General features: G+C 58.7%; 53 protein-coding genes (2 of these 53 only partly in view). 34 read left to right on the top strand and 19 right to left on the bottom strand.

The features are described from left to right. The 5 genes from AFK67_RS02695 to lptF all read right to left on the bottom strand — a co-directional run. Positions 1-1,027, bottom strand: partial view of a DnaJ-like cysteine-rich domain-containing protein gene (locus AFK67_RS02695; RefSeq protein WP_007718294.1) — the 5' portion only. It extends 653 nt beyond the left edge of the window; the window shows 1,027 of its 1,680 coding nt (coding positions 1-1,027); it begins with the start codon at positions 1,025-1,027; the stop codon falls past the left edge of the window. Between the two features lie 297 nt (positions 1,028-1,324). Next, complete coding sequence (locus tag AFK67_RS02690; protein WP_007718295.1) at positions 1,325-2,965, bottom strand: glycerone kinase; 1,641 nt, start codon at positions 2,963-2,965, stop codon at positions 1,325-1,327. A 60-nt stretch (positions 2,966-3,025) separates the two neighbouring features. After that, positions 3,026-3,493, bottom strand: coding sequence for a hypothetical protein (locus tag AFK67_RS02685; protein ID WP_007718297.1), 468 nt, complete (start codon positions 3,491-3,493; stop codon positions 3,026-3,028). Positions 3,494-3,560: 67 nt separating this feature from the next. After that, entirely contained in the window at positions 3,561-4,643 is a 1,083-nt protein-coding gene (gene lptG / locus AFK67_RS02680; protein ID WP_007718298.1) for an LPS export ABC transporter permease LptG, read from the bottom strand. Continuing rightward, the gene (gene lptF, locus AFK67_RS02675) at positions 4,630-5,742 is read right to left on the bottom strand and encodes an LPS export ABC transporter permease LptF (protein WP_007718300.1); all 1,113 of its coding nucleotides are present in this window, start codon (positions 5,740-5,742) and stop codon (positions 4,630-4,632) included. The genes lptG and lptF overlap by 14 nt, the downstream gene beginning before the upstream one ends. 269 nt (positions 5,743-6,011) lie before the next feature. Here lptF and pepA point away from each other — a divergent pair, with 269 nt between their 5' ends. The 3 genes from pepA (at position 6,012) to AFK67_RS02660 (ending at position 11,116) form a co-directional block, all read left to right on the top strand. After that, positions 6,012-7,523: a leucyl aminopeptidase gene (gene pepA / locus AFK67_RS02670; protein ID WP_007718303.1), complete on the top strand. Its 1,512-nt coding sequence runs from the start codon at positions 6,012-6,014 to the stop codon at positions 7,521-7,523. Positions 7,524-7,796: 273 nt separating this feature from the next. Further along, on the top strand, positions 7,797-8,258 hold the full coding sequence (locus AFK67_RS02665) for a DNA polymerase III subunit chi (RefSeq protein WP_038875020.1): 462 nt from the start codon (positions 7,797-7,799) through the stop codon (positions 8,256-8,258). Positions 8,259-8,260: 2 nt separating this feature from the next. Next, positions 8,261-11,116: a valine--tRNA ligase gene (locus AFK67_RS02660; RefSeq protein WP_038884872.1), complete on the top strand. Its 2,856-nt coding sequence runs from the start codon at positions 8,261-8,263 to the stop codon at positions 11,114-11,116. Positions 11,117-11,317: 201 nt separating this feature from the next. Here AFK67_RS02660 and AFK67_RS02655 read toward each other — a convergent pair whose 3' ends face one another. Further along, complete coding sequence (locus tag AFK67_RS02655) at positions 11,318-12,520, bottom strand: YjgN family protein (protein WP_007718317.1); 1,203 nt, start codon at positions 12,518-12,520, stop codon at positions 11,318-11,320. 194 nt (positions 12,521-12,714) lie between these two features. On the opposite strand from AFK67_RS02655, the gene AFK67_RS02650 reads away from it, so the two are divergent. Continuing rightward, complete coding sequence (locus AFK67_RS02650; RefSeq protein ID WP_038884874.1) at positions 12,715-13,218, top strand: GNAT family N-acetyltransferase; 504 nt, start codon at positions 12,715-12,717, stop codon at positions 13,216-13,218. A 38-nt stretch (positions 13,219-13,256) separates the two neighbouring features. Here the strand turns inward: AFK67_RS02650 and AFK67_RS02645 are convergent, their stop codons facing one another. From AFK67_RS02645 to rraB, 3 genes are read right to left on the bottom strand one after another with little or no spacing between them, the layout of a single operon-like run. Next, positions 13,257-14,069 (bottom strand): hypothetical protein, encoded by an 813-nt coding sequence (locus AFK67_RS02645; RefSeq protein WP_038884876.1) that lies wholly within the window; start codon positions 14,067-14,069, stop codon positions 13,257-13,259. A 26-nt stretch (positions 14,070-14,095) separates the two neighbouring features. Beyond that, positions 14,096-14,875, bottom strand: coding sequence for a tRNA isopentenyl-2-thiomethyl-A-37 hydroxylase MiaE (gene miaE / locus AFK67_RS02640; protein WP_007718326.1), 780 nt, complete (start codon positions 14,873-14,875; stop codon positions 14,096-14,098). A 48-nt stretch (positions 14,876-14,923) separates the two neighbouring features. Next, positions 14,924-15,346 carry a ribonuclease E inhibitor RraB gene (gene rraB / locus AFK67_RS02635; protein ID WP_007718329.1) on the bottom strand — a complete coding sequence of 141 codons (423 nt, stop codon included), beginning with the start codon at positions 15,344-15,346 and terminating at the stop codon, positions 14,924-14,926. Positions 15,347-15,509: 163 nt separating this feature from the next. Between rraB and argF (AFK67_RS02630) the strand changes: the two genes are divergently transcribed. Further along, the gene (gene argF / locus AFK67_RS02630; RefSeq protein WP_032966942.1) at positions 15,510-16,514 is read left to right on the top strand and encodes an ornithine carbamoyltransferase; all 1,005 of its coding nucleotides are present in this window, start codon (positions 15,510-15,512) and stop codon (positions 16,512-16,514) included. An 84-nt stretch (positions 16,515-16,598) separates the two neighbouring features. Here the strand turns inward: argF (AFK67_RS02630) and AFK67_RS02625 are convergent, their stop codons facing one another. After that, the gene (locus AFK67_RS02625) at positions 16,599-17,051 is read right to left on the bottom strand and encodes a NanQ anomerase/TabA/YiaL family protein (RefSeq protein WP_038884878.1); all 453 of its coding nucleotides are present in this window, start codon (positions 17,049-17,051) and stop codon (positions 16,599-16,601) included. A gap of 671 nt (positions 17,052-17,722) precedes the next feature. On the opposite strand from AFK67_RS02625, the gene arcA reads away from it, so the two are divergent. From arcA to ridA, 8 genes are all read left to right on the top strand, one after another. After that, complete coding sequence (gene arcA, locus AFK67_RS02620; RefSeq protein WP_007718336.1) at positions 17,723-18,943, top strand: arginine deiminase; 1,221 nt, start codon at positions 17,723-17,725, stop codon at positions 18,941-18,943. A gap of 10 nt (positions 18,944-18,953) precedes the next feature. Then, positions 18,954-19,865, top strand: a complete 912-nt coding sequence (gene arcC / locus AFK67_RS02615) for a carbamate kinase (protein ID WP_007718338.1) — start codon at positions 18,954-18,956, stop codon at positions 19,863-19,865. Between the two features lie 61 nt (positions 19,866-19,926). Then, entirely contained in the window at positions 19,927-20,931 is a 1,005-nt protein-coding gene (gene argF, locus AFK67_RS02610) for an ornithine carbamoyltransferase (RefSeq protein ID WP_007718340.1), read from the top strand. Positions 20,932-20,978: 47 nt separating this feature from the next. Next, a complete protein-coding gene (locus AFK67_RS02605) occupies positions 20,979-22,382 on the top strand; it encodes a YfcC family protein (protein ID WP_038875051.1) in 1,404 nt (467 codons plus the stop codon). 169 nt (positions 22,383-22,551) lie between these two features. After that, positions 22,552-23,031 carry an arginine repressor gene (locus tag AFK67_RS02600; RefSeq protein ID WP_007754987.1) on the top strand — a complete coding sequence of 160 codons (480 nt, stop codon included), beginning with the start codon at positions 22,552-22,554 and terminating at the stop codon, positions 23,029-23,031. 254 nt (positions 23,032-23,285) lie between these two features. Next, the gene (pyrB, locus tag AFK67_RS02595) at positions 23,286-24,221 is read left to right on the top strand and encodes an aspartate carbamoyltransferase (RefSeq protein WP_007718346.1); all 936 of its coding nucleotides are present in this window, start codon (positions 23,286-23,288) and stop codon (positions 24,219-24,221) included. A 10-nt stretch (positions 24,222-24,231) separates the two neighbouring features. Further along, a complete protein-coding gene (gene pyrI, locus AFK67_RS02590; RefSeq protein ID WP_007718347.1) occupies positions 24,232-24,693 on the top strand; it encodes an aspartate carbamoyltransferase regulatory subunit in 462 nt (153 codons plus the stop codon). 73 nt (positions 24,694-24,766) lie between these two features. Continuing rightward, positions 24,767-25,153: a 2-iminobutanoate/2-iminopropanoate deaminase gene (ridA, locus tag AFK67_RS02585; protein ID WP_004388683.1), complete on the top strand. Its 387-nt coding sequence runs from the start codon at positions 24,767-24,769 to the stop codon at positions 25,151-25,153. 53 nt (positions 25,154-25,206) lie between these two features. Here the strand turns inward: ridA and AFK67_RS02580 are convergent, their stop codons facing one another. Together AFK67_RS02580 and AFK67_RS02575 are read right to left on the bottom strand one after the other, a co-directional pair. Beyond that, on the bottom strand, positions 25,207-27,360 hold the full coding sequence (locus AFK67_RS02580) for a YgiQ family radical SAM protein (protein WP_007718350.1): 2,154 nt from the start codon (positions 27,358-27,360) through the stop codon (positions 25,207-25,209). Positions 27,361-27,483: 123 nt separating this feature from the next. Beyond that, on the bottom strand, positions 27,484-28,245 hold the full coding sequence (locus AFK67_RS02575) for a siderophore-interacting protein (protein ID WP_038884881.1): 762 nt from the start codon (positions 28,243-28,245) through the stop codon (positions 27,484-27,486). A 243-nt stretch (positions 28,246-28,488) separates the two neighbouring features. Between AFK67_RS02575 and AFK67_RS02570 the strand changes: the two genes are divergently transcribed. Beyond that, positions 28,489-29,022, top strand: a complete 534-nt coding sequence (locus AFK67_RS02570) for a PadR family transcriptional regulator (protein WP_007718352.1) — start codon at positions 28,489-28,491, stop codon at positions 29,020-29,022. A 36-nt stretch (positions 29,023-29,058) separates the two neighbouring features. Here the strand turns inward: AFK67_RS02570 and AFK67_RS02565 are convergent, their stop codons facing one another. From AFK67_RS02565 to AFK67_RS02555, 3 genes are all read right to left on the bottom strand, one after another. Beyond that, on the bottom strand, positions 29,059-30,606 hold the full coding sequence (locus AFK67_RS02565; RefSeq protein WP_007718353.1) for a methyl-accepting chemotaxis protein: 1,548 nt from the start codon (positions 30,604-30,606) through the stop codon (positions 29,059-29,061). Between the two features lie 447 nt (positions 30,607-31,053). Then, complete coding sequence (locus AFK67_RS02560) at positions 31,054-32,577, bottom strand: methyl-accepting chemotaxis protein (RefSeq protein ID WP_007718354.1); 1,524 nt, start codon at positions 32,575-32,577, stop codon at positions 31,054-31,056. 193 nt (positions 32,578-32,770) lie between these two features. Beyond that, positions 32,771-33,658 (bottom strand): diguanylate cyclase, encoded by an 888-nt coding sequence (locus AFK67_RS02555; protein WP_007718356.1) that lies wholly within the window; start codon positions 33,656-33,658, stop codon positions 32,771-32,773. A gap of 410 nt (positions 33,659-34,068) precedes the next feature. On the opposite strand from AFK67_RS02555, the gene ygjG reads away from it, so the two are divergent. Together ygjG and AFK67_RS02540 are read left to right on the top strand one after the other, a co-directional pair. Beyond that, positions 34,069-35,466, top strand: a complete 1,398-nt coding sequence (ygjG, locus tag AFK67_RS02550) for a putrescine aminotransferase (protein ID WP_071602795.1) — start codon at positions 34,069-34,071, stop codon at positions 35,464-35,466. A gap of 177 nt (positions 35,467-35,643) precedes the next feature. Next, positions 35,644-37,662, top strand: coding sequence for an NADPH-dependent 2,4-dienoyl-CoA reductase (locus AFK67_RS02540; RefSeq protein ID WP_038884885.1), 2,019 nt, complete (start codon positions 35,644-35,646; stop codon positions 37,660-37,662). Positions 37,663-37,794: 132 nt separating this feature from the next. Here the strand turns inward: AFK67_RS02540 and rlmG are convergent, their stop codons facing one another. Then, positions 37,795-38,925, bottom strand: a complete 1,131-nt coding sequence (gene rlmG / locus AFK67_RS02535; RefSeq protein ID WP_007718367.1) for a 23S rRNA (guanine(1835)-N(2))-methyltransferase RlmG — start codon at positions 38,923-38,925, stop codon at positions 37,795-37,797. Between the two features lie 85 nt (positions 38,926-39,010). On the opposite strand from rlmG, the gene AFK67_RS02530 reads away from it, so the two are divergent. The 5 genes from AFK67_RS02530 to sstT all read left to right on the top strand — a co-directional run bounded on the left by AFK67_RS02530 (position 39,011) and on the right by sstT (position 44,125). Next, on the top strand, positions 39,011-39,523 hold the full coding sequence (locus AFK67_RS02530; RefSeq protein ID WP_007718370.1) for a M48 metallopeptidase family protein: 513 nt from the start codon (positions 39,011-39,013) through the stop codon (positions 39,521-39,523). 24 nt (positions 39,524-39,547) lie between these two features. Then, entirely contained in the window at positions 39,548-40,240 is a 693-nt protein-coding gene (locus tag AFK67_RS02525) for a SanA/YdcF family protein (RefSeq protein WP_038884888.1), read from the top strand. 83 nt (positions 40,241-40,323) lie between these two features. Continuing rightward, the gene (locus tag AFK67_RS02520; RefSeq protein WP_007718376.1) at positions 40,324-41,322 is read left to right on the top strand and encodes a Gfo/Idh/MocA family protein; all 999 of its coding nucleotides are present in this window, start codon (positions 40,324-40,326) and stop codon (positions 41,320-41,322) included. A 291-nt stretch (positions 41,323-41,613) separates the two neighbouring features. Continuing rightward, positions 41,614-42,582, top strand: a complete 969-nt coding sequence (locus AFK67_RS02515; RefSeq protein ID WP_007718378.1) for a TerC family protein — start codon at positions 41,614-41,616, stop codon at positions 42,580-42,582. Positions 42,583-42,877: 295 nt separating this feature from the next. Continuing rightward, positions 42,878-44,125: a serine/threonine transporter SstT gene (sstT, locus tag AFK67_RS02510; RefSeq protein WP_007718383.1), complete on the top strand. Its 1,248-nt coding sequence runs from the start codon at positions 42,878-42,880 to the stop codon at positions 44,123-44,125. 33 nt (positions 44,126-44,158) lie between these two features. Here sstT and AFK67_RS02505 read toward each other — a convergent pair whose 3' ends face one another. From AFK67_RS02505 to uxaC, 3 genes are all read right to left on the bottom strand, one after another. Then, the gene (locus AFK67_RS02505) at positions 44,159-44,701 is read right to left on the bottom strand and encodes a YgjV family protein (RefSeq protein WP_007718385.1); all 543 of its coding nucleotides are present in this window, start codon (positions 44,699-44,701) and stop codon (positions 44,159-44,161) included. 70 nt (positions 44,702-44,771) lie between these two features. After that, the gene (locus tag AFK67_RS02500; protein ID WP_038884890.1) at positions 44,772-46,259 is read right to left on the bottom strand and encodes a UxaA family hydrolase; all 1,488 of its coding nucleotides are present in this window, start codon (positions 46,257-46,259) and stop codon (positions 44,772-44,774) included. Between the two features lie 17 nt (positions 46,260-46,276). Beyond that, complete coding sequence (uxaC, locus tag AFK67_RS02495) at positions 46,277-47,689, bottom strand: glucuronate isomerase (RefSeq protein ID WP_007718389.1); 1,413 nt, start codon at positions 47,687-47,689, stop codon at positions 46,277-46,279. A 471-nt stretch (positions 47,690-48,160) separates the two neighbouring features. Between uxaC and AFK67_RS02490 the strand changes: the two genes are divergently transcribed. The 13 genes from AFK67_RS02490 to AFK67_RS02430 all read left to right on the top strand — a co-directional run. Further along, positions 48,161-49,462, top strand: a complete 1,302-nt coding sequence (locus AFK67_RS02490) for an MFS transporter (protein WP_007718390.1) — start codon at positions 48,161-48,163, stop codon at positions 49,460-49,462. 113 nt (positions 49,463-49,575) lie between these two features. Beyond that, a complete protein-coding gene (gene exuR / locus AFK67_RS02485) occupies positions 49,576-50,355 on the top strand; it encodes a transcriptional regulator ExuR (protein WP_007718391.1) in 780 nt (259 codons plus the stop codon). A 313-nt stretch (positions 50,356-50,668) separates the two neighbouring features. Then, positions 50,669-51,331, top strand: a complete 663-nt coding sequence (yqjA, locus tag AFK67_RS02480; RefSeq protein WP_038884892.1) for a DedA family general envelope maintenance protein YqjA — start codon at positions 50,669-50,671, stop codon at positions 51,329-51,331. A gap of 3 nt (positions 51,332-51,334) precedes the next feature. Continuing rightward, positions 51,335-51,718, top strand: coding sequence for an EnvZ/OmpR regulon moderator MzrA (mzrA, locus tag AFK67_RS02475; protein ID WP_007718396.1), 384 nt, complete (start codon positions 51,335-51,337; stop codon positions 51,716-51,718). A gap of 152 nt (positions 51,719-51,870) precedes the next feature. After that, complete coding sequence (locus AFK67_RS02470; protein WP_007753563.1) at positions 51,871-52,239, top strand: DUF1090 domain-containing protein; 369 nt, start codon at positions 51,871-51,873, stop codon at positions 52,237-52,239. 35 nt (positions 52,240-52,274) lie between these two features. Continuing rightward, positions 52,275-52,577, top strand: coding sequence for an ElaB/YgaM/YqjD family protein (locus AFK67_RS02465; RefSeq protein ID WP_007718400.1), 303 nt, complete (start codon positions 52,275-52,277; stop codon positions 52,575-52,577). A gap of 2 nt (positions 52,578-52,579) precedes the next feature. Further along, complete coding sequence (locus tag AFK67_RS02460; protein ID WP_007718403.1) at positions 52,580-52,978, top strand: phage holin family protein; 399 nt, start codon at positions 52,580-52,582, stop codon at positions 52,976-52,978. Next, positions 52,975-53,271: a YqjK-like family protein gene (locus tag AFK67_RS02455; protein ID WP_007718406.1), complete on the top strand. Its 297-nt coding sequence runs from the start codon at positions 52,975-52,977 to the stop codon at positions 53,269-53,271. The genes AFK67_RS02460 and AFK67_RS02455 overlap by 4 nt, the downstream gene beginning before the upstream one ends. 213 nt (positions 53,272-53,484) lie before the next feature. Then, positions 53,485-53,877, top strand: coding sequence for a DoxX family protein (locus tag AFK67_RS02450; protein WP_032966947.1), 393 nt, complete (start codon positions 53,485-53,487; stop codon positions 53,875-53,877). Positions 53,878-53,951: 74 nt separating this feature from the next. Further along, the gene (locus AFK67_RS02445; protein ID WP_032966949.1) at positions 53,952-54,938 is read left to right on the top strand and encodes a glutathione S-transferase family protein; all 987 of its coding nucleotides are present in this window, start codon (positions 53,952-53,954) and stop codon (positions 54,936-54,938) included. Positions 54,939-55,093: 155 nt separating this feature from the next. Further along, the gene (locus AFK67_RS02440; RefSeq protein WP_007718412.1) at positions 55,094-55,459 is read left to right on the top strand and encodes a DUF805 domain-containing protein; all 366 of its coding nucleotides are present in this window, start codon (positions 55,094-55,096) and stop codon (positions 55,457-55,459) included. A gap of 132 nt (positions 55,460-55,591) precedes the next feature. Next, positions 55,592-56,515, top strand: a complete 924-nt coding sequence (locus AFK67_RS02435; protein ID WP_038884896.1) for a fructokinase — start codon at positions 55,592-55,594, stop codon at positions 56,513-56,515. Positions 56,516-56,681: 166 nt separating this feature from the next. Beyond that, positions 56,682-57,365, top strand: partial view of a carbohydrate porin gene (locus AFK67_RS02430; RefSeq protein WP_007718420.1) — the 5' portion only. 843 nt of this gene lie beyond the right edge of the window; 684 of the gene's 1,527 nt are visible here — the first part of the coding sequence; the start codon lies at positions 56,682-56,684; its stop codon lies off the right edge, out of view.

Raw genomic sequence — 57,365 nt, 5'->3', positions numbered from 1 at the left:
CGCGACCCACCCACGGGTTGCGCCGTTTCGCGGGCGTCGCCTCGCGCACCAGCATATCGAGATCGTTTTTCAGCAGCGCCTGCAACACGTGACCGGCGTCGAGGATATGCGGCTTCACGCCGTAGAGGATCCAGCGGATGGGCTCGTCGCCCGCCTCCGGGAGCGGGCTCTCCAGGCGACCAAACGGCACGTTCGCGTTATACACGGCATGGACGTCGCGGCGGGTGTAGTCGATATCGTTATAGGTGATCTGAACCGGACCGTACTGTCCAAGCGACGGCAGGCCCGCTTTGTAGAGCCCTTCGCGGATGTATTCCGGCACGTCCGCCTGCGGATAGACCAGCTGGTAGTCGGGCGTCGCGGCGGCCGTGAGCGACGTAAGATGCGACATCACCCCGGTGCCGTTACACGGCGAACACTGCTTATCGCCTGAGCCGCCGCAGCTGCTGCATCGCACCTTGCCGCTGCCGAAACAGTTAGAGCAGCTCTCGTAGTAGTTCTCGATGCGGTTCTGCTTGCTGTAGTGATCGTAATAGCTGCGCTGGCGCATCACCTGGCCGCTGCCGCTGCAGTGGTAGCAGGAGGTTTTGCCGGAGCCGTGGCAGCTGCCGCAGTTGACCGAGCCCTTGCCGTGGCAGTTGTTGCAGTTCTCCGTCAAACAGACGCGGATCGGGTGATAGTACACCGTCTCTTCGTTTTGCCAGTCGCCGTAGGGCCGCGAGAGCAATGACGCGCGGGCGTCATCCAGTGTGGTGTCGCGGGCGAGTACCGCGCTGGTCTGCGCCTGCATGGCGCGCTCGTAGTCCGGCCGCGTGCGGCAGACGTGAATATCCTGCCGCGCGGAAATCCGCCCCGCCTGGGTTGCGGTCTCGGTTCTCACCTTAAAGACGAGCCGCACGCTTATCTGGTAGTGGAAGTCGATATAGTCGACAGGTACGACGCTGAGCTCGCCGGGTTCAAGGCGCGTGGAGTCTCTGACAAAGGTTTGAATGGTGGTGTCGCAGGCGGCAAGCCAGGCGTCTTTCATGGTGTATCCTCGGGCGAAGTGAATCCGTCAACATGCAGGCCGCCTTCAGACAGGGCCGCTCATCGCTTTTATCGGGGAAAACGCAGGATGTTAGCATAGCGCGCGGGAAGGCTATGCTCCTGATTCTGGTGGGGATGCGAGCCGTAGTCGTGGTGTGAGGTGGTGCGGTGGGTGCGCTGCACTTACCCACCCTACGTAAAAGATGAGGGGCCTGGATGGGGCGGGGTTTTGTAGGGCGAAGCGCACCCGCCAGCGGGCGTTAACAACGCTAACGGTGGCGCTACCCGCCCTACAACATCACATGCTCATCGCCTTAAACACTTCGGCGACGGCCACCGCGCCGGGGTCTTCGACGCCTTCGAGGTTATCGCGACCCACGTAGGATGAACGCCCGGCCCGGGCTTTGCCCATCTGCGCGGTGGCCTGCGCGCCCTGCTCCGCGGCCTGCGCGGCGGCGGCGAGATCGTGCTGCTGCAACGCATCGAGCGCCGGTTGCAGGGCATCGATAAGCGTGCGGTCGCCAGGCGCCGCGCCGCCGTAATGTTTCATCTGCGCAAGGCCCACCTGCAAGGCGTCAGTCAACGACGCGCCCTCGGCCACCTTCTGCCCGGCGGCGGTGAAAAATATCGACATCAGCACGCCGCTGGAGCCGCCCATCACGGTGGCGAGCCGCTCGCCGATAAGCTGCAACAGCGCGGCGGCGTCGTTCAGCGGCAGCTGGTGTTGCGCGAGTTTCTGCGCGATATCCCGCGCGCCTTCGGCAAAGGTCGAGCCGGTATCGCCGTCGCCCACCCTGGCATCAAGCGCGTTCAGCCGCGCCTCCAGCCCGATAAGCGTCGAGGTGGCTTTTTCCACCAGCGTACTGACGTGCGGCTCCTCCGAAGGCGCGGCCTCCACGCTGTCGCGCACCAGCGGATGCGGCTGGGTATGCACTTCGCCAGACGGTACCGGCGGCAGCCAGCCCGCGGTCTCCACTGGCGCGGTCAGCGCCTGTTCGAAGGTATGATTCAGCGGCAGCAGCGAGAGCGAAAAGCCTTTCATATCGAGCGCACTCACCAGCGGCGCGGGGCCGATAAGCCAGTCGATGCGGTCTTTCAGCGCCGAGCGCGACAGCTCGCGGGTCAGCAGCGACATCTCAAGCGTCGAGGCGCCGCCAAGATTATTGATAAGCACCGCGAGGCGCGCGTCAGCGGGCACGTGCGGCGCAAGGCGCTCCACCAGCATATTGACGATGTCCCGGCTGTTCTGGGTATGAATGGTGCTCGCCCCCGGTTCGCCATGAATGCCAAGCCCCAGCTCCGCCTCACCGGGTTTGATACGCCCGTCGTCGTCGCTGCTGCCTGGCAGGTTGCAGGTTTGCAGCGCCACGCCGAGGCTTTTCACCGCGTCGCTCGCCTGCTGCGCCAGCGCGCGTACTTCACTGAGCGACTGGCCCTGCTCGGCCGCGAAACCGGCGATTTTATGCACCAGTGCTGTCCCGGCGATGCCGCGCGGCTGCTTGTTATCTTCGAGCGCCACGTCATCGGAGACGATCACTATCTCCACTTTCAGCCCGTGGCGTTTGGCTTTTTCCGCCGCCAGCCCGAAGTTCAGCCGGTCGCCGGTGTAGTTTTTAACAATCAGCAGGCAGCCGCGATCGCCAGTGACCGCCACAATGGCGTTCAGCACCGCCTCCACGCTCGGCGAGGCAAAAAGGTCGCCGCATACCGCCGCCGTGAGCATTCCCTTACCGACAAACCCGGCATGTGCGGGCTCATGGCCGGAGCCGCCGCCCGAAATCACCGCCACTTTGCTTTTATCCCAGTCACGGCGGGCAACCACGCGGATGGCGGGGTCGATATCGAGGCGAGTGAGGTTCTGATGACGGGCGGCGAGGATCAGGCCGTCAACGGCGTCGTTAATGAGGTGTTTACGGTCGTCAAAGAAGAATCTGGACATGATTTCCTGCGAGTCAGTGAACGGTATGCAAAGCATAGTCGTTTCACACGCAGGCGGTGCTCAGAGCCCGTATTCGCCGTAGCCGCGCCGCTTTTGCAGTCGATCCAGCCAGCGGCCAGCAAAGTGAACGCCCACTAACACGACAACCAGAAAGCCGGTGTGCAGCCAGAAGGCGACGCGCCCGTCGAAGATAAAAAAGCTCAGGATGAAATACGGCAGCGCGGCGCTGGTTATCGCAAAAAGCAGGTGTTCGCCCAGTGAGAACAGGCGCAGCACATCGTCAGCGTCCGCCTCCCGCGGCGATCCTGCCGTTACCACGCCCACCGCCAGGCTGCGGCGGTCCACATGGCGCGCGAGCAGCGCGAAAAGCAGCGCCAGTACGGCGAACACGCCGCCCTCAAAGGCCAGCCACGGCAGCGGATCGCGAAAATAAAAGTAAGCGCCCACTATCAGAATCAGCACCAGTACCTCAGGCACAAAGGCGAGATGCGCGAAGAACAGGAGGAACAGCGAGGCGAGTTGTTTCATGGCTTCCCGGCGAACGTGAACAGCGAGGAAAAGCACTCCCCCAACGGTAGAGGGAGTGCGGCAGATGTCAGGCGCGTTTCATCAGCAGCCAGAGGCTTATCAGGAAGAAGCTGGCGCTCGGCAGCAGCGCGCCGATAATCGGCGGGATGCCGTACACCAGGCTCAGCGGACCGAAGATCTGATCCAGTACGTAGAAGATAAACCCGAAACTGATGCCGGTTACCACGCGCACGCCCATCGGCACGCTGCGCAGCGGCCCGAAGATAAACGACAGCGCCATCAGCATCATTACCGCCACCGAGAGCGGCTGGAAGATTTTGCTCCACATATTGAGCTGGTAACGGCTGGCGTCTTGCCCGCTCGCCTTAAGGTAAGTGACGTAGTTGCGCAGGCCGCTTATCGACAGCGCATCCGGGTCGAGCGCCACGACGCCGAGTTTGTCCGGCGTCAGGTTGGTTTTCCAGGTGCCGGTCAGGGTCTGCGAGCCGGTGATTTGCTGCGGATCTTTCAGATTCGATTCATCCACCTGCGACAGACGCCACAGCTTTTGTTTAGCGTCGAATTTGGCGCTGGCGGCGTAGCGCACCGACTGCAAGCGACGCTTATCGTTAAACGAATAGATGCTGATACCGCCGAGCTCGTTCTCGCCTTTCACGCGTTCGATATAGACGAAATTGCTGCCGTCTTTCGCCCACATGCCTTGCTGGGTCGAAAGCAGCGAGCCGCCATACATCTGCTGCGCGCGCAGGTTACGGGCCATCTGCTCGCCCTGCGGCGCCACCCATTCGCCGATAGCCATCGTGAAGATAACCAGCGGAATGGCGGTTTTCATCACCGAGGCGGCCACCTGCATACGGGTGAAGCCGGACGCCTGCATGACGACCAGCTCGCTGCGCTGCGCCAGCATGCCGAGCCCCAGCAGCGCGCCGAGCAGCGCAGCCATCGGGAAGAAGATCTGGATATCTTTCGGCACGCTCAGCAGCGTGTACGTGCCGGCACCGAGCGCGGTATAGCTGCCTTCGCCGGTCTTTTTCAGCTGATCGACGAACTTGATGATGCCTGACAGCGACACCAGCATGAACAGCGTCATCATTATGGTGTTAAAAATTGTTCTGCCGATGTACCGGTCAAGAACGCTAAATCCCAGCATCGATCACTCCCCGACGCGCAAAACGGGCGCGAATGCGGCGCACCGGCACGGTGTCCCACAGGTTCAGCGCCACAGCCAGCGCCAGATAAAGCAGGTTAACGGCCCACATCCAGACCAGCGGATCAAGCTTGCCTTTCGCGCCGTTAGAGCGCAGCGAGGTCTGGAGCAGGAAGAAGATAAGGTAGAGCAGCATCGCGGGCAGCATCGAGAGCACGCGGCCCTGACGCGGGTTGACCACCGAGAGCGGCACAACCATCAGCGCCATGACAATCACCGCGAACACCAGCGTCAGGCGCCAGTGGAACTCGGCGCGGGCGGATTTGGCATCAGACTGCCAGAGCGTTTTCATGTCCATCTGCTCGGCATCGTCCGGGTCCAGCGCCACGGCCTGATGGCCGATGATCGCCTGGTAATCTTTAAAGTCGGTGATGCGGAAATCGCGCAGCAGCGCGGTGCCCTCAAAGCGGGTGCCCTGATTGAGCGTCACCACCTGCGAGCCGTCCTTACGCTGGGAGAGTTCGCCGGAGTCGGCAACCACCACGGACGGGCGCGCGTTGCCTTTCGGGCGCAGCTGCGCCAGGAACACGTCTTTGAATTTGCTGCCGTCCACGCTTTCGATGAACAGCACCGCGTTGCCGTCGGTCGCCTGCTGGAACTGGCCCTGCGCGAGCGCCGCCATGCCGGGGTTGGCTTTCGCCTCCGCCAGCACTTCGTCCTGATGGCGCGATGACCAGGGGCCCGCCCACATGACATTCACCGCAGCGACAATGCCGGTCAGCAGCGCCAGTACCATGGCGGCCTTCACCAGCACCGCTTTGCTCAGCCCGCAGGCGTGCATGACGGTGATTTCGCTTTCGGTATAGAGCCTGCCGAGCGTCATCAATAGCGCCAGGAACAGACTTAACGGCAGGATGAGCTGCGCCATTTCGGGCACGCCCAGACCGAGCAGAGAGAGCACGAGGTTAGTCGGGATATCGCCGTCCACCGCCGCGCCAAGAATTCTCACCAACTTCTGGCAGAAGAAGATCAGCAACAGGATGAACAAAATCGCCAGTTGGCTTTTGAGCGTCTCCCGAACCAGATATCTTATGATTATCACATTAAATACGCCTGTGAATACGAGTCTTTTTGCAGGAAAATCGCTTGTTTCATGGCTTAAACGTCATTTATTCTCTTGAGTCGTCGAAAAGATCGCTAAGATTACATATCTTAACGGCTTCGCGCTTCAAGCGTTGCTGACGAGCCGAAACCAAAACAACATTCGTTAAGATTAACACGAAGTCATCGCAACAGCGGAGCAAGAGTTACGAAGTGGTTAATTCTATCTGTAGCCGCCGCCGTTGTCTTTAAGATTCAGGAGCGTAGTGCATGGAGTTCAGTGTAAAAAGCGGGAGCCCGGAAAAACAGCGCAGTGCCTGCATTGTGGTAGGCGTTTTCGAACCGCGCCGTCTCTCTCCCATCGCCGAACAACTCGATAAAATCAGCGACGGCTATATCAGCGCCCTGCTGCGTCGCGGCGAGCTGGAGGGCAAACCGGGCCAGACCTTGTTGCTTCACCACGTTCCGAATGTGTTGTCAGAACGTATCCTTCTTATCGGCTGCGGCAAAGAACGCGAGCTCGATGAGCGCCAGTACAAACAGGTGATTCAGAAAACCATTAACACCCTGAATGATACCGGTTCGATGGAAGCGGTCTGCTTCCTGACCGAGCTGCACGTCAAGGGCCGCAACACCTACTGGAAAGTGCGCCAGGCGGTAGAAACCGCGAAAGAGACGCTCTACAGCTTCGACCAGCTCAAGACCAACAAGAGCGAGCCGCGCCGCCCGCTGCGCAAAATGGTATTCAACGTGCCGACGCGACGTGAGCTCACCAGCGGCGAGCGCGCTATCCAGCATGGTCTGGCGATCGCCTCCGGTATTAAAGCGGCGAAAGACCTGGGCAACATGCCACCGAATATCTGCAATCCGGCTTATCTCGCCTCGCAGGCGCGTCAGCTGGCGGATGCGTTCAGTAAAAACGTCGTCACTCGCGTTATCGGCGAGCAGCAGATGAAAGAGCTCGGCATGCACTCGTATCTCGCGGTCGGCGCGGGCTCGCAGAATGAATCGCTGATGTCGGTGATTGAATACAAAGGCAGCAGCGAGCCGGACGCCCGTCCAATTGTGCTGGTGGGGAAAGGGCTGACCTTTGACTCCGGCGGCATCTCGATCAAACCATCCGAAGGGATGGACGAGATGAAATATGACATGTGCGGCGCGGCGGCGGTTTACGGCGTGATGCGCATGGTGGCGGAGCTGAACCTGCCGGTGAACGTCATCGGCGTGCTGGCGGGCTGCGAGAACATGCCTGGCGGGCGCGCGTATCGTCCAGGCGACGTACTGACCACGATGTCCGGCCAGACGGTTGAAGTGCTGAACACCGACGCCGAAGGCCGTCTGGTGCTGTGCGACGTGCTGACGTACGTCGAGCGTTTCGAGCCGGAAGTGGTGATTGACGTCGCGACGCTGACCGGCGCGTGCGTGATAGCCCTTGGCCATCACATTACCGGGCTGATGTCGAACCACAATCCGCTGGCGCATGAGCTTATCGGCGCGTCGGAGCAGGCGGGCGACCGCGCCTGGCGTCTGCCGCTGGCGGATGAATTCCAGGAGCAGCTGGAGTCCAATTTCGCGGATATGGCGAATATCGGCGGCCGTCCTGGTGGGGCGATCACGGCAGGGTGTTTCCTGTCGCGCTTTACCCGCAAATATAACTGGGCGCACCTGGACATCGCCGGCACCGCGTGGCGCTCCGGCAAAGCCAAAGGCGCGACCGGCCGCCCGGTGGCAATGCTGTCGCAGTTTCTGCTGAACCGCGCCGGGTTTAACGGCGAAGAGTAAAGCCTGGCCCTCTCTCCGTTGGGGAGAGGGTATCGCCCTGTGTTAAGGTAAAAGGCGGGTGCGCTTTGCTTACCCGCCCTACGCAAACTATGCGGCGTGTGTAATAACGGCGGGTGCGCGTCGCTTACCCGCCTTACCAAACACCTCCCTGCACGACGGCGGCGAGGCAAAACCCCGTAGGGCGGGTTAGCGTAGCGCCACCCGCCATCCTCAGGCCAGAATCAAGACAAGCAGCCAACAGCGAGGCAAGGTGAAAGACCACGGGTATAGCTCATGAAAAACGCAACGTTCTACCTGCTTGATAACGACACGCACGTCGACGGACTGAGCGCGCAGGAAGCGCTGGTGTGCGACGTCGCCGCAGAGCGCTGGCGCTCAGGCAAACGCATTCTGATTGCCTGCGTCGACGAAGCCCAGGCGACCCGCATCGATGAAGCGCTCTGGAAACGCGACCCGGACAGCTTCGTACCGCACAATCTGGCGGGCGAAGGGCCACGCGGCGGCGCGCCGGTAGAGATAGCCTGGCCGCAAAAACGCGGCAGCAGCCCGCGCGAACTACTGATAAGCCTGCTGCCCGAGTTTGCAGCTTTTGCCACTGCTTTCTATGAAGTGGTAGACTTCGTACCTTACGACGAATCCCAGAAACAACTGGCGCGCGAACGCTACAAAGCCTATCGCGCCGCCGGTTTCCACTTGACCACGGCCACCTTCACGGCGCCCGGAACGACACAGTAGAAATGGAAAAGACATATAACCCCCAAGATATCGAACAGCCGCTTTACGAGCACTGGGAGCAGCAGGGCTATTTCAAACCCAACGGCGACGAGAGCCAGGAAAGCTTCTGCATCATGATCCCGCCGCCGAACGTCACCGGCAGTTTGCATATGGGTCACGCCTTCCAGCAAACCATCATGGACACCATGATCCGCTACCAGCGCATGCAGGGGAAAAACACCCTGTGGCAGGTCGGCACCGACCACGCCGGTATCGCGACCCAGATGGTGGTTGAGCGTAAAATTGCCGCTGAAGAAGGCAAAACCCGCCACGATTATGGCCGCGACGCGTTCATCAAGAAAATCTGGGAGTGGAAAGCGGAATCCGGCGGCACCATCACGCGCCAGATGCGTCGTCTGGGTAACTCGGTCGACTGGGAGCGCGAACGTTTCACCATGGATGAAGGCCTCTCCAACGCGGTGAAAGAGGTATTCGTCCGTCTTTATAAAGAAGATCTGATCTATCGCGGCAAACGTCTCGTGAACTGGGACCCGAAACTGCGTACCGCCATCTCTGACCTGGAAGTGGAAAACCGCGAGTCGAAAGGCTCCATGTGGCACATCCGCTATCCGCTGGCGGACGGCGCGAAAACCGCTGACGGCAAAGATTACCTGGTGGTGGCCACCACCCGTCCGGAAACCCTGCTGGGCGATACCGGCGTTGCCGTTAACCCGGAAGATCCTCGTTATAAAGATCTGATCGGCAAATTCGTCGTGCTGCCGCTGGTAAACCGCCGGATCCCAATCGTCGGCGACGAACACGCCGACATGGAAAAAGGCACCGGCTGCGTGAAGATTACGCCAGCGCACGATTTCAACGACTACGAAGTGGGTCGTCGTCATCAGCTGCCGATGATCAACATCCTGACCTTTGACGGCGATATCCGCGAAAGCGCGGAAGTCTACGACACCAAAGGCAACGAATCTGACGTTTACTCAAGCGAGATCCCGGCGCAGTTCCAGAAGATGGAGCGTTTTGCCGCGCGTAAAGCGATCGTGGCAGCCGTGGATGAACTCGGCCTGCTCGAAGAGATCAAACCGCACGATCTGACCGTGCCTTACGGCGATCGCGGCGGCGTGGTTATCGAACCGATGCTGACCGACCAGTGGTACGTGCGCGCCGATGTGCTGGCGAAACCGGCGGTAGAAGCGGTTGAGAACGGCGATATCCAGTTCGTGCCGAAGCAGTACGAGAACATGTACTTCTCCTGGATGCGCGATATTCAGGACTGGTGTATCTCTCGTCAGCTCTGGTGGGGTCACCGCATCCCGGCGTGGTACGACGATCAGGGCAACGTCTACGTGGGCCGCACCGAAGACGAAGTTCGCCTGGAAAACAACCTCGGCGCTGACGTCGCGCTGCGCCAGGATGAAGACGTGCTGGATACCTGGTTCTCCTCCGCGCTGTGGACCTTCTCCACCCTCGGCTGGCCGGAAAACACCGACGCGCTGCGCCAGTTCCACCCGACCAGCGTCATGGTCTCCGGCTTCGACATCATCTTCTTCTGGATTGCCCGCATGATCATGATGACCATGCACTTCATCAAAGATGAAAACGGCAAGCCGCAGGTGCCGTTCCACACCGTCTACATGACCGGGCTTATCCGCGATGACGAAGGCCAGAAGATGTCCAAATCCAAGGGGAACGTTATCGACCCGCTGGATATGGTTGACGGTATTTCCCTTGAAGACCTGCTTGCCAAGCGCACCGGCAACATGATGCAGCCGCAGCTGGCGGAGAAAATCCGCAAGCGCACCGAGAAGCAGTTCCCGGACGGCATCGAGCCACACGGCACCGACGCCCTGCGCTTCACGCTGGCGGCGCTGGCCTCGACCGGTCGCGATATCAACTGGGATATGAAGCGTCTCGAAGGCTACCGCAACTTCTGTAACAAACTGTGGAACGCCAGCCGCTTCGTGCTGATGAACACCGAGGATCAGGACTGCGGCTTCAACGGCGGCGAGAAAGTGCTGTCGCTGGCGGACCGCTGGATCCTGGCGGAATTCAACCAGACCGTGAAAGCGTACCGTGAGGCGCTGGATAACTTCCGCTTCGATATCGCGGCGGGTATCCTGTACGAATTCACCTGGAACCAGTTCTGCGACTGGTATCTGGAGCTCACCAAGCCGGTCATGAACGGCGGCAGCGAAGCTGAGCTGCGCGGCACCCGCCATACGCTGGTCACCGTGCTGGAAGGCCTGCTGCGTCTCGCGCACCCGATTATTCCGTTTATCACGGAAACCATCTGGCAGCGCGTGAAAGTCATCGCGGGCATCAACGCCGATACCATCATGCTGCAGCCGTTCCCGGCGTTTGACGCCGCACGCGTGGACGACGCGGCGCAGGCTGATACCGAGTGGCTGAAGCAGGCGATCATCGCCGTGCGCAACATTCGCGCCGAGATGAATATCGCGCCGGGCAAACCGCTGGAACTGCTGCTGCGCGGTTGCAGCGCAGACGCGGCGCGTCGTGTTAACGACAACCGCGGCTTCCTGCAGACGCTGGCGCGCCTCGAAAGCATCACCGTGCTGCCTGCCGATGATAAAGGTCCGGTATCCGTGACCAAAATCATCGACGGCGCCGAGCTGCTGATCCCGATGGCGGGCCTTATCGACAAAGACGCCGAGCTGGCGCGTCTGGCTAAAGAAGTCGCCAAAATCGAAGGCGAAATCGGCCGCATCGAAAGCAAACTCGGCAACGAAGGTTTTGTGGCGCGCGCGCCGGAAGCGGTCATTGCGAAAGAGCGCGAGAAACTCGCGGGCTATCACGAAGCGAAAGCGAAACTGATAGAACAGCAGGGCGTCATTAGCGCGCTTTAATTCCTGCGTTTAATGAAAAAGCCGGGGAAACCCGGCTTTTTTTATTGCTGCGCGCGGCGATTAATTTACCTTAATGCCAACGGGCGACATTATCCCCTGCCCGTTTATTTTCGCTGGCAGGAAAATAAAACGGCATAAAAAAACGGCGCTCCTCAGAGCGCCGTTTTTATTTACCCGAACACGAGGCCCGGAAACGTATTATCAGAGAGCGAAAGGCAGCACGGAGAAACCGCGGCCCAGCACGCTTGCAGGATCGTTACGCGCCTGCTCGTCATGATCGACCAGCGCCAGGTTATCCAGCTCGCCATCCACATGGGTGTTTTCCAGCAGATAGCGCGTCAGGCGTACTTTCGCCCACGGCCACGCCAGGCCCAAAGTAATACCGCAGAGCATGAAATTGCTCAGGATCAGCCACACGAAGGCACCGACGCTCACGGTGGAGCGGAAGGTAATCCCCCCTTCGAGAGACATCTGCTGATAAGCGTAGTTACGCACTTTAACGAACGCGAAGCTAAAGCAGACCAGGATGCCGACAAGATAAACCATATAGGCCATGATCACAGTGGAGAACATCGACAAGCCCGCGCTCAGCATGGCTTCTTCGCTGGCCCCACCGTACAGGCTTTGCTGTAAAATCTGGGTCATCATCGGGACAGTCATCACGATCACGATAACGATGAACGGCACGAACAGCAGCATCGCTTTCAGGTAGATGAAGGTGCAGGTTTTGACGTTCAGGTTAATGGCGAAACGGTGTTTACCGTATTGCAGGTTATTGACCAGCAGCCCGTACCACTGGGCGGCGTAAATCCCCTGCATCAGCGCAGTACCGCCGAGGCCAACAACGATGGAGAGCACAATGCCGACGATAATGCCGGTCAGGCTGGCGCTGGAGCCCGCGAGGGTAAACACAAGAGAGATAACCACAAAGATAAGCACGGCAATCAGCAGCGGGCAACCCAGCATCACCCACCATGCGCGCAGCGGGCTCGCTTTAAAGCTAAAACGCATCCCGTTGAGCTGGGTCATCAGCAGCTGGTAGCGCAGGCCCTGCATAATCAGGAACGGCGCGAAGGCAATAAACAGTACCACCATGCACAGCATTAAAAAGGTGTTCTCATACACCGTGTTAATCACGAACACGACATAGAGAAGCGCGAGGCACAGCCAGCCGACGAAAATCGCGCGGCCCGTGGCGTGATAGGAGAAACGCGCGCCAGCAAGCTCTGTATTTTCATAGAAATAACGACGCGCACGCACCATCGCCCACGGCAAAAACAGTCCGGCGGTGAACACCGTTAACAGTATGTTGACCAGCCAGACGGGGAAATAACCGCCGCCGCTGCCCTGAAACGAGAATGCGTGTGTCTTATTCCCTGCCAGGAATTTATTATCGTCTGACATAACAATCCTTATTCTGTAAAAAAGAAAAAAGCGCCGTTATAACCATTAATATCTTAGGGTTAATCCAGTGCGTACTTTAGTGTAATAAAGGCCGCAGAAGAATAATAGCAGCCAATATTCCTGGGCTTGCGTGTCTCTTCTGGTAATGGTATTAAGCACAAAACTATGTTGGATATATGACATCAGAGCAGAAAATGAATGTTGAGGCGCCGGTTGAAATAATCATGCGCCGGATGACGGCCGCGGATAACGCGACCGTCGCCCGGGTGATCCGCCAGGTTTCCGCGGAATATGGCCTGACCGCCGACAAAGGCTACACGGTCGCGGACCCGAATCTCGACGTGCTTTACACGCAATACAGCAAGCCGGGCCACGCTTACTGGGTAGTGGAACTCGATGGCGAAGTCGTAGGCGGCGGCGGTATCGCGCCGCTGGCGTGTAGCGAAACAGACCTCTGCGAGCTGCAAAAAATGTATTTTCTGCCTGCCGCGCGCGGCAGAGGGCTTGCCAAAAAGCTGGCGCTCCAGGCGCTGGAATTCGCCCGCGCGCAGGGGTATCGCCGGTGCTACCTGGAAACCACCGCGTTTTTAAAAGAAGCCATCGCGCTGTATGAGCGTCTCGGCTTTATGCATATTTCAGAGCCGCTCGGCTGCACGGGGCATGTGGACTGCGAAGTGCGAATGTTAAAAACGCTCTGAGCGCCGAAATAAAAAAGCCGGGATAACCCGGCTTTTTTTTATTCTTGCTGCATGGAGATGCGGATAGCGGGCCCGGCTTTTTCCGGCGGCAGCGCCAGCACGTTATGCCAGAGCTCCTGCACCATATTGCAGACCTCTTTTTCCTTGCCGACGCCTTTTTGCGGGTCGGTAAAAACGTCAATCGTGTCGCCATATTTGGCCGCCAGCGCCTGACCAATCGGGGCCAGCGTCTCTTCAGCCAGCTTCTGCTCTTCGGCGGTAACTTTATGCGTGTTCGGACCGTAGCTTGCCGACAGCAGCTTCAGCTCGACGTCCATCCGCTTCGCAATGACCTCTTTTGACAGTAGCTTGACCGGGTTAACGCCGCCTTTCACCTGCGGCATCAGGAAGCGGAAACAGGCGTCGTCGCTGTGCTGCTGCATTTCGCGGGTCTGCTCCATATTGACGCGCATATACGCCATCACGTCGGTATCCGGCGCGAACTGGATCCGCTTCATCTCCAGATCGGCCATCTGCGGCTGGATCATATCGATAACTTCCTGCTCCGTTTTGCCCTGCTTCACCATCTCAACCGCCTGGTTTCGCATGCGCGCGTAAAACGCCGGATCTTTTTCTTTGATAAGCGCATACACCGGCATGCTGCTAAATGCTTCATCAAAACCCTGCTCAGGAGACGTTGCCTTGCTGCCTTTAAGCCAGGCGATATCCGCGATGTTCCACAGCACAATGCCGACCACGAAAATCGCAATGGCGGCGAGCTTGTTGACTTTGCCTTTCTTGTAAAGCGTCGAGGCGATGCCCGCAAGCGCCACGCCAACCAGCGCGGAAAGCAACACATGATTCCAGTTCATTTTTATCCCTTCGGTATTGATAGTTTTTATACAGCGCAGGTCTGCGCGTGCGCCGGAATGCCGCTGTGAAAACGAAATTCGGCATCGGGCTGGTTAATCAGTCGCGCTTCCGCCTCGCCCAGCGCCTGCACGCGCGGCGTGATGTCGTCGGGTGAAATCCGCTGCGCCAGATCCAGGTAATCCTGATAGTGGCGCGCTTCCGAGCGCAGCAGCGACAGATAAAACTTCTGCAAATCGTCATCCAGATACGGTGCCAGCGCGGCGAAACGCTCGCAGGAGCGCGCTTCGATATACGCGCCGCAAATGAGTTTGTCCACAAGCGTCGCCGGCTCATACGTGCGCATTTCGCGCCGCATCCCGCGCGCATAGCGGCTGGCGGTAATTTTCACGTAGGGGATGTTACGCGCCTGCATCACTTCGCGCACCTGCCAGAAGTGGTGTAGCTCTTCTTTGATAAGCAGCACCATGCTGTCGATAAGCGCCTGGCCCCACGGATCGTCGGTCTGCGGCATCACGCTTTTGCCGATGCGCTTATGCAGCGCCAGAAAATCTGGCTCCGGCCCTTCGCGATAGGTGAAGTCTTCATACGGTTTCAGCCAGCCGAGCAGCTCGTCCGAGCCGCTTTTATCCGCGACATAGCGGCGAATCAGCAGCATCGCGGTTTGCGCGGCTTTCAGCTCGCAAATCATGTGGTCGGTCAGCAGCAGCGGCAGGTTTTCCGGCGCTCTGGCTTCATCTATCCAGGCTTGCGGGGTCGCGCAGTGAAGGAAATTTTTAACGGGGAGAAGGAGTGCGTCGTAATTCATGCGGGGGTTCCTGAACTGCGGCAGCGCCAGGCTGCCGCATAGTGCGACTTAGTGACGAACGCCGTCGTCGTCTTCATCCATGCCTTCGTCGTCTTCGTCGTCGCCTTCACCGTCCGGGTCTTCGAAATAGGTGCCCCAGCCGTCATATTCGACGTTAAATTTTTCCGCCAGATTCATCAGCTGCTCAACCTGCGCGTCGATAAGTTCCGGGTTCAGCGCGCACTCGCTCAGCGCGTCGCAGCAGATAACGGTTTCGCCGCCTTCTTCCAGCTCCAGCTCTTCCGGATCGGTGACTTCATAGCCCAATTTGAAGACTTCCACCGCCAGTTTCTCCAGCGTATCGAAATCGTCTGCCGAGAAGTGGTGTTCAATCGTGTACAGCGCGTCAGGATCGCTGCCATCTTCAAGCAGCTCTTCAATAATCAAACGCGTCTCTTCGCGCTGCTCTTCCAGTAATTCCGGGTTTGCCATGGCTCGTTCCTCAGTGTGTCGGCAGATACCTTCTATTTTCACACACCATCGGGAATGCCTCCACCTTTGACCGCAAAGTTTTAACACGAGGGGTTGCAAATGAATATTCATTCATATATGTTGAATTTTAATTCAATAAGTGGCGTAAGCCAGTGAGGGAAACATGTCCGCCTTGTACCAGAAGTCCTTGTTAAAACTGCTCGATTTTACGCCCGCCCAAATCCATTCATTACTGGCGCTGGCGGCGAAGCTTAAAAGCGATAAGAAAAACGGCGTTGAAGTTCAAAAACTTACCGGGAAAAATATTGCGCTCATCTTCGAAAAAGACTCAACCCGCACGCGATGCTCTTTCGAAGTTGCCGCATATGACCAGGGCGCGCGCGTCACTTATCTTGGCCCGAGCGGCAGCCAGATTGGGCATAAAGAATCAATTAAGGATACTGCCCGCGTGCTGGGCCGGATGTATGACGGCATTCAGTATCGCGGCTTTGGTCAGGAAATCGTCGAAACGCTGGCGCAGTTCGCTGGCGTGCCGGTGTGGAACGGCCTGACCGACGAGTTTCACCCGACCCAGCTGCTGGCGGATCTGCTGACCATGCAGGAGCATCTGCCGGGTAAAGCGCTCAGCGAGATGACGCTGGTCTACGCGGGCGACGCGCGCAACAACATGGGTAATTCGATGCTGGAAGCCGCCGCGCTGATGGGCCTGGATTTACGTCTTGTCGCGCCGCAGAGCTGCTGGCCTGCGCAGGAGCTGGTGACCGAGTGCCAGGCGCTCGCGAAAGAGACCGGCGGGCGTATCACCTTAACCGAAGATATCGCCGCGGGCGTGAAGGGCGCGGATTTCATCTATACCGACGTCTGGGTATCGATGGGCGAGGCTAAAGAGAAATGGGCGGAGCGTATCGCGCTGCTGCGGCCTTATCAGGTTAACAGCCAGATGCTGGCGCTCACCGGCAACCCGGACGTGAAATTCCTGCATTGTCTGCCGGCGTTCCATGACGATCAAACAACGCTTGGCAAACAGATGGCGCAGGAGCATGGCCTGAAAGGCGGCATGGAAGTGACCGACGAAGTGTTCGAATCCGCCCACAGTATCGTGTTCGATCAGGCGGAAAACCGGATGCATACGATTAAAGCGGTGATGGTGGCGACGCTGTCCGAGTAAGGCATCCGCGTTTTGGGTGGCGGAGAGGCCGCGATGGTGGGTGCGCTACGCTTACCCACCTCTGTAGCTCATTCCCTCTGTAACTCATTCCATCAACATCTTCACGACGGCTTTGCGCACCGGCGCGGGGCCGCCCACGGCGCACAGCGGTTTATGTACTTCGCCCGGCCAGAAAATCACGAAATCTCCCTCTTCCAGCACCACCGTCTTCTCCTGCGCGCCTTCGGGAAGGAAGGCAATATCTCTATCCGCCAGCCAGTCGGTGTCGGGTGCGCCCGGCGGCAGAGTGCTGAAGGTCATCCCTTCGCGGCCCGCCAGCACAATCTGAATATCCAGATAACGCGCATGATACTCGGCGCGGCGGTCCGCCAGCGGCTCGGTCGAGTCTTCAGAGAGCAGGAAAAACAGCCGGTTGCCATCCAGATCGTACTTACCAGGCGCTGTCTGTGCCGTTACCTGCTGCTTCACCTGCTCAATCGCCTCGCGGAACGGCGCAGGCAGCCAGGCACCCAACGCGTGAATATTACCGATAATCATTGTCAAACCCTCATATAAAACGCCGTTTCATTTTACGTGTTATACGAGCAATCGCGACGGCCCGCCACTGCTTTATGTAGGAAACCTGTTTTAGCGCATGGTTATCTCATCAGTCGTTACAGCCTTGTTATGGCTCGCCCGACGTTTATGCAGCTTTTATGCATAACCCCGGCAAATAGTATTCATAGAATCGTTATAACCCGTTGATTTAAAATCGTTTATTTGAAAAAAGGCGATGCGGTCACGTTTTGCTTTCACGACAAACAAGCGCGGCGGCGTCATATTTATTTATCTTATTTTCTCTTCTGCAAAATAAATCTCCACGGCAATTGCATAACCATCTTTTCAGAAAATAAAAAACCTTATTTATCAGTACATTAATGTTGAGCTTATTTATTAACCAAATACAACTCATTAACAACGCCGCATAAGCGCTGCATTTTCTGCGTAGCGATTCATATCCCCCGGCAAATTAATTAAACTTTCCATGAAATAAATCATCATTCCGTTGGAATAATGAATTCATCTGATTCGGCGTGATTTTCATCACAAAGTAAAAGCGGCACTCCATTACTATTTATTCCGAGTTCAATCTGCACGGTAACTGGTTATGCGAATACCTTATGCATAACGCCGCCGCTTTTATTCTGAAATCAGCCAAGGAATAAAATATGGAAAAGCATTACGTGGGATCGGAAATTGGTCAGTTACGCAGCGTCATGCTGCACCGACCTAATTTAAGCCTGAAACGACTGACGCCGTCTAATTGCCAGGAGTTACTTTTCGACGATGTATTATCCGTGGAACGCGCCGGTGAAGAGCACGATATTTTCGCCCGCACGCTGCGTGACCAGGGCGTGGAAGTATTATTACTGACGGATCTCCTCACCCGCACGCTGGATATTCCCGAAGCCAAAGCCTGGCTGCTGGAGACGCAGGTTTCCGAGTACCGCCTCGGCCCCTCTTTCGCCGCTGACGTGCGCGGCTGGCTCGCCGACTTACCGCATCGGGAGCTGGCGCGCCGCTTAAGCGGCGGCCTGACCTTCAGCGAAATCCCGGCCTCGATTCATAATATGGTGGTGGATACGCACGCTGCCAATGATTTTATTATGGAGCCGCTGCCGAATCATTTATTCACCCGCGATACCTCCTGCTGGATATATAACGGCGTATCGATTAACCCGATGGCTAAACAGGCCCGTCAGCGCGAGACTAATAATCTGCGGGCGATTTATCGCTGGCATCCGGCCTTCGCCGATGGCGAATTTATTAAATATTTTGGCGACCAGAATATTAATTATGACCATGCAACACTGGAGGGCGGCGATGTATTAGTGATTGGTCGCGGCGCGGTATTAATCGGCATGTCCGAGCGCACCACACCGCAGGGTGTGGAATTTCTGGCAGGCGCCCTCTTTAAACACCAGCAGGCAACGCGCGTCATTGCCGTCGAATTACCCAAACACCGCTCCTGTATGCATCTCGACACCGTGATGACGCATATCGATGTCGACATTTTCTCTGTCTACCCGGAAGTGGTGCGCCCCGACGTGAAGTGCTGGACCTTAACGCCGGACGGGCGCGGCGGTCTTGCGCGCCGCGAGGAGAAAAGTCTGGTGTACGCGCTGGAGCAGGCGCTCGGGGTCGATCGCATCACGCTTATCACGACCGGCGGCGACGCCTTCGAAGCCGAGCGCGAACAGTGGAACGACGCCAATAACGTACTGACCGTGCGTCCCGGCGTGGTGATTGGCTATGAGCGCAACATCTGGACGAACGAGAAATATGACAAAGCCGGCATCACCGTGCTGCCTATTCCCGGCGACGAGCTGGGCCGTGGACGCGGCGGCGCGCGCTGCATGAGTTGCCCGCTCGAACGCGATGGCATTTAAGGAGAACACCATGGAAATGAAACCTACGCTGGTGGTGGCACTTGGCGGCAACGCGCTGCTCAAACGCGGCGAACCGCTGGAAGCCGATATTCAGCGCCATAACGTCGAGCTTGCGGCGCGCACCATCGCGCAACTCACCCGCCAGTGGCGCGTGGTGCTGGTGCACGGCAACGGGCCGCAGGTCGGGCTGCTGGCGCTGCAAAACAGCGCCTACCAGAACGTTGCGCCCTATCCGCTCGATATTCTGGGCGCCGAAAGCCAGGGAATGATCGGCTATCTGCTGCAACAGTCGCTGAAAAACCTGCTGCCGGAGCGCGACGTCAGCGTGCTGCTGACCCAGGTGGCGGTGGACGACGCCGACCCGGCGTTTGCCAACCCGACCAAATACATCGGCCCGGTGTATGACAAAGCCCAGGCAGATCTGCTTGCCGCCGAAAAAGGCTGGACGATGAAAGCCGACGGCGCGTATTTCCGCCGCGTGGTGCCCTCGCCGCAGCCGCAGCGGATTGTCGAGAGCGACGCCATCGAGGCGCTTATCGCCCGCGATCATCTGGTTATCTGCAACGGCGGCGGCGGCGTGCCGGTGGTGGAGAAAGCCGACGGCTTCCACGGCGTCGAAGCCGTTATCGATAAAGACCTCTCAAGCGCCCTGCTGGCGCGCCAGCTTCACGCCGACGCGCTGCTGATCCTGACCGATGCCGACGCGGTGTACTACGACTGGGGCAAACCCACCCAGCGCCCGCTAACGCACGTCACGCCCGCGCAGCTTGCCGAACTGCGCTTCGACGCAGGCTCGATGGGGCCGAAAGTGGCGGCGTGCTGCGCCTTCGTCGAGCAGTGCGGCGGCATCGCCGGGATAGGCGCGCTGGGCGACGGCCCGGCGATACTCGCGGGCGACAAAGGCACCCTGATTCGCCAGTAAGTTTTCGCCCCTCCCCCAGCCGGGAGAGGGGCGCTCTCTTTGACACCACAAGGATCCCATCATGACTATCAATCTGAAAAACCGTAATTTCCTGAAACTGCTCGACTACACCCCGGCGGAGATCCAGTACCTCATTGATCTCGCTATAACGCTCAAAGCCGACAAAAAAGCCGGGCGCGAGAAGAAAACGCTGACTGGCAAAAACATCGCGCTGATTTTCGAAAAAACCTCCACCCGCACCCGCTGCGCATTTGAAGTGGGCGCGTTCGACCAGGGCGCGCAGGTCACCTATATCGGGCCGAGCGGTTCGCAGATAGGCCATAAGGAGTCGATGAAAGACACCGCGCGCGTGCTGGGCCGCATGTATGACGGCATCGAGTATCGCGGCTACGGGCAGGAGATTGTCGAGGAGCTCGGCGCATTCGCGGGCGTGCCGGTGTGGAACGGGCTGACCAACGAATTTCACCCGACCCAAATCCTGGCCGACCTGATGACCATGCTTGAACACGCGCCGGGCAAAACCTTGCGTGAGATCCGCTTCGCGTATCTCGGCGACGCGCGCAACAACATGGGCAACTCGCTGATGGTGGGTGCTGCGAAAATGGGCATGGAAATTCGCCTGGTGGCCCCGAAAGCCTTCTGGCCGGAAGCAGCGCTGGTCGAGCAGTGTCGCGCGATCGCCGCCGACACCGGCGCGCGCATTATTCTCACGGAGCATGTCGATGAAGGCGTGGACGGCGTCGATTTTCTCTATACCGACGTCTGGGTATCAATGGGCGAGCCGAAAGAGGCCTGGGCCGAACGCGTCGCGCTGATGAAGCCTTATCAAATCAATCAGGCCGTCATCAACGCGACCGGCAACCCGAACGTCAAATTTATGCACTGTCTGCCGGCATTTCATAACGAGCACACCACTGTCGGTCGCGACATCGAAGCCGCTTACGGCCTCAAAGGGCTGGAGGTGACGGATGAGGTGTTCGAATCGCTCTGCTCCATCGTGTTTGATGAGGCGGAAAACCGCATGCACACCATCAAAGCTGTGATGGTGGCGACGCTCGGCGAATAACCCCTGCGGGCGCGCCGCCCGCGCGCCCGCCGCTTCGGAGAGATATCATGCACAGGTTCAAATTTCCTTCCGCTTACACGATTTTATTTGTGCTTATCGCGCTGGTGGCGGCGCTGACCTGGGTGGTGCCCGCCGGGAAGTACCAGATGGCGATGAACGACACGCTCGGCAAAGAGGTGCCGGTCGCGGGCACTTACGCCCCCGTCGATGCGCACCCGCAGGGCATTACCGCCGTGCTGCTGGCACCGGTGGATGGCCTCTATAACCACGTCACCTACGCCGCAGGCGCTATCGACGTGGCGCTGTTTGTGCTGATCATCGGCGGCTTTCTTGGCGTGGTAAATAAAACCGGGGCCATCGACGCCGGGATCGAGCGCGTCACGGAGCGGTTGCGCGGTAAAGAAGAGTGGATGATCCCTATCCTGATGGCGCTGTTTGCCGCAGGTGGCACCATCTACGGCATGGCGGAAGAGTCGCTGCCGTTTTACACCCTGCTGGTGCCGGTGATGATGGCCGCGGGCTTCGACCCGCTGGTGGCCGCCGCCACCGTGCTGCTTGGCGCAGGCATCGGCACGCTCGGCTCCACCATCAACCCCTTCGCGACGGTGATCGCCGCCAACGCCGCAGGCATTCCGTTCACCAGCGGGATCGGACTGCGCGTGGCGCTGCTGGTGATAGGCTGGGTTATCTGCGTGCTGTGGGTGATGCGCTACGCCCGGCGCGTGCGCCAGGATCCGTCCTCGTCGCTCGTGGCGGATCTGATGGAGACCAACCGCGCGCATTTTCTCGGCAACCGCTCCGGCGACAGCATTCCGTTTACCGTCACGCGTAAAATTATTCTGGTGATTTTCGCCGCCTCGTTCGCAGTGATGATTTACGGCGTGGCGGTGCGCGGCTGGTGGATGGGCGAAATTTCCGGCGTGTTCCTCGCGGCCGCCATTATTACCGGCGTGGTGGCGCGCATGAGCGAAGAGGCCTTCACCAGCACCTTTATTGACGGCGCGCGGGACCTGCTCGGCGTGGCGCTGATTATCGGCATCGCGCGCGGCATCGTGGTGGTGATGGATAACGGCATGATCACGCACACCATTCTGCACAGCGCTGAAAACCTGGTGACCGGGCTCTCCACTACGGTCTTTATCACGGTGACCTACTGGCTCGAAGTGCTGCTCTCGTTCCTGGTACCGTCGTCATCGGGCCTCGCGGTGCTGACGATGCCCATCATGGCCCCGCTCGCCGATTTCGCCCACGTGGGCCGCGACCTGGTGGTTACCGCGTATCAGTCGGCCTCCGGCATCGTCAATCTCATCACGCCGACGTCAGCCGTGGTGATGGGCGGTCTTGCTATCGCCCGCGTGCCCTATGTGCGTTATCTGAAATGGGTAGCGCCGCTGATTCTGATCCTGACGGTGCTGAACATGGCCGTGCTCAGCCTCGGGGCGCTGTTTTAGCCATTCATGGCGTCGCGGCGCTGTCAATCACGGACGTCGCGCCACATGAAACGCCTCCCATTTCTGTAAAAGCCCGCGTGTCATCAGGCTATTGTGGTTCCCCCGGAGGCGGGCCGGGAAAACAATATCGTTTTTCTTCAACTTTCATCAACGTAAGGAGTGACGGTCCATGAAGGATTACGGTGATTATTCCGGGAAAGAGCAGCAGCAGATGGCGGTGTGCCAGCGGCTTATCAGTAATAAAACCTACTGCTCTCAGGAGGAGATCCGGCGCGATATGCAGCGCCACGGGTTTGACAATATCAGCCAGTCCTCGGTCTCACGCCTGCTGAAACTGCTTGGCGTGATTAAAATTCGCAACGCCAAAGGACAAAAAATTTATTCCCTGAATCCGCTGTTACAGCCAGCCCCCGACGCGGCGCGCTCTATCTCGGAAATGGTGGTGAGCGTCGAACATAACAGCGAGTTTATCCTTGTCCATACGGTGGCGGGTTATGGCCGCGCGGTCGCGAAAGTGCTGGATTATCACGCCCTGCCGGAGATCCTGGGCGTGGTGGCAGGCAGCAGTATCGTCTGGATAGCGCCCCGCGACGTAAAGCGCACCGCGCTGGTGCATAAACGCATTAATTATTTACTCAGAATGCATTAATATTCACAGCAATCGATTCCTGGCGACAAAGCGTGCATTTCCTGCTTGTCAGCAAACCGCACATGCGTATAATGCCGGGCAATTTGCCGGAGGGAAGCATGGTCCAGTGTGTTCGACAATTTGTCTTACCGCGTCGTCAGAAAGCTGACGGCCAGGCCGTTGCTCTTTCCGTTCCAGAATTACTGATAAAAGCCCCTCAATGAGGGGCTTTTTTTTGTCCAGCGTTTGTCCGCCGGCCTGAAGAGGAGACAGAAATGGCTAATCCGCTTTATCAAAAACACATTATTTCCATCAACGATCTCAGCCGCACCGAGCTTGAGCTGGTGCTGGAAACGGCGGCGAAGCTCAAGGCGAACCCGCAGCCGGAGCTTTTGAAGCATAAAGTGATCGCCAGCTGCTTCTTTGAGGCTTCGACCCGCACCCGCCTGTCGTTTGAAACCTCCATGCACCGCCTGGGCGCGGCGGTGGTCGGTTTCTCCGACAGCAGCAACACCTCGCTTGGCAAAAAAGGCGAAACGCTGGCGGACACCATTTCGGTTATCAGCACCTATGTCGATGCCATTGTGATGCGCCACCCGCAGGAGGGCGCGGCGCGTCTCGCTACCGAGTTTTCCGGCGGCGTGCCGGTGCTGAACGCGGGCGATGGCGCTAACCAGCATCCGACGCAGACGCTGCTCGATCTCTTCACCATCCAGGAGACCCAGGGGCGGCTTGAGAATCTCACCATCGCGATGGTGGGCGACCTCAAATATGGCCGCACGGTGCATTCGCTGGCCCAGGCGCTGGCGAAATTCAACGGCAACCGCTTCTGCTTTATCGCCCCGGATGCGCTGGCGATGCCGCAATACATCCTCGATATGCTCGATGAAAAAGGCATCGCCTGGAGCCAGCACGGTGCGATTGAAGACGTGGTGCAGGAGGTGGATATCCTCTACATGACCCGCGTGCAGAAAGAGCGCCTCGACCCGTCGGAATATGCCAACGTGAAGGCCCAGTTTGTGCTGCGCGCCGCCGACCTCCAGGGCGCGCGCGCCAACATGAAAGTGCTGCACCCGCTGCCGCGCATCGATGAAATTACCACCGACGTGGATAAAACGCCGCACGCCTGGTATTTCCAGCAGGCGGGCAACGGCATCTTTGCCCGTCAGGCGCTGCTGGCGCTGGTACTGAATCGCGATTTAGCTCTGTAAGGAGAAGCCCATGACCCATGACAATAAACTTCAGGTAGAAGCCATTCGCCGCGGCACGGTGATTGACCATATTCCGGCGCAGGTCGGCTTCAAGCTGCTTTCCCTGTTTAAGCTTACCGAAACGGATCAGCGCATCACCATCGGCCTGAACCTGCCCTCCGGCGAGATGGGCCGTAAAGATTTAATTAAAATCGAAAACACCTTCCTGACCGACGAGCAGGTGAACCAGCTCGCGCTCTACGCGCCGCAGGCGACGGTGAACCGCATCGACGATTACGAAGTGGTGGGCAAGAGCAAACCGAGCCTGCCGGACCGCATCGAGAACGTGCTGGTCTGCCCGAACGGCAACTGCATCAGCCGCATCGAGCCGGTGTCGTCGAGCTTCGCGGTAAAAACCCGCGGCGAGGCGGTGCAACTGAAGTGCAAATATTGCGAGAAAGAGTTCGCCCGTCACGTCGTGCTGGCGGATTAATTGTGGCTGGCAAAGGCTTTACGGCTCCCTATAATGAGCGGGAGCCTTACCGCTGTTAACTTCAGGAGAAATTATGTCCCGCACTATCGCCACGGAAAATGCACCCGCCGCTATCGGCCCTTACGTTCAGGCCGTCGATCTGGGCAACATGGTTATCACCTCCGGGCAGATCCCGGTGGATCCGAAATCCGGCAGCGTGCCGGACGACATCGCCGCCCAGGCGCGCCAGTCGCTCGATAACGTGAAAGCGATTATCGAAGCCGCAGGCCTGAAAGTCGGCGATATCGTGAAAACCACGGTATTCGTCAAAGATCTGAACGACTTCGCCACGGTTAACGCCACCTACGAAGCGTTTTTCACCGAGCATAACGCCACCTTCCCGGCGCGCTCCTGCGTGGAAGTCGCCCGTCTGCCGAAAGACGTGAAAATCGAAATCGAAGCGATCGCGGTTCGTCGCTAAGCGTCGCTCCCGTGAAAAGAAAAAGCACCGCTCGCGGTGCTTTTTTTATGGGCTCAGCGCGCCGTTTTCTTTGGCTTCGCCAGCGTCTGACGCTGATGGCTGACCGGCGTGTGTTTAGTTAACGCCGGCTGGGTTTTGCGATACTGGCGTTTCGCCGCGCGCATCTCCTCTATCGTCGGCGCAGGCACCAGACAGTCGCGACGTCCGCCTATCAGATGCTTTTTGCCCATCGCTTCCAGCGCCTCGCGAATGATCGGCCAGTTGGCCGGATCGTGATAGCGCAGCAGCGCTTTATGCAGGCGGCGCTGGCGATCGCCTCTCGGCACCACCACATCCTCACTCTTGTAGCCGATTTTCCCGAGCGGGTTTTTACCGGTGTAATACATCGTGGTCGAGTTGGCGAGCGGCGACGGGTAGAAGTTCTGCACCTGGTCGAGCCGGAAGCGACGCTGTTTGAGCCACAGCGCCAGGTTCACCATATCTTCGTCGCGCGTACCGGGGTGCGCGGAGATAAAATACGGGATCAGATACTGCTCTTTGCCCGCCTGTTTCGAGTAGGTGTCAAAGAGTTCTTTAAAGCGGTCATAGCTGCCCATGCCCGGCTTCATCATTTTCGACAGCGGCCCCTCTTCGGTATGCTCCGGCGCTATCTTGAGATAACCGCCGACGTGGTGTGTCGCCAGCTCTTTGATATAGCGCGGATCTTCCACCGCCAGATCGTAACGCACGCCGGAGGCGATCAGGATCTTCTTGATGCCTTTCAGATCGCGCGCGCGGCGATACAGGTTGATCGTCGGCGTATGATCGGTATCCATATGCGGACAGATATCCGGGTAGACGCACGACAGGCGGCGGCAGGTCTGCTCGGCGCGCGGCGAGGTGCAGCGCAGCATATACATATTGGCCGTCGGCCCGCCGAGATCGGAAATGACACCGGTAAACCCCGGCACCGCGTCGCGGATCGCCTCTATCTCATTAATGATGGAGTCTTCCGAGCGGCTCTGAATGATGCGCCCTTCGTGCTCGGTAATGGAACAGAACGAACAGCCGCCAAAGCAGCCGCGCATGATATTCACCGAAAAGCGGATCATCTCATACGCCGGGATGCGCTTTTTGCCGTAGGCCGGGTGCGGCACACGCTGGTACGGCAGCGCGAACACGCTGTCCATCTCTTCGGTCGAGAGCGGAATCGCGGGCGGGTTGATCCAGATATAGCGGTCGCCGTGCTTTTGCATCAGCGCACGCGCGCAGCCGGGGTTGGTTTCGTGGTGCAGAATACGCGAGGCGTGCGCGTACAGCACTTTGTCGCCCTTCACTTTTTCATAAGACGGCAGCAGCACGTAGGTTTTCTCCCACGGCTTCGGGCGCGGCGGCTGTACGGTGACGGTTTTCGCCGCCGGTTTCTCCGGTGTGTTGCCATTGGCGCAGGGCAGATCCTCGCCGTAAGGATGCGGAATAGGATCGATACGTCCCGGCGTGTCAAGACGCGTGGAGTCAACGCCCGCCCAGCCCGGCAGCGCTTCTTTAAGCATAATCGCCGTATTACGCACGTCGCGGATCGCACTGACCGGCTCGCCCATCGCCAGACGATGCGCCACTTCCACCAGCGGGCGCTCGCCGTTGCCGAAAATCAGCATGTCGGCTTTGGAATCCACCAGCACCGAGCGGCGCACGGTATCTGACCAGTAGTCATAATGCGCGGTGCGGCGCAGGCTCGCTTCAATACCGCCCAGGATAACCGGCACATCGCGCCAGGCCTCTTTGCAACGCTGGGTATACACCAGCGTAGCGCGATCCGGGCGTTTCCCCGCTTCGTTATCCGGCGTGTAGGCGTCGTCGTGGCGCAGTTTGCGATCCGCCGTGTAGCGGTTGATCATCGAATCCATATTCCCGGCCGTCACGCCGAAAAACAGATTCGGTTTGCCAAGCCGCATGAAATCCTCTTTGGTATTCCAGTCCGGCTGGGCAATGATCCCGACGCGAAAACCCTGCGCCTCAAGCATACGGCCACAAATGGCCATACCGAAGCTCGGATGATCAACATAGGCGTCGCCGGTGACGAGAATAATATCGCAGCTGTCCCAGCCGAGCTGGTCCATCTCCTCGCGCGACATGGGTAAAAAGGGCGCAGGCCCGAAACAGGCGGCCCAGTACTGGGGCCAGGAGAACAGATCGCGATCCGGCTGGATCAGGCTCAGGGAACTCATAGTGCTTCCGGAAAAATGGCAAAAAATCGACAAAGGGCGGCGATTATACGTCCGGAAGTGACAAAAAAAGAAGGGATATTCTGCGGAAAAAAGCATCACGCCCGATCCCGCAGAAAGAGGCGGTTATTTGCGGTGCCAGTAGGCCGCGGCGCGCATCAGCTGCGGGTTAACGCGCCCTTCAAACGGCTCGCTTAACTGCTTAACGGCTTTGCCTTCGCCGGTAATCCACAGATAGTAATCCTCCTGCGGCACCGTCAGCGCGGCCAGTTTTTCGGCGACCGCCTGGGTGTCATGGCCGATAACCCACTGAATAGTAAAGTTTTCTAGGTGCGCCAGGTAGCCCTTCAGCGAGTCGTCGGCAATGGTCACGACGGCCTCGACATGTACCGGGTTCGGCTGCGCGCGAAGCGCCTCGAGACGGCGGCGCAGCGCCGGCATGCCGGACTCATCGCACACGTAAAGCTGCCAGGCGTAACCTTCCGGCACCACCAGCGAGCCACGCGGCCCGCCGATACAGAGCGTGTCGCCAGGCGCTGCCGCCACGGCCCAGTCGCTCGCCACGCCGGACGCATGCACGTAGAAATCGAGCGTCAGCTGCTGGCGCGCCTCGTCAAAGAGCGGCGTATAGTCACGCGACGGCGGGCGCACGTCGCCTGCCCAGACGATGCCCTCATCCGTCACCTCAGGCGGCACAAACGGCGCGCCATCCTGCGGGAAGAACACTTTGATATGGTCGTCGAAGCCACGGGATGTAAAGCCCGCGAGCGCGTCGCCGCCGAGAACGACGCGCTGGAACCCGCTGACGCGCTTGCTCTCAAGGACGGTAAGTTCGCGAAAGTGCAGCGCGTTACGCACGCGCTGCGGAAACTGGGTTGTCTGATTCATTATCAACCTGCCAACGTAAACGGTAAATTCGATATATCTAAATAGTCGTAAATGATAATGATTGCCAACAACGGAAATGGCAAGCATTTTTTAGATATCCAGACTAAGAATCGCACAGCGCGCCAAATACACAAAATAGGTATATTAATATCAGTAATTTATTTTTTTATCTTTCCTTTTTAAGACGTGCGCCATTAAAAAAGATATAGTTAAGATATATCTGTTTTTACCGGAGACTTTGCCATGCGTTCAGACGACAATCACGCCCCTCATTCCCGCCGCGAGAGCCGCCACGGTCATGACGGCCACCGCCGTCCGCGTTTTTTCGGCAACGGCGAGCTGCGCCTGGTGATGCTGGATATCCTGTGCGGCGGCGCAAGCCACGGTTATGAGCTCATCAAAGCCATCGAAACGCTCACCGCTGGCCACTATGCGCCAAGCCCCGGCGTGGTCTACCCGACGCTCGATGCGCTGGAGGCGCAGGGGTTTATCGCGCTGCATGAAGAGGAAAATGGCCGCAAGAAAATAGCGATCACCGACGCGGGCCGCGCGTGGCTTCAGGAGAACCGCGAGGCGCTGGCGCATATTCAGACGCGCATGCGGGCGCGCGCCATCGGCCATCAGCTACGTAAAGATCCGCAGATGAAACGGGCGCTCGACAATATGAAAGCGGTGCTGGATTTAAAAGTGAATCAGGCGCAAATCAGCCCGGAGACATTAAAGCAGATTATCGGGATTATCGACCGCGCGGCGCTGGAGATTTCGCAGCTCGATTAAGAGAAACGGCGGTGGCAGGCCACCGCCGTCAGGGCATCAGGCGCTGAGACGGAACACTTTAACCATCTCTTTTAAGTTATGCGCCTGATCGTTAAGCGAAGACGCCGCCGCCACGGACTCCTCCACCAGCGCGGAGTTCTGCTGCGTGGTGGTGTCAATCATGCCGATGGCGCTGTTGATCTGCGAAATGCCGTCGGTCTGTTCGCGGCTCGCCTGGGCGATTTCGCGAAGAATGGCGTCCATATCGCTGACGTTCGTCACCATGCCGTTCAGCAGGCCGCTCGCCTTCTCGACCAGCTCCATCCCTTCCCGCGTCTGGCCGGTCGAATCCTCGATCAGCGCGCGGATTTCGCTCGCCGACGAGGCGCTCTTTTGCGCGAGCTGACGCACTTCGCCTGCCACCACGGCGAAACCGCGTCCGTGTTCGCCCGCGCGCGCCGCTTCCACGGCGGCGTTGAGCGCCAGAATGTTGGTCTGGAACGCGATAGCGTCAATCAGGTTGATGATGTCTGACATCCGATCCGACGTGCCGCGAATGACGCGCATTTTATCGGTCACCTGCTGCATCATCTCGCCGTTGCGCTTCACCACGCTCGCCGCATCGGATGAGAGCCGCGTCGCTTCGCTGGTGTTATCGGCGGTGTTTTTCACGGTTGAAGTGATCTGCTCCATCGAGGCGGCGGTCTGCTCTACAGAGCTTGCCTGCTCTTCCGTACGCGCCGCCAGATCCTGGTTGCCCGCGACAATCTGCGACGCGGCGCTGGAGATGCTCTCGGCGCTGAACTGCACCTCCTGCACAATCGCCTGTAAACGCTGCTTCATGTCCATCAGCGCATGCAGCAACACGCCCGTTTCATCGCGACTCTTCACCTCAACCGAATGGGTCAGATCGCCTTCGGCAATCGCGCCGGCAAAACGCACCGCCTGACCGAGCGGGCGCGTAATCGCACGCACGATAAGCCAACCCATCAGCGAGCCCAGCCCCACGCACAGCAGCGTCAGGCAGATAAGCATGGCGCGGTTGCTGCGAAAATCGCTCGCGACCGTCACGCCCGCCGCGCGCATATGGTTATCCTGAATTTTAATCAGCGCCTGCACCCGCGATTTGTACTCTTCCTGGAGTTGCAGCGTGGTGGACATCATCTCCTCCATCGCCGCGTTGCGGTCATTGCGCTTCACCGCGTCAAGAATGCGAAAGCGCGAGGCCAGATATTGCTTACGCACATCGGCTATCTGCGCCAGTGCCTGACGGGAGGCGTCGTCGGTCAGCGTATTATTCAGATCCGTCAGCAGCGCGCTGATGCGCCCGCTAATTGCGCTGAGTTGCGCCTGCGACTGCTGCGTCCAGCGCTGATCCTCGTCCATCAGCATTAATTGCTGCGTGCTGACGAAGCTCTGGAAATTCTCAATAAGCTGATTAGCTTTAACGGTAGTGGGATAATCCTTAACCACAATCTGCTGAATATTATTATTCGCCTGGCTAAGACTGCCGAGCGATAAACTGGCGCTGATAAGTAGAAGAACAATAAAGAAAGCAAAAGCGAAAATAAGCTTGGTGCGGATTTTAATATCGCGCATGGACATATTCACTCCGTTGAACGGGTTATTTAGCGCTGGCGAAACGGAAATCGCAGCAATGGATAACGCGATCCACCGAACCTTCATGGATCGACAGAGGACGTTATCGTCAGGCCGTTTTGTAACTTTATGACTTTGATCGTTTTTCTCTTTTATAAACCCCAAAAACAATAGCCATTAACTATTAATAAGCGGCGATTGATCGGCCAAATGTGCGCCAGATCACTTAATTGCGCAATTAATTACAAACGTCCCGTGACGCTTTTTTTAAAGGGTTCAGGAAGATGGGAAAACGCTTTGAAAATCAGGGGTTAAATTAAAAACATTTATTTAATTTATTGTTAACAATAAGGCAACAACGTAAGGCGCGGCAAAAAGCGCACAAAAAGCCAAATCTAACCTGAGGATAATTATCAAAAAAGGCGACATTGCGCCGCCTTTAACCGCGAGAAATTAATGCAGTACCGTCACGGCATCCTGCAAACGACCGGCGCGGTGTTTGACCATCGAGGAGACCTGCGCGCTCTCTTCCACCAGCGCGGCGTTCTTACGGGTGATAGCGTCCAGTTCCGCGACGGCGCGGGTGAGATCGGACAGCCCGTCGGCCTGTTCCGTGGTCGCCTGGCTTATCTGACCGATTAAGCGCGTAACGTTCTCCACCTGATTGACGATATCCTGCATGGTGCGGCCCGCTTCATGCACCTGCACCGTGCCGGACTCCACTTTGCTGGCACTGGCGTCGATAAGCTTGCGAATATCATTGGCCGCGCTGGCGCTGCGGTTCGCGAGATGGCGCACTTCGCCCGCAACCACCGCAAAGCCTTTGCCCTGCTCGCCCGCGCGCGCCGCTTCCACGGCGGCGTTGAGCGCCAGGATGTTGGTCTGAAACGCGATATCGTTAATCAGCGCGGTGATGGAGCCGATGCGCTGGGTGCTGTCGGCAATTTCATCCATCGTGTTGACCACGGTTTCCATCGTCTGCCCGCCGAGACGCGCCGCATCGCTCGCCTCGCTGGAGAGCTTATCCGCCGCCGCCGCGGTGGCGGAGTTGTTCTGCACCGACGCCGCCATCTGGTTCATGGTGGTCACCGTCTGCTGTACGTTGACGACAGTCTGGCGGGTACGCTCGTTAAGATCCTCATTGCCGCGCGCCAGAGTTTCACTGCCGGTGCGCACGTTGCTGACCTGGCCTGACACGTCATTCATCAGCCAGCGGCACATCAGCCCAAGCTGGCCAATCGCGCGTAGCGTCAGGCCGACTTCATCGATGCGGTTAAGGTGATCAATGCTTTGCGACTCGCCGGTGGCGATACGCAGGGCCTGTCGCGCGACGTCCTCGACCGGGCGGACAATTTGCCACTCCAGCGCCGCGCCGCCGATAAGCAGCATCACCGCCGCCGACAGCACCGGTGCCAGCAGCGGCGTGCCGGTACAGGCCATCACTGCGGTCCAGGCGATAAACAGCGCGGCCATCACCCCGCGTAGCCGCCAGCGCAGCGGCAGCGCGGGCAGTTTGCCCCATAAACCGTTACGCAGCGCCAGGCCTTTAAACAGTCGACGCGGCTTGCGGCCTTCGCGCAACGCCTTATAAAGCGGCTCCACCGCCGCTATCTCCTGGGCGCTGGCTTTGGTGCGAATCGACATATAGCCGGTGATTTTGCCGCCACGCACCATCGGGGCGACGTTAGCGCGCACCCAGTAATGATCGCCGTTTTTGCAGCGGTTTTTCACGATCCCGGTCCAGGGCTCGCCCTGTTTCAGCGTGTACCACATATCGGCGAACGCGGCTTTCGGCATATCCGGGTGGCGCACCATGTTGTGCGGGCTGCCGGTCAGCTCCTGGATTGAATAGCCGCTGACTTCGACGAAATCATCATTCGCGTGCGTGATATAACTTTGCAGATCGGTGGTGGACATGAGCGTGGTGTCGTTAGCGAGCGCAACGTCGCGCTGGGTAACAAACGGGGGAGAAGACATAACGGCGTCCTTAGGCAGGTTATCCAATTGTTACTCTTTTTTCTGCTTTGTTATGTCGGCGATATATAAATTATCTTTAGCTGTTAAATTCGATTCAGCTCGCAATTTGCGCATTGGCCCGTTATTTTTTTATAACCGCCGCCGATAATTTATATCCGCAATAATACCTCCAGGTGAGTAGTTCGGTTTTTTATTATTCCAGTGTCTCAAGCGCGATATCGTTATGCGCCAGGATGCAGCGGTTACGGCCGCTGTTTTTCCCGAAATACATGGCTTTATCGGCGCGACCGATCGCCTCGTGCAACGTCTCCTCTGGCAATACGCAGGTGAGCCCGCCGGTCGCGGTCACGCGTAGCGTGTCGCCATTCACGGTCAACGGCTGCTGGCGCAGGCTGTCGCAAAAGCGCACGCCCGCCCGCGCGGCGGCCTGCGACGTCTGCGCCTCCAGTAGCGCGATAAACTCTTCGCCGCCGAAGCGATAGACCCGCTCGCCCGTCTGCGCGGCCATTTTCAGGCGCTGCGCGACCTGACGTAAGACGTCATCGCCTGCGTTATGCCCGAGCGTATCGTTCACCATTTTGAAGCGGTCAATATCAATGATGAGCAGCCACAGCGCGCGTTCATTGGCGCGGGTATGCAGGAAGGCGAAATCTTCATACAGCAGGTGGCGCAGCGGCAGGCCGGTAAGCGCGTCATGGAGGTTGCGCAGCGAAATCAGCTGCTGGCGATAGTCATCAATGCTTGCCACAAACTGCTGCTGGGCGGCGTGGTAGGCATATAATGTCGTGGAGTTAACCTGTTTATCGGCAATCGCCTGAATTAATACCCGGGCGGTGTCGTGCATCGTTTTATGGGTTTCGCGAATCGCCTCAATAAAGCGTGCGTAGCGAAAGGTGATATTCGCGCGCGCCGTTATCCACTGGCAGAACCGGCAATAACGGTGTGATTGTGAATCATTAAATTCGTTGTCTGGTTCGCTGCCTAATAATGCCAGCTCTAAAAATTTACCCGTCCATTCATAATGTAATTTAACGGCCTGATTTAATTCTTTTAATGATAAATCGATCTGTTCTAAATCCATGCTGACCTCATAAAACCCTTATCGCCGGAGCCTCGGGAAAAGCTACAGCCTAATGAAGGTCCTGAAAAACGTCCTGGCGATAAATCAGTAAATGGCGAAACAGCGCCTGAGAGAGATATTTTCCAGGAATTATATACAGAAACACACCGGGCGAAATATCCGCTCATGGCCGCGCGCGATAACCGCGCGCGGCTGCCCCATCGTGGTGCAACACGATATCAGACCGCCTGTGACGCGCGCGACAGCGGCAGCACGAAGCCCCGCAAAGGTTTTTTAAGAATGATTTCATGCCGCGCTCCCCGGCGCTTCGCAGCGGTTTATCCCGATTTTCATGCCTCACGCCGATGTGGCGCAAAGGCTGCAATACTTATTATCGGTATCATGTGATACGCGATCCAAAGGGGCACATTTTGAACAGGTTACCTAACAGCGCCTCGGCTCTTGCCTGTACCGCGCACGCACTGAATCTCATCGAAAAGCGCACGCTGACGCATGAGGAGATGAAAGCACTTAACCGGGAGGTCCACGACTACTTCCAGCAGCATGTAAACCCAGGGTTCTTAGAGTATCGAAAATCAGCCACCGCTGGCGGGGATTACGGAGCCGTAGAGTGGCAGGCGGGAGGTCTTAATACGCTTGTCGACACTCAGGGACAGGAGTTCCTCGATTGCCTGGGTGGGTTTGGCATTTTTAACGTGGGGCACCGTAATCCAGTTGTTGTATCCGCCGTAGAGAATCAGCTCGCCAAGCAACCTCTGCACAGCCAGGAGCTGCTCGATCCGCTAAGAGCCATGCTCGCCAAAACCCTCGCCGCGCTGACGCCCGGCAAACTCAAATACAGCTTCTTCTGCAACAGCGGAACGGAATCGGTCGAGGCGGCCATTAAGCTCGCCAAAGCGTATCAGTCGCCGCGCGGTAAATTTACCTTTGTGGCCGCAAGCGGCGCCTTCCACGGCAAATCGCTCGGCGCGCTCTCCGCCACCGCCAAAGCGGCGTTTCGCAAACCGTTTATGCCGCTGCTGCCGGGCTTTCGCCACGTGCCTTTCGGCAATATCGACGCGCTGCGCGAGCTGCTTGGCGAGTGCAAAAAGACCGGCGATGACGTCGCGGCGGTTATCCTGGAGCCGATTCAGGGCGAAGGCGGCGTGATCCTGCCGCCGCCGGGCTATCTGCCTGCGGTGCGCAAGCTGTGCGACGAGTATGGCGCGCTGCTGATCCTCGATGAAGTGCAGACCGGCATGGGCCGCACCGGCAAGATGTTCGCCTGCGAGCATGAAAATGTGCAGCCGGACATTCTGTGTCTCGCCAAAGCGCTCGGCGGCGGCGTAATGCCGATTGGCGCGACGGTGGCGACCGAAGAGGTGTTCTCGGTGCTGTTCGATAACCCGTTCCTGCACACCACCACGTTTGGCGGCAACCCGCTCGCCTGCGCGGCGGCGCTCGCCACCATCCATGTGCTGCTGGAAGAAAATCTGCCCGCCCAGGCGGAGCAGAAAGGCGACATGCTGCTGGACGGCTTCCGCCAGCTCGGGCGTGAATACCCGCAGCTGGTACAGGAGGCGCGCGGTAAAGGCATGCTGATGGCGATTGAGTTTGTCGATAACGAAACCGGCTACCGCTTCGCGAGCGAAATGTTCCGCCAGCGCGTGCTGGTGGCGGGCACGCTCAATAATGCCAAAACCATTCGTATCGAGCCGCCGCTGACGCTGACCATTGAGCAGTGCGAACAGGTGCTCGCCGCCGCCCGCACGGCGCTGGAGACGCTCAGCACCGCACGTCAGGACGCGGCTGTCGCCACCGAAAGCTAACCCTCAGGCACGCGCCTTCGCTCCTCTGTGGCGAAGGCGCGACGCCTTTTTCCACGCCCCTGAAGTTTGATTGCCATCACAATCAGCAGATTGTCTCTTTCCCTTTTCGCCGTCGATCGCTTAATCATTAACTCATCCGACCACATAACAATTATTTTACACTGGATGAGTGCAATCATGAGCTATCCGTCGCTGTTCGCCCCGCTCGATCTCGGCTTCACCACGCTTAAAAACCGCGTCCTGATGGGCTCCATGCATACGGGGCTTGAAGAGCATCCGGACGGCGCGCAGCGGCTCGCGGCGTTTTACGCCGAGCGCGCCCGTCATGGCGTGGCGCTGATCGTCACCGGCGGCGTGGCGCCTTCGGCTTCCGGCGTGGCGCTCCAGGGCGGCGCGGTGCTCGACGACGCCAGCCATCTGCCCCATCACCGCATCATTACCGACGCGGTGCATCGCGAAGGCGGCAAAATCGCGCTGCAAATCCTGCACACCGGGCGCTACAGCTTCCAGCCGCGCCCCGTCGCGCCCTCGCCGCTACAGGCGCCGATCAACCGCTTCACGCCCCATGAACTGACCCATGATGAGATCCTCACACTGATTGAGGATTTCGCGCGGTGCGCGTCGCTGGCGCGCGAGGCCGGTTACGACGGCGTGGAGATCATGGGCTCGGAAGGCTACCTGATAAACCAGTTTCTGGCGGCGCGGACCAATCAGCGCGAGGACGAATGGGGCGGCGATTACGCGCGCCGGATGCGCTTTGCCGTCGAAGTGGTGCGCGCGGTGCGCGAGCGCGTGGGTCAGGACTTCATCATTATTTACCGCCTGTCGATGCTGGACCTGGTGGAAGGCGGCTCGACCTTCGCCGAAACCGTCCAGCTCGCGAAAGCCGTCGAGGCGGCAGGCGCGACGCTGCTCAATACCGGTATCGGCTGGCACGAGGCGCGTATTCCGACCATCGCCACCCCGGTGCCGCGCGGCGCGTTTACCTGGGTGACGCGCAAGCTTCGCGGGGAGACCCGCCTGCCGCTGGTGACGACCAACCGCATTAACGATCCGCACGTCGCCGAGGCCATCCTGGCGGCGGGCGATGCCGATATGGTGTCGATGGCGCGCCCGTTCCTGGCCGACGCCGAACTGCTCTCCAAAGCCGCCAGCGGGCGCGAGGCGGAGATTAACACCTGCATCGGCTGCAACCAGGCGTGCCTCGATCAGATTTTCGCCGGCAAAGTGACCTCGTGCCTGGTGAACCCGCGCGCCTGCCATGAAACGGAAATGATCGCGACGCCAGCCTCGACGCCGAAACGGCTGGCGGTGGTGGGCGCAGGCCCGGCGGGCCTCGCGTTCGCGGTGAACGCCGCACAGCGCGGCCATCAGGTGACGCTGTTTGACGCGCAGGGGGACATTGGCGGGCAGTTTAATATCGCGAAGCAGATCCCCGGCAAAGAGGAGTTTTACGAGACGCTGCGCTATTTTCGCCGGATGCTGGAGGTGACCGGGGTGACGCTGCGGCTAAACGAGTGGGTCACGCCCGACGCGCTGGCGGATTTCGATGAAGTGGCGCTGGCGACGGGCATTGTGCCGCGCGTGCCGCAGATAGAGGGCATCGATCATCCGAAGGTGCTGACCTATCTCGATGTGCTGCGCGATAAAACCCCGGTGGGCCAGCGCGTGGCGATTATCGGCTGTGGCGGCATCGGTTTTGATACCGCGATGTATCTGAGCCAGCCGGGGGAAGCCACCAGCCAGAATATCGCCGAGTTTTGCGTCGAATGGGGCATCGATACCAGCCTCAATGCGCCGGGCGGTCTGCGCCCGGAAGGACCGGTGTTGCCGAAAAGTCCGCGCCAGATAGTGATGTTGCAGCGCCGGGCGGGCAAACCCGGCGACGGCCTCGGTAAGACTACCGGCTGGATCCATCGCGCGACACTGCTGGCGCGCGGCGTGAAGATGCTTGCAGCGGTGAGTTATGAGCGTATCGACGAGCGCGGGTTGCATATCAGGGTCAACGGCGAGCCGCAGTTGCTGGAGGTGGATAACGTGATTATCTGCGCCGGTCAGGAGCCGCAGCAGGCGCTGGCAGCCCCGCTGCGCGCGGCGGGCAAACCGGTGCATCTGATAGGCGGCTGCGATGTGGCGCTGGAGCTTGACGCCCGCCGCGCTATCGCGCAGGGCACCGCGCTGGCGCTGGCGATATAACTCGCGCCGTCACCGGTCTGAACAGCGGCGGGTGCGCTACGTTTACCCGCCCTACACCCAATGTGAGTCTCAATGTTGTAGGGTGCCCACCTTTTTACGCGGGCGACGCTTCTTTGCGGTGAAGCCGCGCTCTTACCGGCTCTTACGCAGCTTCACCGCTTTCAACACTACAAACTTATTGTTGGTCGCGATGGTGGTGCAATTGCCGAAAATCTTCTTCAGCTTGCGGAAATAGTCGAGATGGCGGTTGCCGACGATACGCAGCTCGCCGCCCCATTTCAGGCAGCGGCGAGCGTCCTGGAACATCTGCCAGGCGATATGATCGGTGATGGCGTGCTGCTGATGAAACGGCGGGTTGCAGAGCACCGCGTGAAAGCTTTCCGGCTCGACGCCCGTCAGCGCGTTATTGACCTGGAAATCGCAGCGCGCGAGCGCATCTGGCAGGTTAGTTTCAACATTCAGACGGCTTGAGGCGACCGCCATATAGGACTCATCGACAAAGCGCACCCGCGCCTGCGGGTTTTGCGCCAGCAGCGTCAGGCCGATAACGCCGTTGCCGCAGCCGAGATCCACCATCTCGCCTTCCACCGCCTCCGGCAGATGCTGCATAAAAAAGCGCGCGCCGATATCCAGACTCGCGCGGGAAAACACGCTGGCGTGGTTATGAATCGTCCACGGCGTGCCGTCGAGTTTCCAGCTTAAGGTCTCGGGCGCATCGTCAGGCGCCGGCGCGCTGAACGCGCAATGGATGAGACGCGCCTTTTTCCAGGCAAGCGTCGTCGTGGTCGGCCCTAAGATTTTCTCGAACAGCGCAAGCGTCGAGTTATGAATATCGCGTGCTTTGCCGCCTGCGATAATGCGCGTTTGCGGCGTCGCGACCGCACGCAGCGCGCGCAGCTGCTGCTCAAGTAACGCGAGCTGTTTAGGAATTTTAATGAGCACCAGATCCGGCGAGGCGGGCAGCGGGCTCAGGCTGTCCTGCATCGTCACCTGCGATTCGTCGATATCATTCAGACGCAGGTTATGACGCGTGGCCTGATGGGCGATAAAGGAGTCGTTAATGCTGACCGGGCGGGTATCCGCGAGCGCGCAGGCGAGCGCGCCGAAGCTGTCGTTGAAAATCAGCACCGGGCCGCCAGGCTGTTCGACCTGTTGCAGCAGGTAGTCGTCCGCCGCGTCCCAGGCCTGCAGCGGCGTCTCTTCCGGCATTGGCGGAAAACGCTGCAGCGTCAGTGTTTGATTGAGTAACTCCACCTGGCTCATCGGCCCTCCCGAATGGTAAAATCCGCGCGTTTTATCCCTTAATTACACCCCTGAGTAAACCTTTTTTTCACCCGCTGAGGCTGTGATGACCACACTGACGTATCTCCAGGGCTACCCGGAATCACTGCTTGCCCAGGTGCGCACGCTGATTGACCAGAATCGCCTCGGCGAGGTGCTGGAAAAGCGCTACCCTGACAAGCATTTGATTACCACCGATAAAGCGCTGTACGACTACGTGCAGGGGCTGAAAAACCGCTATCTGCGCAGCGCCCCGCCGCTGAATAAGGTGGCGTATGACAACAAAATCCACGTGATGAAACACGCGCTTGGGCTGCATACCGCTATCTCGCGCGTGCAGGGCGGAAAGCTGAAAGCGAAGGCGGAAATCCGCGTCGCCACGGTGTTTCGCCAGGCGCCGGAGGATTTCCTGCGGATGATCGTGGTGCATGAGCTGGCGCATATAAAAGAGAAAGAGCATAACAAAGCCTTTTATCAGCTTTGCTGCCATATGGAGCCGCAGTATCATCAGCTCGAATTCGACACCCGCCTGTGGCTGACCCAGCTGGCGCTCACGCAACGCGACGGGCAGACGCCGTAACCCGAACTTTTGCAAGGATGCTTTATGACAATCCCTTCCCGCTGGAAACGCGCGCTCGCGCTCGTCGCCCTGCTGGTGTTCACCGGCGCGCTGCTGTCGGTTATCGCGATTATCGCCGCGGACCGCACGGTCACGCACGCCGCCGACGGCAGGCTTTATGAAACGGTCGCGAACACGCCGGTGCGCAAGGTTGGGCTGGTATTGGGCGCCCGCCCCGATAACCGGTTTTTCAACCGCCGTATTGAAGCCGCCGCCGCGCTCTACCACGCCGGCAAAGTCTCCTGGCTGCTGGTAAGCGGCGATAACAGCCGTGACGATTACGACGAACCGACGGCAATGGCCAAAGCGCTGAACCGTCGCGGCGTGCCTGCCGCGGCGATTTACTGCGATTACGCCGGGTTTTCGACGCTCGATTCCGTGGTGCGCGCCCGCGAAGTGTTTCAGGAAAACCGCATCACGATTATCTCGCAGGCGTTTCATAACGAGCGCGCGGTTTACCTGGCGCAGCATTACGGCATCGACGCCATCGGGTTTAACGCCGAAGATCCGGCGTTCCGGCATACCCAGTACACGCTGCTGCGCGAGCGATTCGCCCGCGTGCGCGCGGTGCTGGATGCGCGTTGGCTTCGACGCGAGCCGCATTTCCTCGGCCCGAAAGTGGCGATAGGCCCCAAAGACGCGCCGCGCGGGTGCAATATTTACGCCGCCACGCCGTAGCGTTCTGCGCTCGCGCGCACTGGTTTTGTCATTTTCGCGTGTTACTCTGAGAAGATATTCACTGCCGGAGAAGACACGCCTTTATGATACGTTTCGCCGTTGTTGGAACGAACTGGATCACCCGCCAGTTTGTCGATGCCGCCCACGAGACGGGCAAATTCACGCTGACCGCCGTCTACTCCCGAAGCCTCGAACAGGCCCAGGCGTTCGCGAGCGAATACCCGGTGGAGCATCTCTTCACCTCGCTGGAGGCGCTGGCGCAGAGCGACGCCATCGATGCGGTCTACCTCGCAAGCCCCAACGCGCTGCACTTTTCGCAGTCGTGTCTGTTTCTGAATCATAAAAAGCATGTGATTTGCGAAAAACCGCTGGCCTCTAACCTGCGGGAAGTGGAAGCCGCTATCGCCTGCGCGCGTGAAAACCAGGTGGTGCTGTTCGAGGCGTTTAAAACCGCCAGCCTGCCGAACTTTATCGCACTGCAACAGGCGCTGCCGAAAGTGGGCAAACTGCGCAAGGCGCTGTTTAACTACTGCCAGTACTCCTCGCGCTACCAGCGCTATCTCGACGGCGAAAACCCGAATACGTTTAACCCGGCATTTTCGAACGGCTCCATTATGGATATCGGTTTTTATACGCTCGCCTGCGCCGTCGCGCTGTGGGGCGAGCCGCATGATGTGCAAGCCACCGCGAGCCTGCTGGAGAGCGGCGTGGACGCCCACGGTACGGTACAGATGAACTACGGCGATTTCGGCGTCACGCTGCTGCACTCGAAAGTGAGCGACTCGACGCTGCCGAGCGAAATTCAGGGCGAGGCAGGCGCGCTGGTGATAGAAAAACTCTCCGAATGCCAGCGCATCACGTTTATTCCGCGCGGCGGCAAACCGCAGGAGCTGACCCTGCCGCAGCACATCAATACGATGCTGTATGAAGCAGAAACGTTCGCCCGCCTGGTGGAAACCAATGAAGTGAATCACCCCGGCATTGCGGTGAGTCGTACGACCGCCAGACTGCTGACGGAAATCCGCGCCCAGACCGGGGTGCGATTCCCGGCCGACGATATGAGCGCCCCGCTCCCGGCGTAAAGCTTTGTAAAAGCGCCCCGTTGAGACATTGACCGTATAAATGCTTTGCAATATTTTGTAACTTGCAAAGGGGAGTAACTTCATTGCCGACGGTCGTCATTACGGTGCCATGCATCCGGTCGTCGGGCAGCGAGCGTGTTATCAGCGCACCAGCAGCAATGCTTGTGACGCGCGGATAACGCGGCGGCTGTAAGTGAGACCTTGCCGGAAGGCGAGGTCTGTGCGGTGCTCTTAAGCAAAGCGGCTGACGTCTTCTGACGTTAGCCGTTTTTGTTTTTGAGGATTGAGCTTATGAATACTGTCGGCACTCCCTTGCTGTGGGGCGGTTTCGCCGTCGTCGTGGTGATTATGCTGGCTATCGACCTTCTGCTTCAGGGGCGTCGCGGCGCGCACGCGATGACCATGAAGCAGGCGGCCGCCTGGTCCATCGTCTGGGTTTCCCTTTCCCTGCTGTTTAACGCCGCGTTCTGGTGGTATCTCACCGGCACCGCCGGGCGTGAGGTGGCGGATACGCAGGCCCTCGCCTTCCTGACCGGTTATCTCATCGAAAAAGCCCTCGCGGTGGATAACGTCTTCGTCTGGCTGATGCTGTTCAGTTACTTCGCCGTGCCGCCTGCCTTGCAGCGCCGGGTGCTGATTTACGGCGTGCTGGGCGCTATCGTGCTGCGTACCATTATGATTTTCGCGGGCAGCTGGCTTATCACGCAGTTTGAATGGCTGCTCTACGTCTTCGGCGCGTTCCTGCTCTTTACCGGCGTGAAGATGGCGCTCGCAAAAGAAGATGAAGGCGGAATTGGCGATAAGCCGCTGGTGCGCTGGCTGCGCGGGCATCTGCGTATGACGGACAGCATAGAGAGCGAGCACTTTTTCGTGCGCAAAAACGGTCTGCTGTATGCCACGCCGCTGCTGCTGGTGCTGATCATGGTGGAGCTGAGCGACGTGATTTTCGCGGTGGACAGCATCCCGGCTATCTTTGCCGTCACGACCGACCCGTTCATCGTGCTGACCTCCAACCTGTTCGCGATCCTCGGCCTGCGCGCCATGTACTTCCTGCTGGCGGGCGTGGCGGAGCGCTTCTCGATGCTGAAATATGGTCTGTCGGTGATTCTGGTGTTTATCGGCATCAAGATGCTGATTGTCGACTTCTACCATATCCCGATCGCAATTTCGCTTAGCGTGGTGGGCGGCATTCTGGTTGCGACGCTGCTGATTAACGCCTGGGTGAACCATCGCAACGACCGGAAAAAGCGGGCGGAGTAACCGACTGCGCTAACGCTAACAACGCCGTCCGTGATGACACGGGCGGCGTTTTTTTATTGATGATCAGCTGCCCGCGCGTTTGCAACGTGCCCCATCATGGAATTGTTGATTTTGTCACAATACCGTTAATAGATAGTTAAAAAACGGGAGCGCTTCAGAAAATCCAGCACTATCCCCTTCCTCCGGGCCGACAAATCCCTATACTCGTCCGTGCAAACTTTTGTTACATCCTGAATAAACGTGGCACAAGAACACGACGCGGGATGCAACCACATCACTTCTGAAGGAAATACGTATGACTACGCAATCTCAGGGCGGCGGTCTGCTGCGCCGCCTGGCACAGGGCAGCCTGGTAAAACAGATCCTCGTGGGCCTGGTGCTCGGTATTCTGCTCGCTTGGGTATCCAAACCCGCCGCCATCGCCGTCGGGTTGCTCGGCACGCTGTTCGTCGGCGCGCTGAAAGCCGTGGCGCCGGTGCTGGTGCTGATGCTAGTGATGGCGTCCATCGCCAACCATAAGCACGGGCAGAAAACCAATATTCGCCCCATTCTCTGGCTCTATCTGCTGGGCACGTTCTCGGCGGCGCTGACCGCCGTGCTGTTCAGTTTCCTCTTCCCCTCAACGCTGCATCTGGTGGCGGGCGCAACGGAAATCACCCCGCCGACGGGCATCGTCGGCGTGCTGCGTGACCTGCTGCTCAGCATGGTGGCGAACCCGGTGGACGCGCTGCTGAAAGGCAATTACATCGGCATCCTGGTCTGGGCGGTGGGTCTCGGCTTCGCGTTGCGCCATGGCAATGAGACGACCAAAAACCTGGTCAACGACATGTCCGATGCGGTCACCTTTATGGTGAAGCTGGTGATCCGCTTCGCCCCCATCGGGATTTTCGGCCTGGTCGCGTCCACGCTTGCCACCACCGGTTTCGATACCCTGTGGGGCTACGCGCGACTGCTGGTGGTGCTGGTGGGCTGTATGTTGCTGGTAGCGCTGGTGATAAACCCGCTGATCGTTTACGCGAAAATTCGTCGCAACCCGTATCCGCTGGTGTTTGCCTGCCTGCGTGAGAGCGGCGTGACGGCGTTCTTCACCCGCAGCTCGGCGGCGAATATTCCGGTCAATATGGCGCTGTGTGAGAAGCTCAACCTGGATCGCGACACGTACTCCGTGTCGATCCCGCTTGGCGCGACGATCAACATGGCCGGCGCGGCGATCACCATTACGGTGTTAACGCTCGCGGCGGTGCATACGATCGGGATTGCGGTCGATGTGCCGACTGCGCTGCTGCTGAGCGTCGTGGCGTCGCTGTGCGCCTGCGGCGCGTCGGGCGTGGCGGGCGGTTCGCTGCTGCTTATCCCGCTGGCGTGCAATATGTTCGGCATCCCGAACGACGTCGCCATGCAGGTCGTGGCGGTGGGCTTTATCATCGGCGTATTGCAGGATTCCTGCGAAACCGCGCTGAACTCCTCAACTGACGTGCTCTTCACCGCGGCCGCGTGCCAGGCGGAAGACGCGCGTCTTGCCAGCAACGCGCTGCGTAGCTGACGCCTCGCCGGCGGTCTGCGGGCCGCCGGTGTTTTACCCTTTCTCCGCCACCTCTTTTTCGACCTTAAACGGATCGATGCCGCGCTTTTGCATCCGCCAGAAACGAAGGATGTTCAGGCCGTTGATAATAAGAAAACTTCCTTCAATCAGCGTGCCGCCGATAGAGCCAATCCAGAAATTATGCGTGACCCAGCAGGCGGTGGAGCACCACATCACGCAGCGCGTGGTGAGCCCGGTGCAGCGAAACAGCGCCCAGGTGCTGGCGACGGTGCCGATAATCGGCAGCAGCTCGATAACGTGATGAAGCTTCACGAGTCCAAGCGTCAGCGTGAGGACGATAAACAGCGTCATGATCCACAGGCTGCGGGTGCGCAGTGAAATCACGGTGCGCAGCGCGTTGAGCTCCGCGCTCATCCCGGCAGGCGTCGCGCCCATCAGAAAGAAGTGGCCGCCGATAACGGCACTGTAGAGCGCCAGTTGCAGCTTGAAGCGCCGCTCGTCGCGGTTGAAAAAGGTGGTGATGCCGATAAGAAAGGCGATGACCCCAACGCCCTGGGCGAGCCAATACGCGGTCATAAAGCGCTCCTCTCAAAAAGAAACGGCGCTTCATAAATGAAACGCCGTCTGATGATGACGTCGTGCGGATCTAGAGCGTCACGCCGCTTTTAAAAATGGCCAGTTCGCGGAAGTCGTTTTTCTCGTTGCAGGTCGGCTTGCCGGAGGCAATCTCCACAATGCTGTCGACAAATTTCTCCAGTAGTTGCGGCATGGCCGTGCCGTGCAGCAGTTGGCCTGCGTCGAAGTCTATCCAGTGCGGTTTCTTCGCCGCCAGTTCACTGTTGGTGGCGATTTTCACCGTCGGTACGAAACCGCCGTAAGGCGTACCACGTCCGGTGCTGAATAGCACCATATGGCAGCCCGCGCCCGCCAGCGCGCTGGTAGCGACGGCGTCGTTGCCCGGCGCGCTCAGCAGATTAAGCCCTGGCGTATGCAGGCGCTCGCCGTAGCGCAGCACATCCACTACCTGACTTGCCCCGGCTTTCTGAGTGCAGCCGAGCGATTTCTCTTCAAGCGTGGTGATGCCGCCCGCCTTGTTGCCCGGCGACGGGTTTTCGTAAATCGGCTGATTATGCGCGATAAAGTACTGTTTGAAGTCGTTCACCATGGTGACCGTTTTTTCAAACGTCGCTTCGTCGCGGCAGTGGCTCATCAGAATACGCTCCGCGCCGAACATCTCCGGCACTTCGGTCAGCACCGTGGTGCCGCCGTTGGCGATCACGTAGTCGGAGAAACGGCCGAGCATCGGGTTGGCGGTGATGCCGGACAGACCGTCCGAGCCGCCGCACTCCAGCCCAAATTTCAGCTCGCTGAGTTTGCCCGGCTCGCGCCGGTCGTGACGCATCGCCTCATACAGCGCGTGGAGATGCTCAAGGCCCGCCTCCACTTCATCATCCTGGTGCTGGCAAACCATAAAATGCACGCGCGCCGGGTCGAAATCGCCGAGCGTCTCGCGAAACGCGTCCACCTGGTTGTTTTCACAGCCGAGACCGATTACCAGCACCGCCCCGGCGTTCGGGTGACGCGCCATGTTTTGCAGCATGGTGCGGGTATTGATGTGGTCATCGCCGAGCTGCGAACAGCCGTAGGTATGGCTGAAGAGAAACACGCCGTCGATATCTTCGGCGTCCTGCGTCTCTTTCAGAAACCGGTTCTGGATCTGCCGCGCGATGCCGTTGACGCAGCCCACGGTCGGCAGGATCCAGAGTTCGTTGCGAATACCGACCTCGCCGCTGGCGCGGCGGTAGATCTGTACCTCGCGATCGCCCATCTGCTGGCTGGTATGGGGCGCTTCGGGTTGATAGCTGTACTCATCCAGATCGCTGAGATTGGTGCGGGCGTTATGGGAGTGAATATGTTCGCCCGGCGCGATATCCGCCAGCGCATGGCCTATCGGCAGGCCATATTTAATGACGTTCTCTCCCTGTGCGATAGGCAGCAGCGCGAACTTATGCCCGCGCGTCACCGGTTGCAGCAGCATGACGGAGTGCCCGTCGATAACGATAACTGTGCCTTCGGCCAGATCCGCTAGCGCTACCGCAACGTTATCCTGCGAATGGATCCTGATGTATTGCATATCAACCTCAAAGGGCCTTAGTTGAGTTCAATGGCGAAGTAGTCGCGGGCGTTGTTAAAGCAGATGTTTTTCACCATCTCGCCTAACAGGTCGATATCCGCTGGCGCTTCGCCGGCTTCCACCCAACGGCCAATCATCTGGCACAGAATGCGGCGGAAGTATTCATGACGGGTGTAAGACAGGAAGCTGCGGCTGTCCGTCAGCATGCCGACAAAGCGGCTCAGCAGGCCGAGCTGCGCGAGCTGGGTCATCTGACGCTCCATGCCGTCTTTCTGATCGTTAAACCACCAGCCGGAGCCGAACTGCATCTTGCCTGGCATCCCCTCGCCCTGGAAGTTGCCGATCATCGTGCCGAGCACTTCGTTATCGCGCGGGTTCAGGCAGTAGAGAATGGTTTTCGGCAGCAGGTTGTCTTCGTTCTGTTTGCTCAGCAGTTTCGACAGCTCTTCCGCCAGCGGGCGGTCGTTGATGGAGTCAAAACCGACATCCGGCCCCAGCAGCTTGAACTGGCGCTGGTTGTTATTGCGCAGCGCGCCGATGTGGTATTGCTGCACCCACCCGCGACGGGCGTATTCCGCGCCCAGCCAGACCAGCACGGCGGTTTTGAACTGCGCCACTTCATGCTCGCTTAAGCTCTCGCCCGCCAGACGGCGCGCCAGAATGCGGTCGAGTTCGCTTTCGCTCGCCTCGGCAAACAGCACCACGTCCAGCGCGTGATCCGACACTTTACAGCCGTGAGCGGCGAAGTGGTCGAGGCGCTTCGTCAGCGCGGTTTGCAGATCGGTAAAGCGGCGAATGTCGGTGTCGGAAACTTCGGCGAGTTTCGCCATGTAGTCGTTAAATGTCGCCTGCTCGATGTTGAACGCTTTGTCCGGGCGCCAGCTCGGCAGCACTTTAACGCTGAAGCTGCTGTCTTTCGCGACGGTCGCGTGATGTTCGAGTGAATCCACCGGATCGTCGGTGGTGCCGACCATTTTCACATTCATCTGCTGCATGATGCCGCGGGCGCTGAAGCTGTCCTGCGCCAGCAGATCGTTGCACTGGTTCCAGATCTCATCAGCAGTTTTTGGCGACAGCACTTTTCCGGTAATGCCAAACGGACGGCGCAGTTCCAGATGGGTCCAGTGGTACAGCGGGTTGCCGATGGTGTGCGGCACGGTGGCGGCCCAGGCGTCGAACTTCTCGCGGTCGCTCGCATCGCCGGTACACAGGCGCTCCGGCACGCCGTTGGTGCGCATGGCGCGCCATTTGTAGTGGTCGCCTTTCAGCCAGATGTCATACAGGTTTTTAAAGCGGTAATTTTCGGCAATCTGCTGCGGGGGAAGATGGCAGTGATAGTCGAAAATCGGCTGGTCTTTGGCGTAGTCGTGGTAAAGACGGCGGGCAAATTCGGTGTCGAGCAGGAAATCTTCGGTCATGAACGGGGTCATTTTATGCTTCCTCTGAGCCAGTAATTCAGATGCGTTAGCATGATGCTGACAAAGTTATCACACCAATTTCCAGTGACCGAAGCTATTTTCGTGAGTCAGATCAATAAAAGCACACAAATAAAGTACCCTTTCCGGAGTAAACACCGCGCCAGCCCGCGCCACGTCTGGCTTCGCGTCGCACCTGACGTAACCTTACAAAGAAAGATGCTTTTGTGATGGCTCTCAACTTTTAAAGCTGTATGACAAGTTATCGTTCTGCCGTCGCAACTTATAAACCCACGGAATGTTTTAAGGGATGAATATTCATCCCATTAGCCGGAACGGACGCCGGATTATCCCATGAACACTGAATGGCAAGGCGTGGGCGGCACCGATAACACCTCCGGCGCGCCTCCCGTTACTGAATGAGTACCGCGCAAGCCTGGCAACCCGCCGGCCTGCGGGGCGAACGATTAAACGATGAGGTTTCCAATGCGTAAAATTAAAGGGTTACGATGGTACATGATTGCACTGGTGACGCTGGGCACCGTGCTGGGTTACCTGACCCGTAACACCGTGGCGGCTGCAGCGCCCACTCTGATGGAAGAGCTGCATATCTCCACGCAACAATACTCTTATATTATCGCGGCCTATTCCGCAGCATATACCGTGATGCAGCCGGTGGCAGGCTACGTGCTGGATATCCTCGGCACGAAAATCGGCTACGCCTTCTTCGCCGTCACCTGGGCTATCTTCTGCGGCGCGACCGCGCTCGCAGGTAGCTGGGGCGGTCTGGCGCTGGCGCGCGGCGCTGTAGGTGCGGCGGAAGCGGCGATGATCCCGGCGGGCCTGAAAGCGAGCTCTGAGTGGTTCCCGGCGAAAGAGCGCTCCATCGCGGTGGGCTATTTCAACGTCGGCTCGTCTATCGGCGCCATGATCGCGCCGCCGCTGGTGGTGTGGGCTATCGTGATGCACAGCTGGGAGATGGCGTTTATTATCTCCGGCGTCCTGAGCTTCGCCTGGGCGATGGCCTGGCTTGTGTTTTACAAACACCCGCGCGACCAGAAAAAACTGACCAGCGAAGAACGTGACTACATCATTGGCGGTCAGGAAGCGCAGCATCAGACCAACAACGCGAAGAAAATGTCGCCGTGGCAGATTGTCCGCACCCGTCAGTTCTGGGGCATCGCGCTGCCGCGTTTCCTGGCAGAACCGGCGTGGGGAACGTTCAACGCCTGGATCCCGCTGTTCATGTTTAAAGTGTACGGCTTTAACCTGAAAGAAATCGCCATGTTCGCCTGGATGCCGATGCTGTTCGCGGATCTCGGCTGTATCGTCGGCGGCTATTTGCCTCCGCTGTTCCAGCGCTGGTTTGGCGTGAACCTGATTGTCTCCCGTAAAATGGTCGTCACCATGGGCGCGGTGCTGATGATTGGCCCAGGCATGATTGGCCTGTTCACCAGCCCCTATGTCGCGATTGGCCTGCTGTGTATCGGTGGCTTCGCGCACCAGTCGCTCTCCGGCGCGCTGATTACGCTCTCTTCCGACGTATTTGGCCGTAACGAAGTCGCGACGGCCAACGGCCTGACCGGCATGGCGGCCTGGACCGCGAGCACCCTGTTCGCCCTGGTGGTCGGTGCGCTTGCCGATACCATCGGCTTCAGCCCGCTGTTCGCGGTACTTGCCGTGTTCGACCTGATGGGCGCACTGGTTATCTGGACCGTGCTGAAAAACAAACCCGCCAGCGAACTTGAGCAAGAGGCGCGAAGTGGCGCCCCCGTCACACAACACTGATCCATCTACCGGAAAGCCGCCTGCGGGCGGCTTTTTCACAGGCGTCGAGTGGAGGGCTCACCCGAAAAGTGGTATAACAAATCTAAGCAGTATCGTGTTCACTGGAGTCGTACATGGAAATCGCAGAACCGCGTCGTCTGTATCAACAACTGGCCGCCGAGCTTAAGCAACGCATCGAAGACGGCGTGTATCAGGTCGGTGAAAAACTGCCTGCCGAGCGCTTCATCGCCGACGAGAAAAACGTCAGCCGCACCGTCGTGCGCGAAGCCATCATTATGCTGGAGGTGGAAGGCTACGTTGAGGTGCGTAAAGGTTCGGGTATTCATGTAATTGCCAACCAGGCGAAACACCATACGCCCGCCCCTGAGCAGGCGTTTGAATTCGCAAGCTATGGTCCGTTTGAACTGCTGCAGGCCCGTCAGCTTATCGAGAGCAATATCGCCGAGTTCGCCGCCACCCAGGTCACCAAGCAGGACATCCGTAAGCTGATGGAAATCCAGGAGAAAGCGCGCAACGAGAAATTCTTCCGCGACTCCGAATGGGATTTACAGTTTCACGTGCAGGTGGCGCTCGCCACGCAGAACAGCGCGCTCGCCGCGATTGTCGAAAAAATGTGGACTCAGCGCGTTCATAACCCGTACTGGAAAAAACTGCACGAACATATCGATTTGCGCACCGTCGATAACTGGTGCGACGACCACGACAACATCCTTAAAGCGTTGATTCGTAAAGACCCGCACGGCGCAAAGCTTGCCATGTGGCAGCATCTGGAGAATACCAAGCAGATGCTCTTTAACGAAACCAGCGACGACTTTGAATTCAATGCCGACCGCTACCTTTTTGCCGAAAATCCGGTGGTTCATCTCGACGCGGCGGCAAACAGCGAAAAGTAATCCCTTCTTATCGCGAGGGTAAGCAAACCATATATAGTGTCAGCGTGTGTAAATACCCTCGCCAGCGTTACTCCTGAAAAGCAAAATCATTCCTCAACAAAGCATGATTTCTGTGACGCATCAGGCAGAGCTTTGTTACAATTAGACGCATTTCCTGGTGAAAGTCAGCGCTTGCTTACTTCACTCCTCGCACACGGAGCCGTGCGGACGCCAGGAATGCACAGAGCGCTGTTGACGTCCTTCATACCGCAGAAATGTCGCAATGCTATCTGTTCTACCCCATTGGCTTTAACCGATGTGCCAGGATCACTGAATGGAACTTTTGACACAATTACTCACCGCGCTCTGGAGCCAGGACTTCGAAACGCTGGCCAACCCTGGCATGATCGGCATGCTCTACTTTGTGCTGTTTATGATCCTGTTCCTGGAAAACGGCCTGCTGCCCGCCGCCTTCCTGCCGGGCGACAGCCTGCTGGTGCTGGTGGGCGTGCTTATCGCGAAAGGCGCGCTGGGCTATCCGCAAACCGTGCTGCTCTTAACCGCCGCCGCAAGCCTCGGCTGCTGGGTCAGTTACATTCAGGGGCGCTGGCTCGGCAATACGCGCATCGTCCAGAACTGGCTGTCGCATCTGCCTGCGCATTATCACCAGCGGGCGCATCATCTGTTTCATAAACACGGGCTTTCCGCGCTGCTGCTGGGCCGTTTTATCGCGTTTGTGCGCACGCTGCTGCCGACCATCGCCGGCCTCTCAGGTCTTAATAACGTCCGTTTCCAGTTCTTCAACTGGATGAGCGGCCTGCTGTGGGTCGTTATTCTCACCACGCTCGGCTACCTGCTCGGCAAAACGCCGGTGTTCCTGAAATATGAAGACGCCCTGATGTCCTGCCTGATGCTGCTGCCGGTGGTATTGCTGGTGATTGGCCTCATCGGCTCACTTGTTGTCTTATGGAAGAAAAAACATGGAAACCGGAGCTAAAGGATGGCGTTCAGACCCGCATTTTCCCGTCGTCTTACGCTGACGCTCGCGGCATTGACGCTGCTGGCGGCCGCCATGCTCAGCTGGGCTGCCCTGCAAAAGCATGAAACGACGCTTGAGATCCGCGCGGTCTCCCAGGGCGCGATGATCCCGGACGGCTTTTCCGTCTGGCATCATCTCGACGCCAACGGCATTCGTTTTAAAAGCATTACGCCGCAGGATGACATTCTGCTGATTAAGTTCGACTCCACCGATCAGAGCGAAGCGGCGCGCAAAGTGCTTTATCGCTCGCTGCCGCGCGGTTTTGTTATCGCCCAGCAGGAAGAAAAAAGCCTAACCCCCGCCTGGCTCTCCCGCCTGCGCCAGGACATTCAGCGCCTGGGATAACACTTCCAGGAATCTGAATCTTTTCACAGACTTTGGGGTTTGCGTCATTACTTACTATGCTTGAGTAAGCGCAACCCATTGTCTTGTCCGCGCTATTAACACCGGAATCGCGTCTGGCCCGCGTCTGACGCAACACAATGGAAGGTATGACCATGAATTACCGCACAGTACTGGCCTTAACCCTTTTTTCCTGGACCGCCGCGACGCTTGCCGCCTCCCCCTGCGATGAAAAAGCGCAGGAGATTGAAAAGGAGATCCGCTACGCGGAGCAGCACCAGAACCAGGGCCGCATCGACGGGCTGAAAAAAGCGTTAAGTCAGGTACGCGCCAACTGTCGCGACGGCGAGGTTGTCGCCGCGCATCGACAGAAAGTGGCGGAGAAAGAAGCGGAAGTGGCCGAGCGCCGCGCCGAATTGCATGAGGCAACGCAAAAAGGCGATGCCGATAAAATAGCCAAACGTCGCCACAAGCTCGCTGAAGCTGAGCGGGAGCTGAAGGCGCTGAAAGCTCAAGATTACTGAGCTTATGGATAACCCTCACATATCAGGAGAGCATTATGTCAAAAGAAAATTCCGATCACCTGCGCGCTGAGTTGAAATCGCTTGCCGATACGCTGGAAGAAGTGCTGACCGCCTCCGGGGATAAATCGAAGGAAGAGATGAGCAAACTGCGCAATAAGGCAGAGCGCGCGCTGAAAGATACTCGCTATCACTTAACCGAAACCGGTGACGTGATTGCGAGACAGACCCGCGAAGCCGCGGCGCGCGCGGAAGGTTACGTGCGTGAAAATCCGTGGACCGGCGTAGGTATTGGTGCGGCCATTGGTGTCGTGCTGGGCGTACTGCTGACGCGGCGTTGATTATGACGGATCCTCGTCACGCGCAAGGGCCGGGTAAAAGCGTTCTCGGCATCGGACAACGTATCGTCACCGTGCTTGTGGAGATGGTGGAAACCCGTTTACGGCTCGCCGTCGTGGAGCTTGAAGAGGAGAAGGCGAATCTCTTTCAGCTGCTGCTGATGACCGGCCTGACGATGCTGTTTGCCGCCTTTGGACTGATGAGTCTGATGGTGTTGCTCATCTGGGCCGTGGATCCGCAGTATCGCCTTAACGTCATGATAGGCACCACCGTCACGCTGTTAGTCCTGGCGCTGATTGGCGGTATCTGGACGCTTAAGAAATCGCGGCAGTCGACACTGTTGCGTCATACGCGACACGAGCTTGCTAACGACCGCCAGCTGCTGGAGGATGACAAGCCATGAGCATGAGCAAAGCCGAGCGTGAAAGGCGCAAAGCGTTGCTGCTCAGTCAAATCCAGCAGCAACGGCTGGATATGGCCGCCGGTCGTCGCGACTGGCTGGCTGTCACCGGCTCTTACGACCGCAGCTGGAATACGTTACTCAGCCTGCGTTCGTGGGCGGTGGTCGGCAGTAGCGTCATGGCCATCTGGACCGTTCGTAACCCGAATTTCCTGATGCGCTGGGGCAAACGCGGCTTCGCCGCCTGGAGCGCCTGGCGGTTGATTAAAACCACCATGAAACATCCGCTCCCCTGACCTGACGCCTCTCCCCGGAGAGGCGTTTTTTTACCCTCCGCCCTCATCATTCATTATTTTTGAATAAGTTTGCCAGTTTTCCTTGCTTACATTCCCGTCACGCCCGCCCTATGATTCTCTCCATCAACAGCGGAACGCGGATAACCCCGCGCAAAGCAACCCTTTAAACAATGATAGCGTTTCGTGATGAAGCGGGTATTCCTGGAGAGTAAAATGAAAAAATTCGAAGATGCTGGCGTACTGGTGGCACGTATTCTGATGCCGATTCTGTTCATCGTGGCAGGCTGGGGCAAAATCACCGGTTATGCAGGCACGCAGCAGTATATGGAAGCGATGGGCGTACCGGGCTTTATGCTGCCGCTGGTTATCCTGCTTGAGTTTGGCGGCGGTCTGGCGATTATCTTCGGCTTCCTGACCCGCACCACGGCGCTTATCACCGCAGTCTTTACCCTGCTGACGGCATTCCTGTTCCACAGCAACTTCGCGGAAGGCGCTAACTCGATTATGTTTATGAAGAACTTCTCCATCGCAGGCGGGTATCTGCTGCTGGCGCTCATGGGGCCTGGCGCATACAGCCTGGATCGCCTTCTGAAAAAGAACTGGTAACAGATGACACGGCAGGCGGCCCCCACCGCCTGCTTTTTGCCATACTCAGGGAAGTAATCTGACAGGAGAACATCATGGGACAACTGATCGACGGCGTCTGGCACGACACCTGGTATGACACCAAATCCACCGGCGGCCGCTTTAAGCGCACCTCGGCGGCGTACCGCAACTGGGTGACTCCGGACGGCGAACCGGGCCCGACGGGCGAAGGCGGCTTTGCGGCGCAAAAAGATCGCTACCATCTATATGTGTCACTTGCCTGCCCCTGGGCGCACCGCACGCTGATTATGCGCAAGCTCAAAGGGCTTGAATCGTTTATCTCCGTCTCAGTGGTGCATCCGCTGATGCTCGAAAATGGCTGGACGTTCGGCGACGATTTCCCGGCGGCCACCGGCGATACGCTCTATCAGCACGATTTCCTCTATCAGCTCTATCTCCAGGCCGATCCGCACTACTCCGGGCGCGTGACCGTGCCGGTGCTGTGGGATAAGCAGCGCCAGACCATCGTGAGCAACGAATCCGCCGATATCATCCGCATGTTCAACAGCGCGTTTGACGCGCTGGGCGCGCGTGCCGGTGATTACTACCCGCAGGCGCTGCGTGCGGAAATCGATGAGCTGAACGGCTGGATCTACGACACCGTCAACAACGGCGTCTATAAGACGGGCTTCGCCACCAGCCAGCAGGCCTATGATGAAGCGGTTGAACAGGTGTTCGCCTCGCTGTCGCGCCTTGAGCAGATCCTGGGCCAGCAGCGCTACCTGACCGGCGACCAGTTGACTGAAGCCGACATCCGCCTCTGGACCACGCTGGTGCGCTTCGACCCGGTCTACGTCACGCATTTTAAATGTGATAAGCACCGCATCAGCGATTACCTGAACCTGCACGGCTTTCTGCGCGAGATTTACCAGATGCCGGGCATCGCGGAGACGGTCGATTTCGGGCACATCCGCCACCACTATTATTGCAGCCACAAAACCATCAACCCCACCGGGATTATCTCCATCGGCCCGTGGCAGGATCTTGATGAGCCGCACGGGCGCGACGAGCGCTTTCGCTAATCGCTTCGCCCTAAGCCTCTTCTGAAAAATGCGCCGTTCCGACGGCGCTCACATTTTCCGTTTTCCCCCAGGCCGTTTCGCCCGCCGACAGCTAGCATTTACACAAGCAGATCGCTTTAAAAACAAGTGATTGATGGCAAGGGAGGCGAACACATATGTACTGGTACATCAAAGCGTTCAGAAATTACCTCGGTTTTACCGGCCGGGCGCGTCGTAAAGAGTACTGGATGTTCACCCTGGTAAATATCATTCTGACGGGCGTCATGGTGGCCCTGGATAAAATACTTGGGCTGCGCATTATGGGCGAGCAGGGCCTGCTCACCGTGCTGTATGGACTGGTGGTACTGCTGCCCGCGCTGGCGTTACAGTTTCGCCGCCTGCACGATACCGACCGCACGGCGCGGTGGCTCTTTGTGCTGTTCATCCCGGTAATCGGCTGGCTGATGATCCTCGCGTTCAACACGCAGGAAGGCACTCGCGGCGAAAACCGCTTCGGCCCCGACGCCAAACACCACCACTGATCGTAAGCCGCGTTCCGGCGCGGCACATTTCTGCTCTCTTTCCCCTTTAAAGCCCCTGAGCACACAAAGAGTGTTGATTAGCTAAACCGGTTTAACTATTGTTTAGCGAAAGAGGAATCGGAGGAAACAGGTATGTCAGCAAAAGTATGGGCTCTGGGGGACGCGGTCGTCGATCTGCTGCCCGACGGCGAGGGACGGTTATTGCAATGCCCCGGCGGCGCGCCTGCCAACGTGGCGGTGGGCGTCGCGCGGCTCGGCGGCGCGAGCGGGTTTATCGGCCGCGTCGGGCGCGATCCGTTCGGCGAGTTTATGATCCGCATGCTGCGCGAAGAAGGCGTGGATACGGGCGCCATGCATCAGGATCCGGCGCATCGCACCTCGACAGTGGTGGTCGCGCTCGACAATCGCGGCGAGCGGTCGTTTACGTTTATGGTGCGCCCGTCGGCCGATCTCTTTCTCATTGAAGACGATCTCCCGACCTTCGCTACCGGCGAATGGCTGCACGTCTGCTCGATTGCGCTCTGCGCGCAGCCGTCGCGCGATACCGCGTTTGCAGCGATGGCCCGGATAAAACGCGCGGGCGGGTTTGTCAGTTTCGACCCAAACATCCGTGAAGATCTGTGGCCGGATCCCGCGCAGCTGCGCGAATGCGTGGCGCGCGCGCTGGCGCTGGCGGATGTGGTGAAACTGTCACTGGAAGAGCTGGCGTTCATCACCGGGGGCGACGACGACGAGCACGCGCTGGCGCTGGCGCGCCGTCACGGGATCCCGCTGCTGCTCATCACGCGGGGCGCAGAGGGCGTCGACGCCTGCTTTAACAACGAGCAGCACCATTACCTGGCCGAGCCGGTCGAGTGCGTCGACACCACCGGCGCGGGCGACGCTTTCGTGGCCGGGCTGCTGTGGGGCCTTGCGGCGCATGGTCTGCCGGCGAACGCCGCCGCGCTGGCTCCCCTGCTGGCGGACGCCCAGGCCTGCGGCGCACTCGCCACCACCGCCAAAGGCGCCATGACCGCCCTGCCGCGCCTGAACGATCTTCAGCAACGCCTCGCCTGATCCCGCGGGCCGCGCCCGCGGCCCGTTTTGCGAACCTCATCACAATCACTAAACCGGTTTAGCTAATTTCATTGCCAGTAAAAATAGGCCGTGATTATGATTGCGCACTAAACCGGTTTAGCAAGTTAGCAAAATGATGATAACGCCTTCTCAGGGATGCCATACCATGATTAGAAAAAGCACTCTTGCCCTTACCATTGGCTTACTGGCCGGTGCTCCCGCCGCCTTTGCCGACAGCAATATGACCAGCATCGAAGCGCGTCTGGCGGCGCTTGAACAGCGTTTACAGGCCGCCGAAACCCGCGCCAGCGCCGCGGAGTCGCGCGCCGAAGCCGCCGAGCGTCAGGCCCGCGAACTGGCGGCCACGCAGAAAAAAATGCAGGCCACCGCGCAGCCGGTCGCGGCAAGCGCCCCAGCGCCTGCCGCTCCCGCATCACAGGCTGCGAGCACCGACGGGTTTGAATTCCACGGCTATGCGCGCTCCGGCCTGTTAATGAGCGACTCCGCCGCCAAAACCCAGGGCGGCCCGTCCTTCACGCCTGCTGGCGAAACCGGCGGCCACGTGGGACGTCTTGGCAACGAGCCTGACACCTACCTGGAAATGAACCTGGAGCACAAACAGACGCTTTCGAACGGCGCCACCACGCGCTTCAAAGTAATGGTGGCCGACGGACAGCGCAGCTATAACGACTGGACCGCCGACACCAGCGATCTCAACGTGCGTCAGGCGTTTACTGAACTGGGTCATCTGCCGACCTTTACCGGCGCATTCAAAGATGCCACCGTCTGGGCCGGTAAACGCTTCGATCGTGATAACTTCGATATCCACTGGATAGACTCCGACGTCGTA

This window comes from Cronobacter dublinensis subsp. dublinensis LMG 23823, from assembly GCF_001277235.1.
Lineage (GTDB): Bacteria > Pseudomonadota > Gammaproteobacteria > Enterobacterales > Enterobacteriaceae > Cronobacter > Cronobacter dublinensis.
The sequence above is the reverse complement of the archived record's forward strand: the minus strand, read 5'-3'. Positions and strand labels throughout refer to the sequence as shown.

Excerpts from the sequence above, each read along its gene's own strand:
- AFK67_RS02500 (WP_038884890.1), bottom strand. The coding sequence starts at position 46,259 with ATGCAATACATCAGGATCCATTCGCAGGATAACGTTGCGGTAGCGCTA.
- argF (WP_007718340.1), top strand. The coding sequence starts at position 19,927 with ATGACTATCAATCTGAAAAACCGTAATTTCCTGAAACTGCTCGACTAC.
- mzrA (WP_007718396.1), top strand. The coding sequence starts at position 51,335 with ATGGCGTTCAGACCCGCATTTTCCCGTCGTCTTACGCTGACGCTCGCG.
- AFK67_RS02460 (WP_007718403.1), top strand. The coding sequence starts at position 52,580 with ATGACGGATCCTCGTCACGCGCAAGGGCCGGGTAAAAGCGTTCTCGGC.
- pyrB (WP_007718346.1), top strand. The coding sequence starts at position 23,286 with ATGGCTAATCCGCTTTATCAAAAACACATTATTTCCATCAACGATCTC.
- AFK67_RS02525 (WP_038884888.1), top strand. The coding sequence starts at position 39,548 with ATGACAATCCCTTCCCGCTGGAAACGCGCGCTCGCGCTCGTCGCCCTG.
- AFK67_RS02540 (WP_038884885.1), top strand. The coding sequence starts at position 35,644 with ATGAGCTATCCGTCGCTGTTCGCCCCGCTCGATCTCGGCTTCACCACG.
- AFK67_RS02440 (WP_007718412.1), top strand. The coding sequence starts at position 55,094 with ATGTACTGGTACATCAAAGCGTTCAGAAATTACCTCGGTTTTACCGGC.
- AFK67_RS02580 (WP_007718350.1), bottom strand. The coding sequence starts at position 27,360 with ATGAGTTCCCTGAGCCTGATCCAGCCGGATCGCGATCTGTTCTCCTGG.
- AFK67_RS02600 (WP_007754987.1), top strand. The coding sequence starts at position 22,552 with ATGAAGGATTACGGTGATTATTCCGGGAAAGAGCAGCAGCAGATGGCG.
- pepA (WP_007718303.1), top strand. The coding sequence starts at position 6,012 with ATGGAGTTCAGTGTAAAAAGCGGGAGCCCGGAAAAACAGCGCAGTGCC.
- AFK67_RS02490 (WP_007718390.1), top strand. The coding sequence starts at position 48,161 with ATGCGTAAAATTAAAGGGTTACGATGGTACATGATTGCACTGGTGACG.
- AFK67_RS02470 (WP_007753563.1), top strand. The coding sequence starts at position 51,871 with ATGAATTACCGCACAGTACTGGCCTTAACCCTTTTTTCCTGGACCGCC.
- AFK67_RS02565 (WP_007718353.1), bottom strand. The coding sequence starts at position 30,606 with ATGTCCATGCGCGATATTAAAATCCGCACCAAGCTTATTTTCGCTTTT.
- sstT (WP_007718383.1), top strand. The coding sequence starts at position 42,878 with ATGACTACGCAATCTCAGGGCGGCGGTCTGCTGCGCCGCCTGGCACAG.
- AFK67_RS02575 (WP_038884881.1), bottom strand. The coding sequence starts at position 28,245 with ATGAATCAGACAACCCAGTTTCCGCAGCGCGTGCGTAACGCGCTGCAC.
- AFK67_RS02455 (WP_007718406.1), top strand. The coding sequence starts at position 52,975 with ATGAGCATGAGCAAAGCCGAGCGTGAAAGGCGCAAAGCGTTGCTGCTC.
- yqjA (WP_038884892.1), top strand. The coding sequence starts at position 50,669 with ATGGAACTTTTGACACAATTACTCACCGCGCTCTGGAGCCAGGACTTC.
- AFK67_RS02570 (WP_007718352.1), top strand. The coding sequence starts at position 28,489 with ATGCGTTCAGACGACAATCACGCCCCTCATTCCCGCCGCGAGAGCCGC.
- AFK67_RS02605 (WP_038875051.1), top strand. The coding sequence starts at position 20,979 with ATGCACAGGTTCAAATTTCCTTCCGCTTACACGATTTTATTTGTGCTT.
- AFK67_RS02625 (WP_038884878.1), bottom strand. The coding sequence starts at position 17,051 with ATGATTATCGGTAATATTCACGCGTTGGGTGCCTGGCTGCCTGCGCCG.
- AFK67_RS02435 (WP_038884896.1), top strand. The coding sequence starts at position 55,592 with ATGTCAGCAAAAGTATGGGCTCTGGGGGACGCGGTCGTCGATCTGCTG.
- AFK67_RS02685 (WP_007718297.1), bottom strand. The coding sequence starts at position 3,493 with ATGAAACAACTCGCCTCGCTGTTCCTCCTGTTCTTCGCGCATCTCGCC.
- miaE (WP_007718326.1), bottom strand. The coding sequence starts at position 14,875 with ATGAATTACGACGCACTCCTTCTCCCCGTTAAAAATTTCCTTCACTGC.
- exuR (WP_007718391.1), top strand. The coding sequence starts at position 49,576 with ATGGAAATCGCAGAACCGCGTCGTCTGTATCAACAACTGGCCGCCGAG.
- arcA (WP_007718336.1), top strand. The coding sequence starts at position 17,723 with ATGGAAAAGCATTACGTGGGATCGGAAATTGGTCAGTTACGCAGCGTC.
- AFK67_RS02655 (WP_007718317.1), bottom strand. The coding sequence starts at position 12,520 with ATGTCAGACGATAATAAATTCCTGGCAGGGAATAAGACACACGCATTC.
- AFK67_RS02450 (WP_032966947.1), top strand. The coding sequence starts at position 53,485 with ATGAAAAAATTCGAAGATGCTGGCGTACTGGTGGCACGTATTCTGATG.
- ridA (WP_004388683.1), top strand. The coding sequence starts at position 24,767 with ATGTCCCGCACTATCGCCACGGAAAATGCACCCGCCGCTATCGGCCCT.
- pyrI (WP_007718347.1), top strand. The coding sequence starts at position 24,232 with ATGACCCATGACAATAAACTTCAGGTAGAAGCCATTCGCCGCGGCACG.
- uxaC (WP_007718389.1), bottom strand. The coding sequence starts at position 47,689 with ATGACCCCGTTCATGACCGAAGATTTCCTGCTCGACACCGAATTTGCC.
- arcC (WP_007718338.1), top strand. The coding sequence starts at position 18,954 with ATGGAAATGAAACCTACGCTGGTGGTGGCACTTGGCGGCAACGCGCTG.
- AFK67_RS02555 (WP_007718356.1), bottom strand. The coding sequence starts at position 33,658 with ATGGATTTAGAACAGATCGATTTATCATTAAAAGAATTAAATCAGGCC.
- argF (WP_032966942.1), top strand. The coding sequence starts at position 15,510 with ATGTCCGCCTTGTACCAGAAGTCCTTGTTAAAACTGCTCGATTTTACG.
- AFK67_RS02660 (WP_038884872.1), top strand. The coding sequence starts at position 8,261 with ATGGAAAAGACATATAACCCCCAAGATATCGAACAGCCGCTTTACGAG.
- AFK67_RS02560 (WP_007718354.1), bottom strand. The coding sequence starts at position 32,577 with ATGTCTTCTCCCCCGTTTGTTACCCAGCGCGACGTTGCGCTCGCTAAC.
- AFK67_RS02520 (WP_007718376.1), top strand. The coding sequence starts at position 40,324 with ATGATACGTTTCGCCGTTGTTGGAACGAACTGGATCACCCGCCAGTTT.
- rlmG (WP_007718367.1), bottom strand. The coding sequence starts at position 38,925 with ATGAGCCAGGTGGAGTTACTCAATCAAACACTGACGCTGCAGCGTTTT.
- AFK67_RS02665 (WP_038875020.1), top strand. The coding sequence starts at position 7,797 with ATGAAAAACGCAACGTTCTACCTGCTTGATAACGACACGCACGTCGAC.
- AFK67_RS02465 (WP_007718400.1), top strand. The coding sequence starts at position 52,275 with ATGTCAAAAGAAAATTCCGATCACCTGCGCGCTGAGTTGAAATCGCTT.
- AFK67_RS02645 (WP_038884876.1), bottom strand. The coding sequence starts at position 14,069 with ATGAACTGGAATCATGTGTTGCTTTCCGCGCTGGTTGGCGTGGCGCTT.
- AFK67_RS02530 (WP_007718370.1), top strand. The coding sequence starts at position 39,011 with ATGACCACACTGACGTATCTCCAGGGCTACCCGGAATCACTGCTTGCC.
- AFK67_RS02505 (WP_007718385.1), bottom strand. The coding sequence starts at position 44,701 with ATGACCGCGTATTGGCTCGCCCAGGGCGTTGGGGTCATCGCCTTTCTT.
- AFK67_RS02445 (WP_032966949.1), top strand. The coding sequence starts at position 53,952 with ATGGGACAACTGATCGACGGCGTCTGGCACGACACCTGGTATGACACC.
- AFK67_RS02515 (WP_007718378.1), top strand. The coding sequence starts at position 41,614 with ATGAATACTGTCGGCACTCCCTTGCTGTGGGGCGGTTTCGCCGTCGTC.
- AFK67_RS02650 (WP_038884874.1), top strand. The coding sequence starts at position 12,715 with ATGAATGTTGAGGCGCCGGTTGAAATAATCATGCGCCGGATGACGGCC.
- AFK67_RS02690 (WP_007718295.1), bottom strand. The coding sequence starts at position 2,965 with ATGTCCAGATTCTTCTTTGACGACCGTAAACACCTCATTAACGACGCC.
- rraB (WP_007718329.1), bottom strand. The coding sequence starts at position 15,346 with ATGGCAAACCCGGAATTACTGGAAGAGCAGCGCGAAGAGACGCGTTTG.
- lptG (WP_007718298.1), bottom strand. The coding sequence starts at position 4,643 with ATGCTGGGATTTAGCGTTCTTGACCGGTACATCGGCAGAACAATTTTT.